Raw genomic sequence first — 41,099 nt, forward strand, 5'->3', positions numbered from 1 at the left:
AACGCTTGCGCTTCCGAACCCGACGAATGACACTACCCATCTACGGCTCCTTTCGTCTGCGCCTGATGGACGCTTCGCAACGCCATCAAAGCACAGAGGTTGGAGCCGTTTCAATTTCCAACTAAGAATCGCACACCTTCAGTAGAGTTCCTCTAGGGTGAACGGAATGGAATACCTTGCGGCATTGAGCGACCGATAGACCTCGAGCTGCTCGCGGTAAATGCCGCTGAAAGTTGGGTGCATATGCGTCTCCTTCGGGAATGCGTGGATGTTGCTCCGCGTGCCTGATCTTGAAGTTACAGCGTCTGCGGATATTCAACCATCCGCGGCGAGATCGGACAAGGAGGCGTAAGGGCTGGCGTCACTCTGACGAAGTCTTAGGCTCGAACTACGGGGGCTTCAACGCGAGGCAGCGTCCAGGTGGCTGGGAGCCCCACTCCGATACAGATTCCGCACACCAACACGAGACAGATCCTCTTGCCGCAGCGGCCTGCGGCTCGTACCAGAGCCGCAGGGGAAGGGCGATGCGGCCTGGCTCTAGGGGGAAGTATCCCCATTCGATCTGATTCGGCGGGACCAGGCCATCAGTGTCGCATACGCGAGTTGTAGCGGAGCACGGGTGATCGAGGGCTGCTGGGGAGGTGTGGCCTAACTGTGGCCTCAAAGGCGGCCTCACGTGGCCCCAACTGGCTACTGATGGCCACCCCGGACACAACAAAACCCACCGGTCTAAGCCGATGGGGTCGCAGCAACTAGTGGGGGCGGAAGTGGTTCGGCTCGGACAGCGATTCAAGTCCAGAATCAGCTTTCGAGACCGTCTGATTCAACCGCTCTCACACCTCTCCGCGGGTGATACTAAACGAGTTAGCCGCGGGAGCGCAAGAGGGAGGGTGTGGACCGAGGGGTGGACCGGGAGTCGATCAGAGATATGGACCGCCCTCACTTGCACCGCACGTCTCGGGCACGTACATTCCACCATCATGAAGAAAGCCCGTGCTCCTCGTCGGTGTATCGTGGCAGCTCAACTTCACGTGAAGAGGAGCCGGCGTAGATACCTGGCAGGCTGCACGCTGGAGACCGCTCCGCCTCCCAAACCGGCACAGGGGTGAGATGGCCAAGACTGACGGCCACAAGTGGGAGTTCAAGGCACGCTTCCGGCGCCACGCGTTCGGTTGGAAGTCCCAGCCTGCCATTCAGCGCGTGAAGCAGGCAGTCAGCGAAATCAGGAAGGTCTCACGCAGCGAGCCGGTGCTTGCCGGCGAGGGCGCGGTGATTCTCCTTGAGCGTCTCTCACCGGCGCTCGAGCAAATCGACAGCTCTTCAGGCGCGATCGGCACCGCGGTCAATAGGGCCATCCACGATTTGGTGCCGATCATCTCCGACGCTCCGGCCGATCCAGGAACGCGGGCAGACTGGCTCGAACGCCTGTGGGCGGCACACGAAGCTGACGACATCCCATACATCGAAGGCCTCACCGACTACTGGGGCGCGCTCTGCGCATCGGAGGAGGTCGCCTCGGATTGGGCCGACCGCCTGGTCGGCATCACAAGCATGGCGCTGAGCCCTGATCCGGATCTGCGCGGCCATTTCCACGGGATGACCGCGTGCTTCAGCGCGCTCTATCGTGCGGAGCGCTATGCGGAGATCGTCGACATACTGCAGGCAGACACAATCTGGCCGTACAAGCTCTGGGCGGTGAAGGCGCTCGCGGCCATGGGAAGGAAGTCGGAAGCCATCCGATACGCCGAGTCCTGCCGCGGACCGTGGACGCCCGATGGCTGGGTCGACGCGCTGTGCGAGGAGATCCTCCTCTCGTCCGGGGCTGTCGATGAGGCCTACACGCGATACGGCCTGCGGGCGAACCGCTCCGCGACGTACCTCGCCACATTCCGCGCTGTCGCCAGGAAGTACCCGCACAAGTCCGCAAGCGACCTTCTGGCGGACCTGGTGAACACGACTCCCGGGGATGAGGGCAAGTGGTTCGCGGCGGCAAAGGAGGCCGGACTGTACGACCAGGCCCTCGCCCTCGCGAGCCAGACTCCCTGCGACCCGAAGACGCTCACGCGCGCCGCGCGCGATCATGCCGAGAGCCAGCCGGCCTTCGCGGTCGGAGCCGGACTGCTGGCGCTCCATTGGCTGGTGCAGGGTTGCGGCTACGAGATCACGGGAGCGGACGTTTGGGCGGCGCTCTCGAGCACGATGAAGGCGGCGGGAAGAGCCGGCGCCGTCGCCGAAACCTGCACGCGGGTGCGGGAACTGGTCGCCGCCGAAGCCACCGGGGGGTTCGTCCGTGAGATCCTCGCCAGGGAGCTTGGCCTGTGAGGCAGCGCGCGATGGTCCACGTGGGCGGCCCCAAGGGAGCGGGCAAGACCACGTTCATCGAGGCGCTGCTCGGACGATCTCTCGAGGACGTCATCGCGGTACGCTGCATTCGGGACGATACGCTTCGCGGCCCGCGGGAGTCGGCTCCCAGATCCGATCCTGAGCTGTTGCGCTACAGGAGAGCGGGGGCGGCCGGCGCCGGGCGTTTCGGCTTTCCCCGGAGCGACTCCAATTTGGACGCCTTCTTCATGACGCTCCTCATGGAGGACTACTCGGAAGCCGTTGTGCTGGAGGGAGACAATCCACTCGAGTTCGTGGATCTCGTGGCATTCGTGGCGACTGGTCCCCACGATGGCGAGAGCTTGTTCGTGCGATGCAAGCGGGATCGCGCAGGCGAAGCGCACGCGAAGGCCGATGCGATGGAGAGGTTGCTTCGCAAGCCCGGTGGCGTCGCCGAACTCCTCGGTCAGATGCTCGGGCCGCCCTTCGTCGAGCTCGCACGGCGGAACCCGGCGATGCTCGAGGACGCGCGCAACAACCTCCTCGACACCATCGAAGCTGCTCGGAAGTCTCCTCCGCCCCACCCCACCGAGCATTGGGCGATCTCGGAACGCTTCGCGGGCATCGAGCACGCGCAACTCGTGGTGGTCAACATCTGCGACGACGCCGAGCGCACGCGGGGCGAGCGGCTCCTCGCGGACCTCGCGCAGCTTCGCAAGGACGAGTCGCTCTTCAGCGACATCCTGGGCTTTCGCGGCAGCAGGACTCCAGTGACGGCCGTGGTCGCGAACCTGGCCGACCCAGGCGACCCCGGTCGCAAGAAGGCAGTCGCGCGAGCCCGACGGGCGTTTCGAGCGAGGTTGCAGTAGGCGTGGAGCCACAAGGCGTGGAGCGCGCGTGGAGCGCGCACTTGCCCGGCACTTCCTGCTCGCGTACATTCCATTGTCATGAAGAGAGCCCATCCACGCCCCGCCCGACGGAAGGTGGCGAAGCGCCCCGTGCGCAGCGCCGACACGCGCACCGGGACCCCCTCCGCTGTCCTGCGCGCGAGCGCGACCCGCATTGAGGACACCGAGGCCTTCGCTACCTTGCGCTCGCTCGCGCATGGAAAGACCTTGGCAGTTCCCGAGTCCCTGCTGGTGAAGCACATCCTCCAGCTCACCCGGCAGGCGGACTGGCCCGTGCAGCGCGCGGCCATGGAAGCGCTCCTGCGGCGCTGCGCTTCGGTCAAGGACGACGAGTTGCGGATCGCCACGCGCCCCCGGGGCGGCGTCGTGCTCGGTCTGTATACGACCCGCCGGGCTCGGGGGACGGCTCGGCCCTACACGACTCTCCTTGATTCAATTGACCCGATTCGTGGGAGCTGCGACTGCCCGGACTTCCTGCGCAGCTCGCTCGCGCTATGCAAGCACTTGCTGGCGGTGATCGATTCGCTCGCAGCGCGGCCGAAACGGTTCGCGGGCCTGATGGTGATGTCCGCCGCGCGTCCCGCCGCCAACTCGCTGCGTCTGATATGGGACCCGGTCCGCCCGCTGACCGGCGAGGGAGACTGGCTGGCGCGCGTGCGTCTCATTGGACGGGATCGCAACCGGAGCGGTGCCCCGGCGCCTCCGGCGCGCCTCGCGCGATGGTTCAGGAGCGAAGGGGCTTCTACGTTCGTGCTTGCGGACCCCCATGCCGGCCAGCCCGAAGAGCGGGCGGCGCTGGTCGCTGAATTGCTGCCCTCGCTGGACCGTCCCTCCGCCGCCACGCGCGGGGGCCTCACGCTCCATGACCCCGCGCTTCGCGCGTTGCTCCGGGCCGAGCGCGAGCGTCTCGCCCACGTGACGGCCGACCGTAATGTCGGCGGCGAACTCAAGCGCCGCCTGCGGACGCTCAGGCGCAAGCTCTACCCCTATCAGCACGAGGGTGTGCAGCGCTTCCTTGCGACCGGGCGCCTGCTCCTGGCGGACGACATGGGGCTGGGAAAGACCGCCCAGGCCATTGCCGCCTGCCACGCGCTGTGGCACGCCGGCAGAGTGCGGCGCGGCTTGATCATAGCGCCGGCGAGCCTGAAGTCGCAGTGGCTTCGCGAGTGGCGCCTGTTCACGGACGCACCGGTAGAGATCGTGGAGGGGGGCCAGGAGCAGCGCCGTGAGTTCTACGACGCGCGCCGCGCGGGATTCCTCATTGCGAACTACGAGCAGGTCCTGCGGGACCTCGAGACGATGAACGCCTGGGCTCCCGAGATCGTCGTTCTCGACGAGGCGCAGCGCATCAAGAACTGGGCGACCAGGACCGCCGCCTGCGTGAAGAGGCTGCGACCGCACTACCGGCTGGTGCTCACCGGAACGCCGATGGAGAACCGGTTGGAGGAGTTGGCTTCGATCTTCGAATGGGTGGACGATCACGCACTCGAGCCCAAGTGGAGGCTCGCTCCCCTGCACTCGGTCTACGGTGACGGCTCGAAGGAGGCGAGCGGCGCGCGCAACCTCGACACGCTGCGCACGCGCCTCGCTCCGTGCATGCTGCGACGGCTGCGGCGCGACGTCCTGAAGCAGCTCCCGCCACGCACCGACACAGTGGTTCCGGTCGAGCTCACCGAAGAGCAGCGCGAGGCGCACGACGACCTCAGCCAGCCGATCGCGCGCCTGGCGGCTACTGCACAGCGCCGGCCGCTCACGCAGCCGGAGTTCCTGCGGCTGATGAGCCTGCTGGCGACGCAGCGCATGATCGCGAACGGCATGGCGCAGACCCAGTTCACTCAGATGTGGCCGAGAATCGCGCGCGTCACGCGCCCAGACGCAGCGCTCTTGAGGAGCCTGTGCAGCCCTAAACTCCTCGAGCTCCGCGAGATCGTGGATCAAGTCGCCGTACAGCAGGAACGCAAGGTGGTCGTGTTCAGCCAGTGGCGGCGCATGCTGACTCTCGCTCACTGGGTGACGCGCCCGCTGCTGGCCGACCACGGGCTCCGGGCCGTGTTCTTCACCGGCGAGGAGCGGCTGAATCACCGCACCAGGAACCTCGTGGGCTTTCATGATGACCCGATGACTCGCATTCTCTTCGCCACCGACGCCGGCGGCGTCGGGCTCAACCTGCAGCGGGCGGCGAGCTGCTGCGTGAATCTGGAGCTACCCTGGAACCCGGCCGTGCTCGAGCAGCGCGTCGGGCGCATTCACCGGCTGGGTCAGCCCCTGCCGATCGAGGTGTACAACCTGGTGAGCCAGGATTGCATCGAGTCGCGGATCGCCTCGCTGGTCTCGGACAAGCGGGCACTGTTTCAAGGCCTCTTCGACGGCGGAAGCGACGAGATACGGTTCGAGCGCTCGGGCTCATTCCTCTCGACGATCGAGCGCATCGTCGAAGCCTCGCCCGCCCCCGATCCGCAGGAGGCCAACGAGTCCGCCGCGGACGCCCCGGAGGCCAGCGAGCGCGAGATCGAGGCGGTCGTGTCGGCCGCTGACGAGTCCGGCGACGTCTTGCGGGGCCCAGTGATCCCGGCCGACCGCGTCCCATCCGCTGCCCCCACCGGCGAGGTCCTGCCGGCGGCGGAGATCCGGCGTCTCTTCACCCAGCTTGAGATCAGTCAGACTGAGCAGGGCAGGCTCCGCATCGAGGCCTCTCCGGATGCCGCCGCCAGCTTGGTCGCGCTCTTCGAAGGGCTGGCGGGGCTTCTGCGGGTGAAGTCCACCGAGGGGTGAGTCCGGTGCAGTGTGAGATGGCCAAGACCGGTAGCCACAAGTGGGAGTTCAAGGCGCGCTTCCGGCGCCACGCGTTCGGTTGGAAGTCATGACCTGCCATCCAGCGCGTGAAGCAGGCAGTCAGCGAAATCAAGAAGGCCGCACGCAGCGAGCCGGCACTCGCCGCCGAGGGCGCAGTGATTCTCCTCGAGCGCCTCTCTCCCGCGCTTGAGCAAGTTGACAGTTCCTCGGGTGCGATCGGTACCGCGGTCAACAGCGCGATCCGCGACCTGGTACCGATCATCGCCGATGCCCCGGCCGATCCAACAATGCGAGCAGACTGGCTCGATCGTCTGTGGGCGGCGCACGAAGCCGATGAGATCCCGTACATCGAGTGTCTCACCGACCATTGGGGCGAGCTCTGCGCGTCCAAGGAGGCCGGGCCCTACGACCAGGTCCTCGACCTCGCAGGCCGGACTCCCTGCGACCCGAAGACGCTCACACGCGCGGCGCGCGATCATGCCAAACAGCATCCTGACTTCGCGATCGGCGCTGGACTGCTGGCACTCCATTCGCTCGTGCAGGGCTACGGCTACGAGATTACGGGAGCCGACGTCTGGGCAGCATTCTCGAGCACGATGACGCGCTCCGCCGCTGGCAGGAGTCCGCTCCCAGGTCCGATCCGGAGCTGCGGCGCTGCAAAAGAGCGGGGGCTGCGTGCCATGATCGGCGGGTGATCCCGACGGCGTGGAGACCTGCGCGGTGGCGTGTGGGATGTGGGCGGCTTGAAACGCAGCTCCTGCATGAGCACGCAGGCCGCGGCGGTCTGGCCGACGAGGCTAGAATGCCCTTCCCACGTTCACCCGGATGCTGCGGCCATCCTGTTCGATGGTGTCCTGAACGTGCTGGGCTCCGCCGGGGACAGAGTAGCGTTCGTCAAATAGGTTGTAGACGGAGGCGGAGAAGCTCAGGCCCTTGAACAGGTCCCGTCCGGACAACGTGAGGTTCATGAGCCAATACGGAGGAGATTCCTTCCCGGTGAGGGTCTGAGCGGTGCTTGAAGTCTGGACTTCCACTCCGGCGGTCACCTCGCCGGCAAGCGGAAGGACGAGGTTGAGCTTGCCCAGGCGAGCGGGGGAGTTGTCGAGCCGGCGACCAGTCCGCGAGTCCTCGGTCCGCTGAAGAGCCAGGCTGGCGCTTCCTCTCAGACCGGAGGCCGCAGCACCTCTCAGTTCAAACTCGAATCCCCGCGCCCGCGCCATGTCCAGGTTTTCGCTGTACTCCAGGCCGGTCTCGGGATCCGTGGCCTGGTTGACCAGGTCGTCGATTCGACTGGTGTAGGCGGAGGCCGTGAGGGAGAAGGTGTTCCTGATCCTCTGCTCCACGACGAATTCCGTCGTCCGGATCTTCTCCGGTCTCAGCGACGGATTGGCTCGCGTCGATGGATCCTCCACGTAGGTCTCAAAGAGATTAGGGGCCCGGTAGGCCTCTCCGTGGAGGAGCTTGACCCGGAGTCCTTCCCGGAGCCGGACCACGAGCGCTCCACGGGGATTGAGGATGCTCCCGAACGGGTCACAGTGGTCCTGGCGCAGCCCGATGAGAAGCGTGACAGCGGCGACCGGGGTCCATTCATCCTGGCCGAACACCCCCCAGTGGCTGCTGCGATGGTGCAGGTCGGAGTACAGCGCGTACGGGGACGAGTCGTAGTTCAGGGCGTCCTGGTTGAAGTTCCTGCGAAACTCCGCCCCCACGGTCAGCCGGTGACGTTCCGAGACCGCGTGTCCCAGCTGGAACTCGGCGCCGAGCCACTGGCCCAGGACGTCGTCCGTGTTGAGAGCCACGTCGCTCGGCCCGGCAGTGAAGTTGTCACCCACTGGGTAGGTGCCGTCGTACCTGTAGCGATTGAAGTTCACCCGCGCCAGGACCGTCAGACCGCGAGAGTCCTGGTGTTCGAGCTTCAAGTCCACGTAGCCAAGCGCGTCCACCGTCTGTTCCCGTGAATCGCTGAAGTAGGAATCGTACGATGCCGTGGGGACACCCTTCTTGCGCGACCCGTAGGCGACCTGCAGGGACAGGTCCCGCCAGGTCAGGGATGCAAACAGCTGGTGCGAGCGCTCGTAGTCGAGCCCGATGGCCCGACCGTGATTGAGGTGCGGCAGATCGAACTCGGGGAAGTACAGTGACCCGGGACCGTCGCTCTCGAACAGCGAGCCGGACAACACCAGGTCGACTCCGCTGGAGAAGGATCGCCCGTACCGGATCAGGCCACCGCGAGTACCGTGACTACCCGCGTCGACCGAAACCCGGGCGCCGTTCAGCCCCGCCCCGTGCTTCGTCACCACGTTGATCACGCCGAAGAAGGCGTTGCTGCCGAAGAGCGACGAACCCGGGCCACGCACGATCTCGACACGCTCGATCAGGTCGACCGCGATCAGGAAATCGTTGCCCAGGTAGCTGCTGTCGTAGATGTTCTCGGTCACCCGGTGACCGTCCACCAGCACGAGCACGCGGCTGTTCACGTCGCCCGGCCTGCTGAACCCCCGCAGGCCGACGGCGGAGTAGTTGCGATCATAGGTGATGTAGACCCCACGCACGCTGCGCAACGCTTCGGCGAGGCTCCGGTAGCCGAACTTTCGGAAATCGTCGGCCGTGATGATGCTCACCGAGGCGGGGGCCTCGGCCGGGCTCTGTTCGCAGCGGGAGGCGGCGTAGACGGGAATGGCGGCGAGTTCCTCCAGACTCATTTCGGTGTAGTCGGACGGAGCGGCGGACCGGCCCGCCGGGGCAAGCGCCGTCACCAGGGCGAGCAACAGGGCCGGCGCAACCGGCCAGCCGGATGGATAAGCGCGCATGGTCATGTTCCTCCGATCCGCCGGCTACTCGCCGGCGCCCTCTCGTTGGAGGACTCTCTCGGCAACGCCAACCAGCTTGGAATCCAGGACCAGTCCGCACTTCCGCACCGGGGCGAGGTTGATCTCGAATCTGACGCGGTCGGAACTCATGAGGAAGTTCACCATTCCACCCCGTGCGAGGAAGCGGTCCTCCTCCCCCACGAGCAGGACGTGACGTCCGGCCAGCTCATTCGCCACTTCGGGCGCCTTTCGGCGGCTCGCGGCCCGGAGGAACAGCACGTGGCAGTTCGGGATCTTCCCGGAGTCGGGTATGTGGCGAACCTCGACGTGGCGGCCACCCGCGGGCTTGTTCGCCAGGACGGAAGCGAACAGTGCGGCCATGGACTGGTCCCCGGCGATCCCGATCACGAGCGGCGACAGCTCGTGCTCGAACGCATCCCGGGGCCACTCCACGAACCTGGTGAAGTTGTACAGGAAGCCAATCTTCACCTCGGTCTCACTCAGCACGGGGGCGGCCCATGCCGTTGCGGTCGCCAGGGTCAGGGCGATCGTGGCAAGGAAGGCGATACGCGCACCCAGGGGGCGGTGGGTCGAGTGCAAGAGTGCTGCCTCTTTGATCACCTGTGGGATCGGCGACCGGCTCCGTTGGCTGGCAGTGGGCGGCGGCATCCGGCCATCCGGAGGACGCAGGGGATCTGCGTACTGATTCTCATGATCGGCTACATCATGGGGGAACCTTACCTCCAAAGCACCTGATGGGATCCCCGGGCATTCAATCACGCCGATTCCGCCGGGCGATCCGCTGGAGTTCGGGGAATGAAGCGAGGACGGCATGTTTTGCTCGCGGACCCTCATAGCGAAGCCCCCCGGAGCTGACACTCCGGGGGGCTTCGTCTGAAGCGTCTCGGACTACCGTCGGCTGCCGAGCAGGCGGCGGGCAATCCACCTCGGCGAACCGATCCTGGGGGCGCCGAACGATACGTACGTGCCGCTGAACGTGCCCTCCGTGATGCTGACCGGGCTGCCGGCCCCGCCCGGGACGCCGTTGAACTGGAACGTCCCGGCAAGGGTCTTCGCCGAGCTGTTCAGGCTGGTGATGGTGATCTGCGTGGACTCGTCCCCGAAGTACGCTGCCTCGCCCTGGGTGAAGTCCGCGTTGGCACCGGTGAGCGTCGTGTAGGTCGTTGCTGTGATCGGCGAGGCCGAGTTGATCGACAGGCCGAGGGTACTCGCGTCCGATGCCCTGTCGGCGAACAACTGAAGGAAGTTGACGCCGCCCGCAGAGACGAGCGTGCCCCCCGCCCCGGTGCCGGTCCAGGAGACGCCGTTCACTTTGCAGCTCAAGGTCAGGCTCCCTCCTCCTCCCGTGGACACCCTGCCACAGTTGGTGGTATCGGAGCTGATCTTGGTGAGGTGCGCCCCCGTGATGGTGCAGTAGCCCTGCAGCCCGGAGCAGTTGCCGGCATAGCTCACGTTGGTGGTGATCACGGCGGAAATCGCATTCGGGGCGATCGTCTCCTTGATCACGAGGTTGATCGTGGTGGTGCAGCCCGCGTTGGTGGCGGCGCCGCTGCACTCCTCCTGGAACTCGGAGCTGGTGCACTTGGTCACCGCACAGCTCATGGTGAACGTGCTGTCTCCCACGGGCGAGCTGTCCGGAGTGCCGCCCCCGTTGGGGTAGTTCTCGCAGAACACCACGGTGTCGCGGTAGACAGTCTGCAGCACCCCGGCGCAGGTGTAGATGGAGTCCACCATCAACCAGGTCCCGAAGTAGGACGATCCGCTGGTGGGCTGGCAGGTGACGGAGGCAACCCCCGCCCCGCTCGCCGCGACGGACCCGCACGTTCCGCCCACGTTGATGGTGCAATTCTGCACCGCGACGCTGGTGGGAGCGTAGCGCACGGTGATGGTCGCCGCCTGCCCCGGACTGAGGTTGTAGGCGGCGGATCCCACGATGCTGAAGTTGGCGCAGGAGAGCGAGACCGTGCCCGACATCGCTGCGCCACCGTTGTTGGTGATGGTGAATGTGCGGTCCGAAGTCTGCCCCACGGTGACCGAGCCGAAGTTCAGGGCGGTGGGAAGAACCGCGCACACCACCGCGCTCACGCCGGTGCCGGTCGCGCTTACCGAACTGCAACCCGTGGTGACGGTGCAGCTCTGGACCCCCGAGCCCTGGGGCCGTCCGATCCAGCGGCGCAACTGCTTCAGGAACTGCGGCTCCACGGGCTTCCCGGCAGATGTGGGCGCGAACCGGATGGTGAAGATCTTGTTGAGCCCGGCGCCCAAACTGTAGGTGGCGTCTCCCACCACGCTGAATCCCGAACAGCCGCTGGTGGCCACGGTGCCCGTGAGCGTTCCACCACCGGTGTTCGTGATGGTGAAGGTCCTGTCCGCCGTCTGCCCCACGGTCACCGATCCGAAGTTCAGCGTGGCGGTGCTCACCTGGCACACAGGCGCAAGCTGACCCGTGCCGGTCGCGCCCACGCTCGAACAGCCCGCTCCGGCGTTGATGTTGCAGTTCTGGGCCCCCGCGCCGGTGGGCGCGTAACGCACCGTGAAGGTCTTCGACTGGCTGCCGGAGAGGCTGTAGGTGGCGTCACCCACGATGCTGAATCCGGCGCACCCCCCGGTGGAAACGGTCCCGGAAAGCGTGCCGCCCCCCGTGTTCGTCAGCGTGAACGTCTTGTCCGAGGTCTGCCCCACGGTCACCGCTCCGAATGCCAGCGACGTGGGATTGACCTGGCAGGCCGAGGCTGCGATTCCGGTGCCGCTGGCATTGATCGTTCCGCACCCGGTCGCCACCGTGCACGACTGGAGCCGGGCATCGAGCAGGCGCACCCCGCGCCGTTCCCGGAATTGCGCCTTCGCCGGCTCGCCCTCCGACGTCGGGGCAAACCGGACGGTGAACGTCTTCGACTGCGACGCGGTCAGGCTGTAGCTGGCATCCCCCACCAGGCTGAATCCGCCGCACTCGCTCAAGGAGACCGTCCCGGTCAGCGTTCCACCCCCGGAATTCGTGATGCTGAAGATCTTGTCCGACGTGTGTCCCACCGTCACCGAACCGAAGTCCAGGGACGCGGTGCTCACCTGGCACGCCGGTGCGGGCTGGCCCGTACCGGTGGCGTTCACCGGCGAACAACCCGTGCCCGGATTGATGCTGCAGTTCTGGGGGCCCGCGCCCGTGGGCGCATAGCGGACGGTGACGGTCTTGGCCTGGTTCGTCGCGAGGCTGTAGCTCGCGTCACCCACCACGGTGAAGCCGGGGCAGCCGGTGGCGGTGACTGTACCGGTGAGCGTCCCGCCTCCCACGTTGGTGATCGTGAAGGTCAGGTCCGAGGTCTGACCGACCGTGACGGTCGGGAAGGTCAGCGTCGCCGGCGACACGGTGCACACCGGCGTCGCGGAGATCGCCCCCGTTCCCGTGACGTGGATGGAGTCGCAGCCGGTGTAGACGGAGCAGAGCTTGACCCCGACCGCGGTCGGAGCGAAGCGCACCGTGAACCGGGCGGAATCACCCGCACCGAGACCGTAGCTGCCGGAGCCCACCAGGCTGTACTGGCTGCACGCCACGCTGACGGTGCCACTCAGCGTGCCTCCGCCGGTGTTCTTCACCGTGATGGTACGATCCGCGGTCGTCCCGACCGAGACGGTGCCGAAATCGAGGCTCGCCGGGGAAGTCGCGCAAACCGGGGGATTGGTGACGGTGCTGGACTTGCACGATCCGAGGAACGGAATCGCGGCGATGGCGCCCAGCAGCAACAGCGCAGGCAGTTTTCGAGTCAGCACTGGTGTTCTCCAAGGTTTGAGATGAGACGCACGGGCTACGTCTGGGAGGAGGTCTCTCAGAAGCAACCTTGGAACGTGAAGCGGGTCGAAGAGGGCTCGCGCCGGAGTACCGGCAGTTGGAACTGGCGGCGGCCACAGCCCGGCAACGCGACCCACTCAGGGAAACTCGGCACTGCTTCGTGGCGATAGATGAAGGCGGCCAGGTGGGAATCGGCAGGATGGCGACTTGGTCCGGCGGTGCGGCAGGACCCGCGCCATCCAGAAGCCGATAATGTATGTAAACTACGGAGAACTATTGCGTAGGAATACTGAACCTGCGGGGAGAGATTCGCAAGCCCAGAATCATCACCGATCCCGGTGGAATCGCAACCCGTACGGATGCCATCGCCAAACCCGCCTCCCGGCCATCGCATAAAAACGCTGTCCACTCAGGAGAGCTGGGAGCGGTTCCGAGATGGGATTCTCATGCCGCGGATGCAGCAGGGCATCCAGGGCGGATTCGCCTCGCCGCCCGCGCTCCTCGCACCGCTTACCGCGTCTTGCGCCGTTCCTCGATCAGCACCGTGGCGGACTCGGTCCCCAGGGTAAAGGCGGCCTTCACCTTCCCCTCGACCACCACTTCCGCTCCCTCCCGAGGCGCGCCACTGCTTCCACTCACCACCGCAATGCTGCCCGTTCCGTCATCGATCTTGTAGGCGCCGACACCGAGCAGCCCGGCGGAGGAGGTTACCCGGCCCGCGATCCGCACGGACTCGGTGGTGTACTGCGAAGGATCGTCGAGCACGGACTTGATGGAAGTCACTCCCTGGCATCCCGCCAGGCAGGAACCTGCGGCCAGGATGAGGACCGTGAGGCAGGTCCGGAGGAAGGAGTTGCGAGTCGCGGTCATGATGAGCTCCGTGGTTGGTGTTGAGTCGCCGCAGGGCGGGGGTCGGAAAGACCGGGGGTCAGGGACTATGATGGGGGAGCCCGGCCTGCCCGGTCAAACGTCCGGGCAGGCCGAAGGGCGCTCGGCCCGTGTGGGAAACGCCGGACACAGTTTGTGAATGATATCACAATACCGGAACATCGCCGCCTCATTACCTCCTTGTCTGTGCTATTCTTGATATTCACACTGATCCCCAGTCTCTGCCTCTGGCCTGGCCGAGGGGACGCATCATGGGCCGTCAACCACACGTCGTGGACCCTTCGAGCGGATCGCCACGGTCCCGCGCGCACGGACCGTTCCCAGCGGGCCCGGCCCGCTCTCCGAGGGCCTCGGCGGCCCTTGGCTTGATCGCCCTCCCCCTTTTCCTCTTCCTTCTGGCCGCTTCCGCGGCCCCGCCTGGTGCCTTCGCGGGCGCGCTGACCCTCTCCCGCTGGACGGTGGATGGCGGCGGATCCGGATTCGTCGCCAGTGGGCCCTTCATCCTGGGCGGGACCATCGGGCAGCCGGATGCCGGCACGGTGGCCCGGCTCGCGTACTCCCTGACGGGCGGCTTCTGGGGCCCCGGCTCGGCCGTCATTGTCGGTGTCGGCGACGAACCGCCGGTCACTCCGCCGGAGCTGCCTCGCGTGGCCCGCGTGCTCCCACCTGCCCCCAACCCACTTCAACTCCGCACGCGACTCGCGCTCGAGCTACCCAGGGAGCTGGCGGTGACCGTCGAGGTCTTCGATCTCTCCGGCGCACGGCTGAAGATCCTGCATTCCGGACGCATGCCCGCCGGGCGCCACGCGCTCGAATGGGACGCCCGGGACTCCTCGGGGCGCCGCGTCAGCGCGGGGCTCTACTTCGTGCGCGCCCGGCTCGGGGCGTTGGAGCGCTCCCAGAAACTCATCGTATTGCATTGAAGCGGCCTCCACGGAGGGGCCTCGTTCCCAGGAGGAGGACTGACGCCGATGAATACCCGGACCATCCGTCGCTGCGCGGGTGCCGCCGCCGCGCCCGCACTTCTCGTCGCGCTCTTGTTCTGGGCGGGGCTCCCCTCCCGGGCCGGAGCCGCGCCCGTGGGCTCTTCGTTCACCTACCAGGGCAGCCTCAATGACGGCGGCTCGCCCGCCACGGGAGCCTACGACTTCCAGTTCAGCCTCTTCGACGCCGCGAGCGCGGGAACCAATCTCGCGGGCACCCTCACGCTGGACGATGTGGCAGTCACCAGCGGGGTGTTCTCGGTGGATCTTGACTTCGGTTCCGCGTCCTTCTCGGGAGAGGCGCGCTGGCTGGAGTTGCAGGTGCGGCCCGGGGCCTCGACGGGGCTCTACACCACGCTGCCGCGCCAGCAACTGCGCCCCACGCCGTTCGCGCTCGGGCTCAGCCTGCCGTGCTCACAAGTGCTGAACAGCGCGCTCATCACCTTCCGCATCGAGAACACCGGCAGCGGGGGCGGGGCCGAGTTTGTCGCCGGGGGAACCGGCCTCAACTACGGAGTGGTGGGACGCAACACGGGGACCGGGTTCAACTCTGCTGGAGTCCGGGGCATCGCAGATGCCGCCTCCGGAAACGTCGTGGGTGTGGAGGGTCGCGCCGTGAACAGCCCCATCGGCACGGGGCTCCTGGGGGTGGGCAGCGCCACCGGCGCCTACATCACGGGCACCGGGGCCGGGTCCACGGGTGTCTACGCCTATGGCGACGGCCTGGGCCTGAGGGCGGAAAACACCGGGACGGCGACCGCGGTCTACGCGGTGGGCAAGGGGCAGACGGCCTCGAACGCCACGCTGCGCGTGCACAACACCAACGCGGTCCAGGGCATGGCCGCGTTCCTCACCAACAGCAGCGACTACGCCACGGCGCACTTCCGAAACCAGGGAACCGGGCAGGTGCTGTGGCTCGAAAACACCGGCGGCGGGAACTTCATCAGCGCCACCAACGGTGGCGACCTGGAGTTCTGGGTGGACAACACCGGTGTGACGCACACGAAGGTGCTCGAGATCCTCGGAGGGGCGGACCTCTCGGAGCGCTTCGACATCCAGGGGGAGGACGCCCTCGAGCCCGGCACGGTCGTGAGCATCGATCCGGCGCACGAGGGCCTGCTCCTCGCGAGCACCCAGCCGTACGACCGGCGGGTGGCGGGGATCCTGAGTGGCGCCGGAGGCGTGAAGACCGGCATGCTCATGGGGCAGCGCGGCTCGGCGGCGGACGGCGCGCACGCGGTGGCGCTGACCGGCAGGGTCTACTGCCTTGCCACCACCGAGAACGGGCCCATCACCCCGGGGGACCTGCTCACCACCTCCAGCGTCCCGGGCCACGCGATGCGTGCGGACGACCCGGCGAGATCGCATGGAGCCATCCTGGGCAAGGCGATGGGATCGCTCGCGAGCGGCCGTGGCCTGGTCCTGGTGCTGGTGGGGCTGCAGTGATGGCGGCGCGCGGCGCGCGGCGGACCGCAGCGCGCTGGCTGGTTATGGGGACGCTGGCGCTTGCCCTGCTCGGCGTGCGGGCAACTCCCGGCGGGGCCAGCGCCACCATCGACGTTCATTTCAGCGTCAAGGTGATCCGCGACCCGGCGACGGGCAACCGCCCCCCGGTGGACGACACGCTGCAGACCAACCTGCTGACCGACAACATGATCGCGTCGATGTTCTACACCGCCAACGAGGTGCTGCTCAAGCAGTACTGGCGCGGGTATCGCTTCGTGCTGGACGAGATCGTGGACGTGGGCTGGCCGTGCGTCAGCTGCCCGGGCACCAACCCCAGCATGTGGTACGGTGCGACCTATGATTCCCCGACGATGAAAGACCTGGAGAACACCGCAATGGCCAACGCGGTGTCCTTCATATGGCGCCCCAACCAGGTGAACATCTACATCAACATGGGCAAGGGGGACGGGGCCGCGGCGTCGTTTCCGCCCCCCGACTTGCGCTCGAACCACGTCGTGGTGGCGGGCGCGAGAATCTTCGACCCCCAGTACGCGGCCACCTTCCCCGGTGCGATCCTGGTGCACGAGATGGGGCACTACTTCAGCCTTCCGCACCCCAACGGGTCCATCGACACCTGCTGCGTGGCGTCCCTGTGCATCACCGACGGGGACCAGATTGACGACACGCTTCCCGACGGCCCCTGCTTCACCCTGAACCAGCTCTCGCTGTTCCGCTACGGGCAGGCATTCGTGCTGGTGAACGCCGCGAAGCAGGACTCGCTGCTCAACGTCTTCTGGAACAACATGGCCTACATGCACATTCACGATGGGCAGGTGTTCGGGCAGACGCTTCTGGACCGCATGACCGAGCTCCAGCTCGACCGGTGGGCCGACAGCGCGCGCACCATCCGCCGGCCCGTGTGCAGCGGCCGGACCTTCTTCGTGGCCACCGACGGCAACCTGTTCGGTTCCGGGACCGGCGTGAACCCGTACCTGAACGTCAGCACCGGGATCGCCGCGTGCGATCCGGCCGGCGGGGACGTGGTGATGATTCGCCCCGGCAACTACCACCAGAACCTCACCATCACCAAGAAGGTGACGCTGCGGGCGACGCGAGAAGGAGTGGTCAGAATCGCGTTCTGAATCGCACCTTCACGCAGACGTCGGTCCCCGGGTCGCCCGCGCCAGTCCCCACGGCGAGCCGAGTGCCCCGCCCGGGGCAAGGGCCTTCACGAGATTGCTGATATAGTGTGCGGCCCCGAGACCCATCCGTGGGAATCGGGGCCGCGATCCTACGGCTGCCAGGTGCGGGCGTTGCGCCTGTCGTAGTCGCTATTCTGCGCCGGCATCCCGCGCCCGCGCAGGGAACGATAGTAGCCGCGGGGGGTGTTCGTGATACGGACCGGCACACGCTCGGCCGCGACATAGCGCCACGGACCCGCATAGGACCTCGAGCCGTACCAGTTGCCTCCGAAGCTGTAGTACCAGTTCGCCCCATCCCGGTAGAGCTCCCCGGGACGGTGGTCGCGGGCGTAGGACATCCGGGACCTGGGAATGGCATACATGCGCGGCTCCACCGCGAAGCGGATCCACGAGCCGTCGGGCTCCCGATCGGAGCCGCGGCGATTGTAGCCGCGATAAGGACCGCGGTAGGGAGGCTGGTTGTCCCGGTCGTCGTAGCCGTAGTCGGAGTCGCGGGAGTAGCTGCCGTCCGAGTTGCGGAAGTAGCCGCCCTCCGCATCGCGGCTGTAGCTTCCGTCCGGAGTGCGCGCGTAGCGCTCGGTCACGATGCGTGAGTAGCTGCCGTCCTGGTTGCGATTGTAGCCTCCGGCCGGGTCACGGCTGAAGCTGCCATCCGAATTGCGGCTGTGCCGGCCGCCCGAATCCCCATAGCGGTCGTTCTGGTAGTCGCCGCGGTTCGGGCGCGCGAAATGGTAGTACCCGTTGGGGACCTGCATCAACTCCTGCGGCACCGCGTCGACGTTGCAGCGCGCCCACGTGCCGCGGTAGCTCTCGGACCGGTACCAGTTGTCCCGGTAGAAGGTGTACCAGTTGTTGTTCACCCGGTACACGTCCGCGCTCGGCACGTCCTGGGCGTAGTAGGCACTCGTGTTCGGCACCATGACCAGGCGCGGTTCGGTGTCGAAGAGGAACTGCGCCACGCCGTTGAGGTCCAGGCGCACGCTGAAGTCTGCCGCCCGTGCGGCGCGGACGGGCACCAGCAGGATGCACGCGACAGCCAGGCCAACAGCCAGGCTGGCGCGGAGCTTCGGTGTGAATGTCATTGGGAGCCTCCTTGAAGGGTCGATGGTGGTCCGAGGATGGTGTCTCGCAGGGCCCGTGGATGCGCTGCCCCGAGCTTCGCCATTTCCCTCGCGTGGCGGCCCGTATCCGGTTCCTTCCTGCTCACCGGGACCTTCATCCAGAGCGCATCCTTACATGCCCGTGCAAGAATGTCAAGACTTTCCCGCCTGCGCGGGCCGTGGCCCGACCGACCGCCCTGCCGCCGTCCCTCCACCACTCCAGGTCACGTGATTGCCGTGCGTTGAGCGGGTCATGGCCGCCCACCCGGGCGGGAACCCGGCCCATTCGGGGAGGATGCAACCTTTCGTGCCCGGCACCCGTCTATACTGACCAGAATGTCATTCTGGTCACTTACCGGGGGGGCCGATGTCCCGAACGCCCGACGCGACCATGCGCTCGCGGATCCTCGATGCCGCCGACCGACTCCTGGTCCGCAGCGGCTTCCGCCGCATGACGGTCGAGGATATCGCCTCGGAGGCCGGGATCGGCAAGGGCTCCGTATACCTTCACTTTGAGAGCAAGCAGGATGTCGCGCTCTCGTGCATCGACCGCATGGCCACCCGCATCCTGGGGCTCCTGAAATCGATCGCCGCGCGACCCCTGCCGGCGGCCGCGCGCCTGCGCGCCATGCTTTGCGCCCGCGTCCTGGAGCGTTTCGACTACGCGAGCCGGCACGCGCACAGCATCGACGAGAAGCTGGCGGTGATGCGACAGGCGATGCTCGAACGCCGCGCAGGACACTTCGAACGCGAATCGGCCGTGCTCGACCGGGTCGTGGAGGAGGGCCGCCGCTCCGGCGAATTCACATCCGCGCCGAGGCGCCCGGGCCGCACGCTCGTCACCGCCACCAACGCCCTGCTCCCCTACAGCCTGAGCGCCCGCGAACTCGGGGAGCGCGCCGGCCTGGCCCGGCGCACCGAGGAAGTCGTCGGGCTCCTGCTCGCCGGCCTGGAACCGAAGTCCCGTCCCGCGAAGCCCCGCAAACGGAGGATCCCATGAACCGACGCCTCACCCTCGCCACGTTCGCCGCACTCGCGGCGATCTCGCTTGCCGCGCCCACACGGGCGCAGCTCTCGCCGGGCCCGCCGGACGAGCCGGACACCCCCATCGACGCCGGCACGAAGTCGGCGGTGATCGAATCCCTGGCCGTCGCGGTGAAGGACCGCTACGTGTTCGCCGAGAAGGGCGCCGAGCTGGCCCGGATCCTCAGGCGGCGCCACGCGAACCACGAATACGACCGCATCTCCAGTTCGATGGAGTTCGCCGATTCGCTGCTGGCGCACGTGCAGGCTTACACCCATGACCTCCACATGCGCGTCCACTACCGCCACCAGCCGATCCCGCCGCCCCCGGCCGACCGGCGCGGCCCCGGCGAGGACGAGCTCCGGCGGCGGCGCGAGGGCGAGCGCATGCGGAACTTCGGGTTCGAGCGCGTCCAGCGCCTGGCGGGCAACGTGGGCTACCTGGACCTGCGCCAGTTCTCGGGCCTGTCCGATGCGCACGCCACCGCGGTGGCGGCGATGAACTTCCTGGCCAACTCCGACGCCGTGATCATCGATGTGCGTCGCAACGGGGGCGGCGACCCGGACCTGCTGCAGACGGTCCTCACCTACTTCGTCGCGCCCGGGGAGCGACTGCACATCAATGACTTCTATCAGCGGGAAGGCGACCGCACGGTGCAGTTCTGGAGCGCGGCACAGGTACCCGGGCCGCGCCTGAACGGCAGGCCCCTGTACGTGCTCACCAGCGGCAACACCGGCTCCTGCGCCGAGGAATTCGCCTACGACGTGCAGACGCACAAGCTCGGCAAGCTCTACGGCGCGACCACCGCCGGCGCCGCGAACCCCGGCGGGTTCTTCCGGCTGAGCGAGCACCTGGCGGCGTTCATCGCCACCGGGAGGGCGGTCAACCCGATCACGAAGACGAACTGGGAAGGGGTGGGCGTGAAACCGGACGTGGACGTCCCGCCGGCCGACGCGCTGCGCGAGGCGCACGTGGCGGCGCTGAATGCGCTGCTGGAATCCGCGAAGGACGACGAGCAGCAGGCCCTGCTCGGCCGCGCCCTGGAGCGCGCGAAGGCCGCGCCGAGCGAGCCCGCGGAGGACTTTGCGCGGGCCGGGCGCCGCAAGTTGGGCGGCTGAAGCGACACCGCAGGGACTCCGGCCCGATCGTCATTGGGGCTTGTCCGGCACGGTGAATGTGATCTAGTTTCAACCCCACGCATGGTCGCGCGCGAGCGTCGCCGGGGGCCCTGCGCCATGGGCGCGGGGCTCCCGGCGCCTTGTCGGCCCGGCTTGCTCGTTTCGCAGGATGTACCACGCAGGGAGGACCGTCGCCGTGGGGCGCTTCGAGGACAAGGTCGCGCTGGTGACCGGTGGGACCAGCGGCATCGGACGGGCCACCGCCCTCGCCTTCGCCCGGGAGGGCGCGCACGTGGCCATCGCCGGACGGCGGACGGATAGATTGGCGGAGGTGTCGAAGGCTGCCCGCGCCCTCGGGGTGCGGGCCCTGGAACTCCCCGGCGATGTCCGAGAGCCCGCCGCCCTGGCGGACTGGGAGGGCCGGATCCGTTCGGAATTCGGCCGGGTGGACTGCCTGGTCCAGGCGGCCGGGGTGCTCGGCGCGGGCACCGCGGACGACACCACCGTGGAGGAGTGGGACCGCCAGATGGACACCAATGTCCGCGCGGTCTTCCTCGCCACGAAGGTCCTCACACCCCTGCTCCGCCTGGGCCGCGATCCTGCCATGGTCTGCGTGTCCTCGATCACCGCGTACCGCCCCTACACCAACCGGGCGGCCTACTGCGCCAGCAAGGCGGCGGTGGACATGTTCACCCGCTGCGCCGCCCTGGACCTGGCCGTGCACGGGATCCGGGTGAACACGGTGAACCCGGGGCTGGTGCGGACCGAGATCCACACCGTGACCGGTGTGGTGAAGAACTACGCCGAGTACATCGAGAAGGCCGGTGCCTCGCACCCGCTCGGGCGCGTGGGGGAACCGGAGGACGTGGCTGCCGCGATCCTTTTTCTGTGCTCAACGGAGGCGAGTTGGATCACCGGGGCCCAGTTGGCGGTGGACGGCGGACGCGGGCTGGTGCCGACGTCGTGACGCAGAGCTGCGAACGGCTGCCGATGTCGTGGGGTGGCGGAGCAGACCGGTGCCGATGTCGGGATGCAGGGCCGGGGGCCTCTCCCCGGACTCCTATTGCGGGTGCGCGAAGTACCGCCTGGGCTCCGCCAGCAGTTCCCCGGCGATGGCTTCGGCAGCCAGCCTGTGGCCGCGCACGCTCAGGTGCACCTTGTCCACGGCCCTGGAGCCCACCAGCCGGTCGATGAACAGGTGCTCGCGCCAGCGTGGCCGGAAGCCCGGGTACAGGTCGAGCACGCCGATTCCGCGGGCCCTCAGGAACCGCAACAGGTCGTCCTGCGCGGCACGCTCCCCCGCTCGAAGCTGCGATTCCATGGGAAAGACCACCACCAGCAGGCGCGCACCCATCCGCGTCGCGGCATCCTGGATCCTGGCCAGCGCCTGCTTCGACTCCTGCGCACCGTCCCTCCGGTGCACGTAGTGCGTGTAATGCAGCCACGCGGGAAACGCCTCCGGGTACGTCGACTGGAGGTCCTTGAGGGTCTGCTTCAGGAAGAAGAGCGCCCGGCTCCGCGCGAGGAGCCCCGGGAGCGAGAGACCCTGCGAACCCGGCTGATTGAACGCGGTGCGCAGGACCAGCCTGCCTGACTCGAGCATCGGGGCCTCCCCCGCGTCGTTCATGCAGTACCCGAGGATCACCAGGTCCGGCCGGGTGCGCGGTCCCAGGGCCTTCACCATCGCCTCTTCCTGGATCGTATTGTACCCGGGCACACCGGCGTTCAGCACGGCCACCGGACCCAGCGCCGGGTCCGCCGAGAGCTGTCGCTCGAGGAATGCCCCGAAGGTGCTGTCGTAGGGCACCGCCCCGGCGAAGACCACGGAGTCGCCGATGAGCAGGATCCGGTGCCGGGGAGGGGCAGGGTCCCGGGGCCGCCAGCGGATTCCCAGCGAGTCGGTGCGCACGTTCCGCTCGCGGAAGTTCGCCGCCAGGCGGTAGTCCATTCCCGGAACGGCGGAGGGCTCGAGCAGCCCGTGGGTGTCGGCACCAGGAATGATGGCCTGTCCCAGGACCACACGCAGGCAGATCTCAAGCCCCAGGAGTCCGGCGGCAATCGTGATCAGCAGGGCCGCGCCTGCGCGGAGGATCTTGCGCCTCATGGGTCCTTCCTGGTGTTCCTGCCGCAACGAGGCGGCCCCGCGAGGGAAACCGTTCGCGCGCTGCCTCCGCGCTCCCGGCTCCACGGTGATGCCCGCCGGCGCACAATCCGGCGGGGTGCGCTAGAATCGGGCCATCCCGGCCGGGCCCGAGCCCGGACCGCCCGATTCGTCAAGTTGACCGGAGGAACCGTGCCACCCGTGACTCCCCCCACGCTTCCGGTTTCACCTTCCGGGCCCACCCCGGTCGTCTCGGTGGTGATCGCCACCTACAACCGCCGCCCCAAGCTGGAGCGGGTGCTGGCGCATCTGCTCCAACAGACACTTCCAGCCGACCAGGCCGAGATCCTGATCGTGGACAATTCCTCCACCGACGACACCGGCGCCTGGGTGGCCTCCCTCCCGCCCGGGCGGCAGCCGGCGCTGCGCTACTTCGTGAAGGACCCCAACGGCCCGGGCTCGGCCCGGAATTTCGGGGCGCGCCACTCCCGCGGCGAGTTCGTGGTCTTTCTCGACAGCGACGTGCTGCTGGACTCGCAGTGGCTTGCGAGGGCCGTCGGGCAACTCCGAGGGGACCCGTCCCTGGGCCTTCTCGGGGGCAAGCTCCTCTACGCGTTCGCCCCGGATCGCGTGAACGCGTTCGGCGGGGTCACCGGCTGGATCGGCCTGTCCTGGGACGCCCACGAGGGCGAGCCCGACCGCGGGCTCGACCGGCCCCGCGACTGCCTGTGGGTGAACTCCTCCGCGATGATCGCGCGGCGGGAGTTGTTCCTGGAGGTGGGGGGATTCGACGAGACGTTCTTCTATGGCTACGAGGAGGCCGACCTCGGTTGGCGCATCAACCTGGCCGGATCGCGCGTGGGCTGCTCCCCCGACCTGGTGGCCCACCACGACGTGGACCCGGCCACCGGGACCAGTGACCGCCAGGTCGTGTACCATTACTGCAAGAACCGCCTGCGGACCCTCATCCGGAACAGCTCGCCGGGCCGTCTGCTGGCGTGCCTGCCGGCCTACGCTCTTTACTCCATCGCCGACCTGGCGCTGCGGGGCCCGCGTGGACCGAAGCTCGCGGCCCTGCGCTGGAACCTCGCGTCCCTCCCCGACACCCTCAGGCTCCGCGCCGGGACCCAGGCCCGCCGCAGGGCCGCGCCCGGCGCGGTGGAGCGGCTGATCAGCCCGCGGTGGTTCCCTGCCGTGCCGCTGAACAACCAGCGGCGGCGCCCCGTTCCGGGGTTCGACGCCGGCGCCGGCGCCGCCGGAACCGGACCCGGCGCGGCGGACGACCGCGTGGGATCGCCCCCGGGGCCGGCGACGGGCGCCTAGCCGGGCCGCGCCAGCAGTTCCTCGTACGTATCAAGCAACGTGGTCGTGTAGCGGTCCCAGGTGTACTGCGAAGCCATGGCCACGTTCCGGAGGCCGACGCGACGCGACTCGTCGCGGTCGTTCCACAGCCGCCGGACGGCGGCGGTGATCGCCGCGGAGTCGCCGTAGGCAATCCGCTCCCCCGCGAACGGCAGGGGGATGCTGGAGACCACCGCGCATCCCGAGGCCATCGCCTCCACCAGCGCGATGCCGAACGTCTCGCCTCTCGAAGGCAGCAGGAAGATCCGGGCCCGCGCGAATTCATCCCGCAGCGCCGCCCCCCGGACCAGTCCGACGAATTCCGCGTTCCCTGGCGCGCCGCGCCGGAACTCCTCCACCGCGCCCCAACCCACCAGGCGGAAGCGCACCTCCGGCAGGGCCCGCGCCGCATCGAGGACATTCTGCACGCCCTTGCGGACGTCGATCTTGCCCACGAACAGCACCACGTCCTCCTTCTCCCTGGCCGGATCGTACAGTTCCAGGTCCAGCCCCGGATTGGTCACGATGGCCCGCGACGGGTCCACCCCGAGCTGCAGGCCTTCCTGGAGGGAGAAGTCGCTGAGGAATGCCGTGCGGGTGTAGGGCTGACGCACCAGGTGGCGCTCCCAGGCGCGCCACGCCCGGCCCATCAGGGGGCCCTGGATGTCGAGCCAGGAGTCGCCGCAGATGCCGAGCATCTGGCAGACCACCGGGATGCCGGCCCGCCGCGCCGCGCGCAGCGAGGGCAGACACGCGTGATAGTTGAACGACTGGATGATGTCGGCCCGGCGGGCCTCCTCGTCGAACTCCCGGTCGGCCAGGTTGTAGCGGTAGCGGTGGATGGGCAACCGCCGGGTGACGATGCCCTCGTATTCGGCCAGGGCGGGATCGCCGGTGCACAGGACGCGCACCTGCGCCCCGCGCCGCTGCAGGTGGCGCGCGGTCTCCAGCACCACGACTTCGCCCCCGCCGCGGAAGTCGGGAGCGAAGATGTCGTGCGCGATGAGGACCTTCAAGACGCACCTTCCGGTCGGGAAACCGGGGGAATCACACCGAGCCGGGGCATGATCGGCTAGCGCTTGCGGACCAGCACGTTGCCCAGGACCAGGAGGTCCATGTCGGACTTGGTGAAGGTGTTGTGGGCGTTGGCCGGCGTCGTCACGATGGGCTCGCCCTTGAGGTTGAAAGAAGTGTTGAGCACCACCGGCACGCCGGTGGCCCTGCCGAAGCGCTCGATCAACGAGTGATACAGCGGGCTGGTGTCGGGGAAGACGGACTGCAGCCGCCCCGAGCCGTCCACGTGGGTGATGGCGGGCAGCGTGGCGTGGTGCTCGGGCCGGACGGGGGCGACCAGCAGCATGAATCGCGCGGGCATCTGGGCGCCGATCCCGGGGAAGTCGAAGTACGTGTCCACGGCCCCGGACAGGACCGAGGGCGCGAACGGGCGGTAGGGCTCCCGGAACTTGATCTTGGTGTTCACGATGTCCTTCATGTCGGCGCGTCTCGGGTCGGCCAGGATGCTCCGGTGCCCCAGCGCGCGTGGGCCCCACTCGAAACGGCCCTGGTGCCATCCGACCACCTCGCCCGCCAGCAGGGACTCCACCACCCGGTCGAGCATCGAGTCCGTGTCGCCGATCACCTGGTGCGGAATGCCGGCCTGGCGCAGCCAGTCCACGGTCTCCGCCTCCGAGTACTCCTTGCCCCAGTACGCGTGCTCCATCACGAAGCCCCGCGGCCTGCCCAGCAGTTGGTGGTGGACGTACAGCGCGGCGCCCAGGGCTCCCCCACCGTCGCCCGCGGCCGGCTGCACGTAGACTTCCTCGAAGGGCGTCTCGCGGAGGATCCGCCCGTTGGCGACGGAGTTGAGGGCCACGCCCCCCGCCATGCACAGCCGCTTCATGCCGGTGGACTTGTGCAGCGCGTTCACCATGTGGAGGAGCACTTCCTCCGTGACGCGCTGGATCGAAGCCGCAATGTCGGCATAGTACTCGTTGAGGCGGACGGCTTCCTCGAAGTCCGCCGGCTTGGGCCCGAAATAGGACGGGTAACCGGATGAGCCGGTGTAGAAGTGCAGGCCGGGAGGGCGGGAAGGCCCGAACAGCTCGAGGAACCGGGCGTTGAACGTGTTCCGCGTCGAGTAGTGGAAGCTGAAGTAGTCCATGTCGAGGCGGAACGACCCGTCGTCGCCCAGCTGGATCAGCTTCCAGACCTTGTCCACGTATCGCGGGGTGCCGTACGGGGCCATCCCCATGACCTTGTACTCGCCCTCGTTGACTTCGAAGCCGAGGAACGCCGTGAACGCGCTGTAGAGAAGGCCGAGGGAATGCGGGAACCGGATCTCCGAGGCCAGCGCGATCTTCTCTTCCCGGCCCGTTCCGAAGCTCGCGGTGGCCCACTCTCCGACACCGTCCACGGTGAGGATGGCGGCTTCCCGGAAGGGCGAGGCGAAGAAGGCGCTCGCGGCGTGCGAGGCGTGGTGGTCCACCGCCAGCACCTTTTCCTGGGGCACCTCCAGGCGGTCCGCGATGAGGCTCTTGGCCCACAACTTCTCGGAGAGCCAGGTGATCATGCTCTCCCGGAACAGGGTGTAGCTGCGCGGAAAGGACTGGAGGGTGCTGGAGAGGATGCGCTCGAACTTCGCGAACGGCCGCTCGTAAAAGACCACGTAGTCGAGATCGCCGGCCTTGAGGCCGGCCTGCTCCAGGCAGAATTCGATCGCCAGCGTGGGGTAGGCGAAGTCGTGCTTGATCCGGGAGAATCGCTCCTCCTCCGCGGCCGCCACCAGCACGCCGTCCCGCAGCAGGGCCGCCGCCGAGTCGTGGTAGAAACAGGAGATCCCCAGAATGTTCATGCGGAGCCCCCGCCCGCGCGGATGCTAGAAACCATCCTGGGCGTCCTTCAGCTCACCGGCCGGTGGAAGGGAAGTCCAACGCGGGGGGCGCGCCTTCAGTTCCAGGGGATCGGTAAACAGCCGGGAGACGAGGGCGAAGGGCGCCACCGCCACGAAGTAGAGGATCGTGGTGACCACGCGCGAAAGCAGCAGGCCGATGGCCTGCGCCACCCGTTGCCAGCCGCGCCAGAGCCGCTTGTAGAAGGGCGCATCCGGAGGCAGCGGGGCCCACCGCTTGCTGGAACTGAGCTGGACCGCGGGAGAGCTGGCCGCCATGGGTCAGGCCGGCATCCGGGCGGGGGAGTGGACCGTCCGGGATGCCGCGACGCGGGACAAAAGACAGCGAATTCTCATCTCAGGATCCCTCTGCGGCCCTGCTTGTATCGGTTCTTGAGTTATTGATATTAGCGGGCGCGCGGCCCGGATGTCAAGGTTCCAGGCCCAGCATCGCGGCCCCAGGGCGGGCGGCGGGCCCGCCCCGCGCGGGGGCCGGCACCCGGGCGGCCTGTCCCCCGAGAGCCGGGGCCGCCGCGAGCATGGCCCCGATCAGCATCAGGGTGTGCAGCCCCGGATCCGACCACAGCGAGAAATCAATGGTCTGCTGGAGCGCCTCGAACAGGAGCCCCAGGGTCAGCCCGTAGCACACGAGCCGCATGGAGCCGGAGGTGGAGGCGACCGCCCGGAAGCCCGCCTGCAGCAGGGCCCCGAGAAACAGCAGGAACGCTCCCAACCCCAGCACCCCGGTTTCCGCGAGCACCAGGAGGTACAGGTTGTGCACGGGAGCCGTGACGCGAACCCCGATCTCCTTCCGGAAACCGTCCGCTTCCCGGAAGATCGCCTCCAGGTCGGGTGCGAGCTCCTCGAGGTACAGGCGGAAGTTGTTCAGTCCCACGCCCAGCAGCATATTCTTCCGCGCCATCTCCAGCGCGACGCGGTTGTAGCGGGCACGGAACTCCACGGATTCCGACCAGTCGCGGCTGAACCGCTGCTGGATCTTCCCGGCGATCGGCAGGAGTGCGAGCAGCAGGAGCATCGCGCCCACCGCGGCGAGGCCGGCGGCCCGCCGCGCGCTCACCAGGCGCAGGGCGGTGAGGCCCAGGAGCACTGCCGCCAGTTCCAGCATGCACAGCACCCAGGGGCCGCGCGACATCGTGGAGGTGAGCCCCAGGAGCCCCATCCCCACGACCGCCGCCGCCGCCAGCCGCACGCTCATCCGGGTCGCGGCGAGCCACAGCGCCAGGAACGCCGGGAGAAGGAGCAGCAGGTAGGACGCCAGGTAGTTGGCGGCCGCCATCGTGCCCCCGGACCGGAGCTGCATCCGGTCGCCGAACCGCTCCGCAGCGGTGGCCGCCGCCGAGCCGCTGATCCCCACGAATCCCAGGAGTCCCCCCTTCACGTTGAACACCGCCTGGGAAATCGCGATACCCGACTGCAGCACCACGGCGGTTCCCAGGGCCACGGCGCACAGGCGCCACTCGCGGAGACCGAGATTCGCCCGGGCGTAGGCCAGGACCACGAGCAGCTTGAAAATCCGCCAGGCCTCGCACAGCCCCCAGTCGGGACGGGCCGCGACCAGCAGGGAAGCCCCGGAGGCGGCGGCGAAAGGAAGCAGCCAGGGCCAGAGCGGCCGGCCCCGGGGAACCAGGTCCCGCCTGGGATTCCTGGATTCGCCCATCCACAGGAGCAGCAGGCACGCGAACGGGAGATCCGCGGGAATCCAGTACAGACCCTGCGACCCAAAATCACCGATCCACGAGTCGAACGAGAAGTACTGCCGGTTGTAGGTGAGGGCCAGCACCCACGTGAAAAGCAGGACTTCCTTGGGCCGCCTCGAGAGGATGGCCAGCCCCAGGATGCCCATGGCGAGGGCGGCCAGCAGACCCTGCCGGAGAGGCTTCCCCACCATGAACAGGGCGAGGGCGCAGGCGGCGACCCCGAGGAGCGCGGCAAGCACGGGCAGGGCCGGTCCCAACGACCGGCTCCCGCCGCCCCGAACAGGGTTCAACGCAGGCTCCGGATCTCCAATGAGGTCACCGAGTGCGCGGGGAAGGTGTACTCGAAGCTGTTCGCGACACCGTTCACGTCACTCCTCGCCACCTGCACCTCCCCCGGCGCGCCGCGGTTGAACCGACGCCACGGCTGGGCCTCGGATTGCCGGGCCCACACCAGTCCCGGGACCGGGACCGAGGTGCCCAGCTCGGTGCCGGTGTTGGCGTCGGGACCGGTGCCGTTGAGCGTCCACGCGACCGCGTCCGGACGCGGAACGAAGTCGTTGATGCGGATCTTCGCCCGGATGGGACGATCGAGGTGCCGGTTCACCGCCATCAGGAACAGGCCCCGCCCGTCGGTGGTCCGGCTCGCCACCACGTCCAGGTACGGAACCCCGCGCACGCGGTCCACCGCGCCCATGCCGGGCGTGTCGAACGTGGGAGAGGTCGTTCGCGCGCCCACCAGCACGTCGCCGAAGTGGCGGGTGTAGAGCTGCAGCGCCAGGTAGGGCGCCGTCGGCGCCCAGCCGCCCTTGCGCCGGCCGATGCTGCCCATGAACGAGTAGTCGGAGAGTTTGAAGAAGTTGGCCACCTCCACCTTGGGATTCTGGAGGAAGACATTCATGACGCTCGCGTCGTAGAGCGCGGAGGCCAGGGTCTTCACGTGATCCACCATCGGGCTCTTCGGATCCACGTGAAACAGCGCCCCCCACTCCGTCACCGCGATCGAGATCCGCGACGCCCGGCGCGGGGCATACTTGGAGATCTGCGCGGCCACGTCCGCCAGGTTGCGGGCGATGAGGGCGGGGGCGGCGAGCATGGCCCGGTAGGCGTCCACCGGATCGGGATCAGGCACCCCCATGAGCACCGGCGCGTAGGCGTTGTGCACCGCGAGGAAGTCCATCTCGTCGCCGGCCCGGGTGAGCAAGGTCCTGTTCCAGTTGGGGTAGCTGATGAACTGGTAGCGACCGTAGTTCTCGCCGCCGATGGCCCCGATCTTGAGCGTGGGATCCGCCTTGCGCATGGCCCTCGCGTACGCCAGGAAGCGGTCCGCGTACTTCTCCGGCGGCATGCTCGCGGAGGCCAGGCCCTTGCCGTCGCCCTTCATGTAGAGCTCGTTGCCCACCTCCCACCAGTCCACGCGCCGGTCGGCGGGCGTGCGCCCAGGCGGGTTCACGTAGCGCACCCATTCGGCGGCCTCGTCGGGAGTTCCCGTACCGGCGTTCACAGTGACCAGCAGGTGCGCTCCCGCTCCCTTCGCCAGGGAGAGGGCTTCCTCGGTGCCGTAGGTGTGGCGCGAATTCGGCCCCCCGGGATACTGCTCCGTCGTCGGGCGCGACGCCTGGGGCCCGATGCCGTTCTTCCAGTGGTAGTAGTCGGAGAAGCCCGCGCCCGGCGAGCGGATGAGGGACACCCCCAGCTCCCGGGTGAGCCGCTGGATCTCGGGGTTTGCGGCATTGGTCTTCGCGTCCCACGCGCCGGCGAATTCCTGCATCCACTCGGCGTTGATGCCGTAGAGCGTCCGGGGAATCACGCGGATGTCGCTGCGCGCGTCGATCGCGATGTCCGCCTGCAGCAGCGGCGCCGCGACAGTCACCGTCGGGGGGGCAGCGGGCGAAGCTCCCTGCACCTCGATGCTGACGTCGTCGAACCAGGCGGTGCCGGCGGTTCCGTCCACGGCGCAGAACAGCACCAGGCTCTCGCCCGTGTCCCCCGCGGGCAGCTCGAAGGTCGCCTCCTTGAGCACGAAGCGCGAGTCGCGGGAGGTGTGGGTGAAGGAAGCGAGCGGCCGGCCGGAATTGGGCCCATCGAGCGGCACGAGGCCCACCACGCAGGAGGCCGGGGCCGAGGCGGCCAGCCAGGCCGAAAGATGCAGCTTCTGGCCCCGGAAGCGGGCCGCCGGCAGGACCTGGCCCACCGCGAGCGGCTGCGGGCCCGGGACATTGGCGGAATTCGGCTCGAGCTTCAGGGAGAAGGACCCCGAGCGCCTGTGGTTCCGGTCGAGCGTGAGCGTTCCCTTGGCCAGCACCTTGGAATCCACGACCCAGTTTGCGGGCCGCCCGCCGTCCGCCTGCTCGAATCCACCGTTTGCCGGGGTCACCCCGAGGTCAACCACCGCGTTGGGCTTGGAGCGGCACTCGGGAGCGCCCCCCAGCCCGCCTGTCGTCAGTATGGTCAGCGCCACGGCCGCGAAGATCCAGCGTGTCCTGGTCATGTTGCCTCTCCCTGGGCCTTCGGACCCGGGCCCGCCGTGGGGCGCGGTTCCGACTCCCGCTCAGCGGTCCGCCTGCCCCACCAGTCGCCGGTAGAACCAGCCGGGCACGACAAGCTGCCTCCGATTGAGGATCGCGCCCAGGATGGCCATCCGGTGCATGGAAAGGTCCTGGCGGATCCGTTCCAGCATCTCGAATCTCGTGCGGCCTGCTTCGGCGACCAGGATCACCCGGGGTACCACCGCGCCGGCGACCAGGGCCTCCGTGCCTTCCAGTATCGGGGGCGTCTCGACGAGAACCATATCGAAGCTGCCTTCGGCCGCGGCCAGGACGGCCCGGAGGGCATCCACAAGCTCGGCGTCGTTGGGTGCCGGGGACGAGTTCCCGGCGGCGGGGACCGCGGAGAAACCCCACGAGGTGGCCTGGAGCGTCTCCCGGGCCTGCGCTGTCCCGTGGGCGATCGCCTGCAGCGACCGCCGCGGATCGAGCCCGAAGGCGGTGGCCAGGACGGGCTGGTGGCGGCGGAATTCCACCACCAGCGCGCGGAGTCCCAAGCCTTCCTGCAACTCGCGGCCGATCCGGACTGCGGCGGTCGTGGTCCCGCACCCCGCGCCGGCGCCGCACAGGAGGAATGCGCGCACGGGCCCCGAAGCGGCCATGCCGGCGAGGGCCAGCGCCGCCTTCGCATACGAGGCCGGGGGCGCCGAGAAGACCGCGGCGGGCCCGGGATCCGGAGCCGGCAGGGCGGCCCCGCCGGCGCCCGCGGAGGAGTGGAGCGCGGCGTCCAGGACGGTTGCGATCACCGGGGCCCCGGCCCACTGCTCCAGGGCCTCCGCCGTGTGGATCCGGTGGTCAAAGAACTCGGTCAGCGTGACCCATGCAGCCGCCGCGAACAGGGACACCGCCAGGCACACCAGCAGGAGCATGGACTTGCGCATGCCGCTCGGGCCCAGCGGATCGGTGGCGTACTCCACCACCGCCACGTTGCCGATTCCCTGCTGTCCCAGCGCGCTCGTGGCGCTGGCCTCCTCCAGCTTCCGGCGATACAGGGCGTCGTTCTCCTCGAGCCCCGCCAGCGCACGCTTCATCGAGGTCCACGTCATCTGTTCCTGCTGCAGGGAATCCAGCTGGGCCTGCGCCCGCGCGCGGGCCCGGCGGCGCGCCTCCTGGCTGGCCTGCCGCTCCAGCAGGTCGGTGCGCAGGGAGGAGCGCAACAGCCCCATCACCAGGTCGAACTGGCGCTGGGTGTTCTGCGCGCGCCGGCCGTCCTCGAGCTCCACCAGCTTCAGGCGCTCCCGCTCCCGGCGCAGGGCCGAGAGATCCACGATCAACTGCTGGAGATAGGAGCCTTCCTTGAACGAGCCCACGGAGGAGAAGTCGGGGTCGTGCTGGGACGCCTGGGCCTCGAACCGCTCGACGCGCGCCCGGGCCTCCTGGCACGCCAGCCCCGCTTCGTCCTCGGCGTTCTGCAATTCCGCGAGCTGGCCCACCAGCGTGCGCTTCTGGTCCTCGAGGGAGCGGATGCCGCCGGCGCGCTCGAAGCGCTGGAGTTCCTGTTCCGTAGCCGCCAGCCGTGACCGGCTCTCCCCCGCGCGGAGGCGGAAGAAGTTCACCGCGCTGCGGTCCTGGAACAGGGTGGAGCGGAAGCGCTGGTAGCGGTCGATGATCGTGTTGAGCACCAGGCTCGCGCCCTCGCGGGCGGGGAGTGTCAGGGTGGCCACCACGATGTTGGAGTCCCGCTGCCGGGTGACCCGGAGGGAATGCTCCAGCATCGCGATCGCCTGCTGGCGCGGCGTCAGCTTCTCGCGGAACCCCAGGACCACCAGCGCATCCGTGATCCGAGTACGGATGCCGAGGACGGCCTGGCGCAGCTGGTGGCGGGCCCACGCGAACGGCCCCCGGGGAGCCGGGGCCGCCGCCGGCGCGCGGTCCAGGCCGAGCTGGTCCACCACGCCCGCGAGCAGTTCCCGGTTGTAGAGGATCTCCACCTCGGAATTCACGTCCAGGGCGCGCTCGGCGATGAACATGGACCGCGGGTCCAGCACCGTCGTGGGCGCGGCCTGTTCGCGCCCGATCCGCACCAGGAGCTTGGCCGAGACTTCGTAGGCGTCCTCGCGCAGCAGGAACATCCACGCCAGCGCGCAGACCAGGGCCGTCACGACGATGATGACCACCGCGCGCAGGTGCCTGAAGACCACCGTGGCGATGTCGCGCATGGACGTCTGGAAGACATCCTGGGTCATGACTGCCACCCCGGGACCGGCCCGCGCTTTCCGGCCACGCTACTGCACCGTGAAGCGGCTGTTGAGCGCATAGGGGAAGGACAGGCTGCGGGGCACGATGTCATTGATGAACTGCTGCACGAACTGCCCCACCCGGGCGATGGCCGTCTTCGGGACGTACACCACGTCGTAGGGAGCGAGGATCACGTCGGGATCCCGGCCGTCGAGGACGCGGTCCAGGTCAATCTCGCGGACGGTGCTGCTGTCCGGGCCGGCCGAACGCAGCAGCAGCACCTGGCTCAGCCGGGCGGAACCCCGGGCGCCGCCGCGCGCGAACAGCGCCTGGGCGCAGGTCAGCCGGCCTTGCACCGGGCAGGTGCCCGGGGAGACCACCTCGCCCCCGACGTACACCAGCTGCGGCGTGGCCGACCTCACGATCGCCGTCACTTCCGGGTTGGGAATGAGGCGCGCGTACTTCTCGCGCAGGCGGTCCGAGAGTTCCCCCGGCGTGAGATCCGCCGCCTGCACCTCCCCCACGAGCTGGAGAGAGATGTAGCCGTCCGGGCGGATCACCAGGGACTCGTTGAGCTCGGGACTGTAGTAGAACTTGATGTCGAGTCCGTCGCCCGGGGCAAGACGGTAGGCAGCCCGCGGCCGGGTGGTATTCTCCGGCCCGGCGGGAGCGAGGGCCGCGTCCGGGCGGCCGCCCGCGCAGCCGGAGAGAGCCGGCAGCCCCAGCATCCACATCGCGACGACGAACCCCGCGGAGATCGGGAAGCGACAGGCGCTCCGCCCACCCGCGGGCTGTCCCGCGGGCCCGGCCTGCGGCGGCCGAATCGGATTCACGATCCCGCCCCCGGGGACCCGGCCAGCTGCGCGACCCGGCCGTTCGCGCGAGCCGCGTTCCGCTCCGAGGCCAGGGTTTCCACGCAGTCGTCCATGCGGGAGACGAAGCCGTCCCAGGTGAACAATCGGGAGCGCTCCAGCCCGGCGGCGCCCATGGCGCGCGCCTTCCCGGGATCCTCGGCCAGCTCCGCCATCCGCGCCGCGAACGCCTCGGGCTCGGGGGATTCGAGGAAACCGGTCGCCCCGTGGAGCACTGTCTCGCGCGGACCGCCGCGATCGGTGGCCACCACCGGCTTTCCGAATGCCATCGCTTCGACGGGTATCATGCCCCAGTCCTCGTTGAACGCGGTGAACAGCACTCCGTAGCAGGAGCGGTACAGGGCCCGCAGCTCGGCGTCGCTGGGAGACGGCGCGAATTCCACCCCGGAGTCCGCGCCGAGCCCCGCCTTGAGCCGGTCCAGGTAGGCGACGCTCTTCCGGTCCACGTGGCCCGCCACCACCAGCCGGAAATCCCGTCCCCGCGGGCTCGTCTCCCGGAAGCGCCGGAAGGCCGCGATCCCCAGGTCGATGTTCTTGGTCCACATGATGCGCCCGGGAATGAGGAAGAAATCCCCCAGCGGGCCCGGCGCCGGCTCGGGATCGAATCCCACCCCGAGGCGCACGGTTTCCACCCGGCCGGCCGCCGCCAGCCGGCCTTCCACGATCCGCCGGGTGACCTCGCCGCTTATCGATAGGATGTGATCGTAGCGGTTCCACGCATGGCGGTCCACAACCCGGAACGCGGCCGCCGCCGCCCGCACCACGGCCGCGGTCCAGGGTCCGCAGGACTGGAAGTACCGGCCGCGGTAGGCGGGGTCGAAGGCGATCCGCAGGGGCGTCATGCACAGGCAGATGCTGGGCACCGGGACATTCCGGAGCACGGCGAGGTCTCCCAGGCCGTCGGTGAGCACGACCAGGGCGTCGTAGCCCTCGAGGGGCAGGCGCTGGGTCAGGATTCGCAGCGCCGCCTGCCCCGCGGGGACCACCGAGCGCCGCACACTGACCGGGTTCAGCTCCACCACGTCGCGCTGGAGCAGCTCCGGATAGGTGTCGTGCCGGGCGTACCGGTTGGTGAAGATGGTCCAGTGGTGCCGGCTGCGCCCGGTGAGCTCGACGACCATCCGCTCGGCCCCGCTCTTCAGGTACACCCAGGGATAGTAGAGGGCGACCTTCATGCCGGCGCAGTCTCGACGCCGCGGGCGGGCTCCGCGGTGGAGCGGAAGAACTCCGTGTACCAGTCAATGGAGTTCCGGAGCCCCTGGTCGAGCCCGTAACGCGGGGACCAGCCCAGCATCCGGCGGGCCTTCTCCGCCACCATGAACTGCTCCCGGATCTCTCCGCTGGCGATGTTCTGGATCACCGGCTCGAGGTCTTCGCGCCCCATCTGCTGGAGCACCTTGCGCACCAGGTCCAGCACCGTCAGCCGGATCTCGAGGCTGAAGTTCATCGCCTCGCCCGCCAGCGACCGGTCGGCCGCGAGACACTCCGCGAGCCGCAGGTAGCCGAGCACCGCGTCCTCCACGTACAGGAAGTCGCGGACGAACTTGCCGTCGCTGCGGATGAGGAAGGGCTGCCCCTGGAGCGTCGAGCGGATCACGCCGGGAACGGTGCGGCTGAAGTTCAGGTCGCCGCCCCCGAACAGGTTTCCGCAGCGGGTGACGCACACCGGCAGGCTGTAGGTCGCGGCGTACATTCCGCAGATCAGGTCCGCGCAGCTCTTCGAGACGTCGTAGGGGTACTTGCCGTCCATGGGGTGGGTCTCGAGGTACGGCAGGCGCGTGGAGGCCCCGTAGGCCTTGTCCGAGGACGCGACCACGATCTGGCGAACCGGGCACTGGCGCGCGGCTTCCAGCAGGTTCCAGGTCCCCCGCACGTTGGATTCCAGCGTGCCGACCGGGTCGTTCTTGCCCACGCCGACGAGTGTCTGCGCGGCGAGATGGAAGACGGTGTCCACGTCGTACTCGCACATCGCCCGGCGCAGCAGGGCCAGGTCCTCCAGCCCGCCGCACACCACCGGGACGCGGCGGTCCCAGCCCTCCCGGACGAACATGCTCGCGGGCGCTCCGTCCCGGACCAGCGCCACCACCGAGGCCCCCCGCTCCGCGAGGGCCCGCACCATCCATCCGCCCAGGAAACCGGTCGCGCCGGTCACCAGCACGGCCCTGCCGGACCAGAACCCGCCTGCCGCGTCGGGCTTCACGGGCGCGCCTCCCCCATCCCGGGCAGCGCCGCTCCGATCCGGGGAGCCGCGGCTTCCACCCGACCCGGGTGCGACCCGTTGCCGAGGGACCACTTGGCCTCGCCGCACTGGAACAGCCGCTCCAGCTCCTGCTGGTCCTTGCTGGTGTCCATGGACTTCCAGAAGCCCTCGTGACGGTAGGTGTGCACCTCGCCACGGCGGACCAGGGCGGGGAAGACCTCGCTTTCCAGGTTCTGGCCCTCCCAGAAGTCGAAGACGCGCTTCTCGAACACGAAGAACCCCGCATTGATCCAGCAGTCGCGAATCACGGGCTTCTCCTGGAAGCGGTCCACGCGGCCGCGCTCGTCGAAGTGCACCGTTCCGTACTGGGAGCGCAGCGGCACGGTGGTCAGCGTGGACATGCCGCCCGAGGCCTTGTGGAAGGCCAGCAGATCGTGCAGCCGCACGTCGCCGATCCCGTCGCCGTAGGTCGCGAAGAACGTGTCGCCGACGAACTCGCTGCACCTGCGGATTCGCTCCCCCGTGTCGCTGTCCTTGCCGGTGTCCAGGATCCGCACGTCCCACTCGGGGAATCGGCCCTCGAAGTAGTCGAACAGGACCTCCTGGCGATGTCCCGCCGCCAGCACGAAGCGGGTGAAGCCCTGCTCCGCGTACAGGCGCATGATGTGGACCAGGATCGGCCGGCCGCAGACCGGCATCATGGGTTTCGGATAGTGGTCCGTGAATGGGTAGGACCGGGTCCCGGCTCCTCCGCACAAGATCACAGTTTGCATGTTCGTGCTCCCCAATGGCGGCGGCGAGGGTCCCGCCTCCGGATGCGAGCTAGTAGGCATTCTCCGCGCGGAGGACTGCCGGAATGGTTGCGGCCAGGATATTGAGGTCGAGCCCGACGGACCAGCGATCCACGTACTCCATGTCCAGCCGGGCGATGGTCTCGAAGTCCTGCCGCCGGCCGCTCACCTGCCACAGGCCGGTCATGCCCGGCAGCACGCTCAGGCGTCGATGCCGGGTGTGATCCTCCATCTCCGTGGCGATCCAGGTCGGCAGCGGGCGCGGCCCCACCAGGCTCATCTCGCCGCGGAACACGTTCAGCAACTGCGGCAGCTCATCCACGCTGGTGCGCCTGAGGAACCTCCCGACCCGGGTCAGGCGCGGATCCGCGGTGATCTTGAAGACGATGCCACCGGCCTCGTTCAGGCTGGAGATGCTGTCCCGCAACTCCTCGGCGTTCGCCACCATGGTCCGGAACTTGAACAGCGTAAACGTCCGGCCCCCGCGCCCCACGCGGGCCTGGCGGAAGAGCACCGGGCCCCGGGATTCGAGCGCCACCGCGACTCCGGCCGCCAGCATCAGCGGCAGGAGCAGCAGGAACGCGATCGAGCCCAGGCCCAGGTCCACGGCCCGCTTCAGCTGCCGCCCGGGGAACCGCGACGCCGGGTGGAGATGCCACACGATCCGCGCGGCGCCGCCGGGCAGGGCCGCCGCCTGGCCGCGCGCGTCGTCGAGCATGCCGAGGTCGGTCGAGACCCTCACCCCGAGATCCCGCCCCAGGGCCCACGCGAACCGCAGGTCGTCGTACTTCGACCGCATCGGCAGGGCCACGAAGATCTCATCCACGCACTCGCGCCGCACCACCGCACCGGCATCGGCCAGGGCTCCCATCCAGGGAATGCCCGGCTCGTGGCTCCCCAGCTCGGGCTGCAATTCCGAATCCACCGCCCCCACGATGGTGCGCGCGGGGCGCTCGCGCCGGAGGGCCCGGGCACACCGCACGGCCATCGGTCCGGTCCCGACCAGCAGGGTTCGCAACCTCATTCGCTCCGGGGCGCGGGCCTAGGCCTCGAGCTGGGGGCCCCCGGCGTAGGTTCCGGGCATCGGCTCGACTGAACCCAGCGGGAAGGCGCCGAGATCCATCGCCGGCGCTTCCGGCATGACCTTCCGGACCACCTTGCCGACCTCGTAGTTGTGCTCGGCCCACGCCATGAACCGACGCAGGCCGTCCCGCAGGCCGACCCGGGGCCGGTAACCCAGGTGTCCGAATGCCTTGGACAGATCGGGACACCGGCGCATCGGCTCGTCGGTCGGGTAGGCGTCGGGGTATTCGAACAGCTCGATCTCCAGGGGCAGCCCCGTCACGTCGCGCAGGAGCTTCGCGAGGTCCATGATCGAGATCTCGGGATCCGTGTTGCCGATGTTGTAGGGCTCGCCGGGGGTTCCCAGGAGCAGCACCCTGAGGCAGCCGGCGATCCCGTCGGAGAGGTAGCACATGGTGCGGGTCTGGGATCCCCCGCCGAAGACCTTGAGCGATTCGCCCTTGAGGGCGCTGCACGCAAACGTGGGCAGCACCCGGTAGTCGGCCGCGGCCATCCCGGGGCCGTAGAAATTGAACGGACGGACGATCTTGGTCGGCACCCCGTGCTTGCCGTGGAAGATGTAGCACAGGGTCTCCCCCGCGCGCTTGGACTCGTCGTAGCACGCCCGGGGCCCGAGGCACGAGACGTTGCCCCGGTAGGTCTCCGGCGTGGGCACGGCGGACGGTGCGGGATCCCCGTAGATCTCGCTGGAGCTGAAGTACAGGAACGCCTCCACGCCCTTCTCCACCGCCATCCGCAGGGCGTTGGTGGTCCCGATGGTGGCGGTCTCCAGGGTCTCCAGCGGGAACTTCCGGTAGTACACCGGGCTCGCGATCCCCGCCGCGTGGATGATGAAGTGGACGGGCCCGTCCACCTGCATCGGCCGGGTCACGTCCGCCTGGATGTGCCGGACGCCGTTCGAGGCCGGCCCGCCAGAGCCTCCGCGCACGATGTGGTTGTCCATGGACACCACCCGGCACGGCGACGCGAGGAGCTGCTCGTTCGCGTACTCGAAGAAGTCGGTGAAGGCGCGGCCCAGGAAGCCCGAGCCCCCGGTGATGAGGACGCACCGGCCCGTGAATCTGTGAACTTCGTCGCCAAGTCCCCCGGCGATCTCGCGAACATCCTGGATGCTCAGTGTGCGGTCATGCATGGTGTGAGATCACCTCCAGCTTGGGGAGGGGAACGATGAAGCGTCCCCCGTGTTCCAGGTAGGCAGCATGCTTCCGGGTGATGTCCGCGGCGAAATTCCAGGCGAGGATCAGCACGGCGTCCGGCCTGCGCTCGTACATCTCCGACACCGGAAGAACGGGTATGTGGTAACCGGGCGTGTAACGGAGCTGCTTCAGGGGACTGTCATCGACGATGAACTCCACGAGATCCCGGCCGATCTCGAAGTGGTGCATCAGCGTGGTCAGCTTCGCCGGCGCGCCGAACCCCGCCACGACCTCCCCCCGGGTCTTGAGCCCGGTCAACAGGCCGCGCAGCTCGTCCCCCAGGGAGCGGATCCTCCCGCCGAACTCCTCGAAGGTGCGCCGGCTCCGGAGCCCGGCCCGGGCCTCGAGCGCCAGCAGCTCGTCCACCGATCCGCCCCGGGGCCGCCCGCCGGTCGCCCGTTGCGCGACCGCCCGGAGCGAACCGCCGTGCGTGGGCACGCGGCGGGCCTCGATCAGCTGCATGCCGTGGCGAGCCAGGAGCGTCTCCAGGGGGCCGACGGCGTGGTAGCAGAGATGCTCGTGGTAGGTCATGTCGAAGAGCGTCTTTTCGATCACGTCCAGGAGGTAGGACACCTCGAACACCAGGATCCCGTCGGGGGCGAGCAGCCCCGCGACCGCGTCGAGCACGCCGTGGAGGTCGTCCACGTGCGCGAGCACGTTGTTGGCGGCGATCACGGACGCGGGACCATGCTCCGCGCGGATCCGTGCGGCCAGCTCTCCGGTGAAGAACTCCGACAGCGTGGGGATCCCGGCTTCGCAGGCGGCCCGGGCGATCTCGCGGGCCGGATCCACGCCCAGGACCCGCATGCCGCGGGCCTGGAACGGGCGCAGCAGGATCCCGTCGTTGCTGCCGATTTCCACCACCAGGGAGCCGGGGCGAATGCCGGACTCGCCCACGACGCTCTCGGCGTACTTCTCGAAGTGCGCGATGAAGGATGGGGACGTGGAGGAGACATAGAGATAGTCGCGGAAGAGGACGCCGGGATCCACGACGTCGAGCAGCTGGAGCAGCCCGCACTCCGGGCACAGGAACAGGTCGAGGGGGAATGTCTCCTGGGGCTCACCCATCTGGTCCGCGCGCACGAAGGAGTTGGCGAGCGGGGTCCTGCCGAACGAGAGGACCGGCTCGAGCGAGCGGTCGCCGCAGGCCCTGCAGTCGGCCCGCCGGGTGCACGCGAGCGGGGACGGCTCGGCCTTGGGATGGACACGGACCATGGGGGCGGACCTCGCGATGTGCCTGCGCCGTCGTCGGCCCGACCTCCGGGGCGCCCGGTCATTCGGCCGCCGGACGCACCAGGATCTCACCGAGACTGTGTGCCTCGCATGACCCACCCCTTGAGTTACCCTCCCACACACCCTCGCCCGGTCTGGGGGCTCACGCTGGGCTAAACTGCATGGCCCCATGCCCTGGGCATGGAACCTGCTGGCTGCGGCCTGTGGCAAAAGTATTAGGGATGATCCTATCATTGGGGACGGTGTGGATGCAAGTGCGCGAATTGACCATGGCATTACGATAATATGACTCACGATACGCACATCTCATCTGTCGCCGACCACGCATACGACTCCCCGGGGCCCCCGGGCCCACAACCCGAAGGTCATTCAACACTTCATCCTTGCGGCGCCATACCCGACCCGGTATTATTTTCTGGGGCTTCCGGGAATGGTGTGGGTAGATTCATTGGGCTGAGCTCAGGGTAGCCGGGTAGAGATCGAGACCACCGCAGTGGAAGTAGATCGCGTTCTTGAAGCGAACCCGGTTGCGGAAGCCACAGGCCCGCCGCTTGACC

The 41,099-nt window shown here is 68.5% G+C and carries 30 protein-coding genes; 11 read left to right on the forward strand and 19 right to left on the reverse strand.

Translation table 11 applies throughout. From position 1 onward, the window contains the following. The first annotated feature begins 1,110 nt into the window (after positions 1 to 1,110). The 4 genes from HZB25_02950 (at position 1,111) to HZB25_02965 (ending at position 6,718) form a co-directional block, all read left to right on the forward strand. A complete protein-coding gene (locus tag HZB25_02950; protein ID MBI5836183.1) occupies positions 1,111 to 2,322 on the forward strand; it encodes a hypothetical protein in 1,212 nt (403 codons plus the stop codon). 11 nt (positions 2,323 to 2,333) lie between these two features. Continuing rightward, positions 2,334 to 3,191 carry a hypothetical protein gene (locus HZB25_02955; GenBank protein MBI5836184.1) on the forward strand — a complete coding sequence of 286 codons (858 nt, stop codon included), beginning with the start codon at positions 2,334 to 2,336 and terminating at the stop codon, positions 3,189 to 3,191. A gap of 129 nt (positions 3,192 to 3,320) precedes the next feature. Continuing rightward, entirely contained in the window at positions 3,321 to 6,002 is a 2,682-nt protein-coding gene (locus HZB25_02960) for a DEAD/DEAH box helicase (protein ID MBI5836185.1), read from the forward strand. A 107-nt stretch (positions 6,003 to 6,109) separates the two neighbouring features. After that, positions 6,110 to 6,718 (forward strand): hypothetical protein, encoded by a 609-nt coding sequence (locus HZB25_02965; GenBank protein MBI5836186.1) that lies wholly within the window; start codon positions 6,110 to 6,112, stop codon positions 6,716 to 6,718. Between the two features lie 102 nt (positions 6,719 to 6,820). On the opposite strand, the gene HZB25_02970 is transcribed toward HZB25_02965, so the two are convergent. From HZB25_02970 to HZB25_02985, 4 genes are all read right to left on the reverse strand, one after another. After that, positions 6,821 to 8,839, reverse strand: coding sequence for a TonB-dependent receptor (locus HZB25_02970; protein MBI5836187.1), 2,019 nt, complete (start codon positions 8,837 to 8,839; stop codon positions 6,821 to 6,823). 18 nt (positions 8,840 to 8,857) lie between these two features. Continuing rightward, positions 8,858 to 9,322, reverse strand: coding sequence for a YfiR family protein (locus tag HZB25_02975; GenBank protein ID MBI5836188.1), 465 nt, complete (start codon positions 9,320 to 9,322; stop codon positions 8,858 to 8,860). Positions 9,323 to 9,742: 420 nt separating this feature from the next. Continuing rightward, a complete protein-coding gene (locus HZB25_02980) occupies positions 9,743 to 12,619 on the reverse strand; it encodes a choice-of-anchor D domain-containing protein (GenBank protein ID MBI5836189.1) in 2,877 nt (958 codons plus the stop codon). A 529-nt stretch (positions 12,620 to 13,148) separates the two neighbouring features. Next, positions 13,149 to 13,508, reverse strand: coding sequence for an OB-fold nucleic acid binding domain-containing protein (locus HZB25_02985; protein ID MBI5836190.1), 360 nt, complete (start codon positions 13,506 to 13,508; stop codon positions 13,149 to 13,151). 383 nt (positions 13,509 to 13,891) lie between these two features. Between HZB25_02985 and HZB25_02990 the strand changes: the two genes are divergently transcribed. Genes HZB25_02990 through HZB25_03000 form a run of 3 tightly spaced genes read left to right on the forward strand, consistent with a single transcriptional unit; the run spans position 13,892 to position 17,097 of the window. After that, entirely contained in the window at positions 13,892 to 14,449 is a 558-nt protein-coding gene (locus tag HZB25_02990; protein ID MBI5836191.1) for a hypothetical protein, read from the forward strand. 48 nt (positions 14,450 to 14,497) lie between these two features. After that, entirely contained in the window at positions 14,498 to 15,955 is a 1,458-nt protein-coding gene (locus HZB25_02995; protein MBI5836192.1) for a hypothetical protein, read from the forward strand. Next, the gene (locus HZB25_03000) at positions 15,955 to 17,097 is read left to right on the forward strand and encodes a hypothetical protein (GenBank protein ID MBI5836193.1); all 1,143 of its coding nucleotides are present in this window, start codon (positions 15,955 to 15,957) and stop codon (positions 17,095 to 17,097) included. The genes HZB25_02995 and HZB25_03000 overlap by 1 nt, the downstream gene beginning before the upstream one ends. Before the next feature lie 149 nt (positions 17,098 to 17,246). On the opposite strand, the gene HZB25_03005 is transcribed toward HZB25_03000, so the two are convergent. After that, positions 17,247 to 18,239: a hypothetical protein gene (locus tag HZB25_03005; protein MBI5836194.1), complete on the reverse strand. Its 993-nt coding sequence runs from the start codon at positions 18,237 to 18,239 to the stop codon at positions 17,247 to 17,249. A 385-nt stretch (positions 18,240 to 18,624) separates the two neighbouring features. Here HZB25_03005 and HZB25_03010 point away from each other — a divergent pair, with 385 nt between their 5' ends. The 3 genes from HZB25_03010 (at position 18,625) to HZB25_03020 (ending at position 21,366) form a co-directional block, all read left to right on the forward strand. Further along, on the forward strand, positions 18,625 to 19,257 hold the full coding sequence (locus HZB25_03010; protein ID MBI5836195.1) for a TetR/AcrR family transcriptional regulator: 633 nt from the start codon (positions 18,625 to 18,627) through the stop codon (positions 19,255 to 19,257). Then, positions 19,254 to 20,399, forward strand: a complete 1,146-nt coding sequence (locus tag HZB25_03015; protein MBI5836196.1) for a S41 family peptidase — start codon at positions 19,254 to 19,256, stop codon at positions 20,397 to 20,399. The genes HZB25_03010 and HZB25_03015 overlap by 4 nt, the downstream gene beginning before the upstream one ends. Positions 20,400 to 20,595: 196 nt before the next feature. Then, positions 20,596 to 21,366 (forward strand): SDR family oxidoreductase, encoded by a 771-nt coding sequence (locus HZB25_03020; GenBank protein ID MBI5836197.1) that lies wholly within the window; start codon positions 20,596 to 20,598, stop codon positions 21,364 to 21,366. Positions 21,367 to 21,459: 93 nt separating this feature from the next. Here HZB25_03020 and HZB25_03025 read toward each other — a convergent pair whose 3' ends face one another. Further along, on the reverse strand, positions 21,460 to 22,503 hold the full coding sequence (locus HZB25_03025) for an SGNH/GDSL hydrolase family protein (GenBank protein MBI5836198.1): 1,044 nt from the start codon (positions 22,501 to 22,503) through the stop codon (positions 21,460 to 21,462). Between the two features lie 198 nt (positions 22,504 to 22,701). Between HZB25_03025 and HZB25_03030 the strand changes: the two genes are divergently transcribed. Beyond that, complete coding sequence (locus tag HZB25_03030) at positions 22,702 to 23,823, forward strand: glycosyltransferase family 2 protein (protein ID MBI5836199.1); 1,122 nt, start codon at positions 22,702 to 22,704, stop codon at positions 23,821 to 23,823. On the opposite strand, the gene HZB25_03035 is transcribed toward HZB25_03030, so the two are convergent. From HZB25_03035 to HZB25_03095, 13 genes are all read right to left on the reverse strand, one after another. Beyond that, positions 23,820 to 24,857: a glycosyltransferase family 4 protein gene (locus tag HZB25_03035; GenBank protein MBI5836200.1), complete on the reverse strand. Its 1,038-nt coding sequence runs from the start codon at positions 24,855 to 24,857 to the stop codon at positions 23,820 to 23,822. The genes HZB25_03030 and HZB25_03035 overlap by 4 nt on opposite strands. 56 nt (positions 24,858 to 24,913) lie before the next feature. Then, entirely contained in the window at positions 24,914 to 26,692 is a 1,779-nt protein-coding gene (locus HZB25_03040; GenBank protein MBI5836201.1) for a hypothetical protein, read from the reverse strand. Positions 26,693 to 26,716: 24 nt separating this feature from the next. Further along, positions 26,717 to 27,007, reverse strand: coding sequence for a hypothetical protein (locus HZB25_03045; protein ID MBI5836202.1), 291 nt, complete (start codon positions 27,005 to 27,007; stop codon positions 26,717 to 26,719). Between the two features lie 151 nt (positions 27,008 to 27,158). Then, on the reverse strand, positions 27,159 to 28,703 hold the full coding sequence (locus tag HZB25_03050; protein ID MBI5836203.1) for an O-antigen ligase family protein: 1,545 nt from the start codon (positions 28,701 to 28,703) through the stop codon (positions 27,159 to 27,161). 29 nt (positions 28,704 to 28,732) lie between these two features. Beyond that, on the reverse strand, positions 28,733 to 30,934 hold the full coding sequence (locus HZB25_03055) for a hypothetical protein (protein MBI5836204.1): 2,202 nt from the start codon (positions 30,932 to 30,934) through the stop codon (positions 28,733 to 28,735). Between the two features lie 60 nt (positions 30,935 to 30,994). Next, positions 30,995 to 33,175, reverse strand: a complete 2,181-nt coding sequence (locus HZB25_03060; GenBank protein MBI5836205.1) for a hypothetical protein — start codon at positions 33,173 to 33,175, stop codon at positions 30,995 to 30,997. A gap of 39 nt (positions 33,176 to 33,214) precedes the next feature. Further along, positions 33,215 to 34,000 carry a polysaccharide biosynthesis/export family protein gene (locus tag HZB25_03065; GenBank protein ID MBI5836206.1) on the reverse strand — a complete coding sequence of 262 codons (786 nt, stop codon included), beginning with the start codon at positions 33,998 to 34,000 and terminating at the stop codon, positions 33,215 to 33,217. Then, positions 33,997 to 35,214 (reverse strand): glycosyltransferase, encoded by a 1,218-nt coding sequence (locus tag HZB25_03070; GenBank protein ID MBI5836207.1) that lies wholly within the window; start codon positions 35,212 to 35,214, stop codon positions 33,997 to 33,999. The genes HZB25_03065 and HZB25_03070 overlap by 4 nt, the downstream gene beginning before the upstream one ends. Continuing rightward, the gene (locus HZB25_03075) at positions 35,211 to 36,158 is read right to left on the reverse strand and encodes a GDP-mannose 4,6-dehydratase (protein ID MBI5836208.1); all 948 of its coding nucleotides are present in this window, start codon (positions 36,156 to 36,158) and stop codon (positions 35,211 to 35,213) included. Before HZB25_03075 ends, HZB25_03070 begins: the two co-directional genes overlap by 4 nt. Before the next feature lie 77 nt (positions 36,159 to 36,235). Further along, a complete protein-coding gene (locus HZB25_03080) occupies positions 36,236 to 37,012 on the reverse strand; it encodes an NTP transferase domain-containing protein (protein ID MBI5836209.1) in 777 nt (258 codons plus the stop codon). Between the two features lie 49 nt (positions 37,013 to 37,061). Continuing rightward, a complete protein-coding gene (locus HZB25_03085) occupies positions 37,062 to 38,048 on the reverse strand; it encodes an exopolysaccharide biosynthesis polyprenyl glycosylphosphotransferase (protein MBI5836210.1) in 987 nt (328 codons plus the stop codon). A gap of 24 nt (positions 38,049 to 38,072) precedes the next feature. Further along, positions 38,073 to 39,245: an NAD-dependent epimerase/dehydratase family protein gene (locus HZB25_03090; GenBank protein ID MBI5836211.1), complete on the reverse strand. Its 1,173-nt coding sequence runs from the start codon at positions 39,243 to 39,245 to the stop codon at positions 38,073 to 38,075. Beyond that, positions 39,238 to 40,524, reverse strand: a complete 1,287-nt coding sequence (locus HZB25_03095) for a class I SAM-dependent methyltransferase (protein MBI5836212.1) — start codon at positions 40,522 to 40,524, stop codon at positions 39,238 to 39,240. The genes HZB25_03090 and HZB25_03095 overlap by 8 nt, the downstream gene beginning before the upstream one ends. Between the last annotated feature and the right edge of the window lie 575 nt (positions 40,525 to 41,099).

The organism is Candidatus Eisenbacteria bacterium (assembly GCA_016235265.1).
Lineage (GTDB): Bacteria > Eisenbacteria > RBG-16-71-46 > RBG-16-71-46 > JACRLI01 > JACRLI01.

Bases quoted from the DNA above. Each gene is read 5' to 3' on its own strand.
- HZB25_02950 (MBI5836183.1), top strand. From the start codon at position 1,111: ATGGCCAAGACTGACGGCCACAAGTGGGAGTTCAAGGCACGCTTCCGG.
- HZB25_02955 (MBI5836184.1), top strand. From the start codon at position 2,334: ATGGTCCACGTGGGCGGCCCCAAGGGAGCGGGCAAGACCACGTTCATC.
- HZB25_02970 (MBI5836187.1), bottom strand. From the start codon at position 8,839: ATGACCATGCGCGCTTATCCATCCGGCTGGCCGGTTGCGCCGGCCCTG.
- HZB25_02985 (MBI5836190.1), bottom strand. From the start codon at position 13,508: ATGACCGCGACTCGCAACTCCTTCCTCCGGACCTGCCTCACGGTCCTC.
- HZB25_02995 (MBI5836192.1), top strand. From the start codon at position 14,498: ATGAATACCCGGACCATCCGTCGCTGCGCGGGTGCCGCCGCCGCGCCC.
- HZB25_03000 (MBI5836193.1), top strand. From the start codon at position 15,955: ATGGCGGCGCGCGGCGCGCGGCGGACCGCAGCGCGCTGGCTGGTTATG.
- HZB25_03005 (MBI5836194.1), bottom strand. From the start codon at position 18,239: ATGACATTCACACCGAAGCTCCGCGCCAGCCTGGCTGTTGGCCTGGCT.
- HZB25_03010 (MBI5836195.1), top strand. From the start codon at position 18,625: ATGTCCCGAACGCCCGACGCGACCATGCGCTCGCGGATCCTCGATGCC.
- HZB25_03015 (MBI5836196.1), top strand. From the start codon at position 19,254: ATGAACCGACGCCTCACCCTCGCCACGTTCGCCGCACTCGCGGCGATC.
- HZB25_03025 (MBI5836198.1), bottom strand. From the start codon at position 22,503: ATGAGGCGCAAGATCCTCCGCGCAGGCGCGGCCCTGCTGATCACGATT.
- HZB25_03040 (MBI5836201.1), bottom strand. From the start codon at position 26,692: ATGAACATTCTGGGGATCTCCTGTTTCTACCACGACTCGGCGGCGGCC.
- HZB25_03045 (MBI5836202.1), bottom strand. From the start codon at position 27,007: ATGGCGGCCAGCTCTCCCGCGGTCCAGCTCAGTTCCAGCAAGCGGTGG.
- HZB25_03055 (MBI5836204.1), bottom strand. From the start codon at position 30,934: ATGACCAGGACACGCTGGATCTTCGCGGCCGTGGCGCTGACCATACTG.
- HZB25_03060 (MBI5836205.1), bottom strand. From the start codon at position 33,175: ATGACCCAGGATGTCTTCCAGACGTCCATGCGCGACATCGCCACGGTG.
- HZB25_03070 (MBI5836207.1), bottom strand. From the start codon at position 35,214: ATGAAGGTCGCCCTCTACTATCCCTGGGTGTACCTGAAGAGCGGGGCC.
- HZB25_03075 (MBI5836208.1), bottom strand. From the start codon at position 36,158: ATGGTGCGGGCCCTCGCGGAGCGGGGGGCCTCGGTGGTGGCGCTGGTC.
- HZB25_03080 (MBI5836209.1), bottom strand. From the start codon at position 37,012: ATGCAAACTGTGATCTTGTGCGGAGGAGCCGGGACCCGGTCCTACCCA.
- HZB25_03090 (MBI5836211.1), bottom strand. From the start codon at position 39,245: ATGCATGACCGCACACTGAGCATCCAGGATGTTCGCGAGATCGCCGGG.
- HZB25_03095 (MBI5836212.1), bottom strand. From the start codon at position 40,524: ATGGTCCGTGTCCATCCCAAGGCCGAGCCGTCCCCGCTCGCGTGCACC.